Below are 57671 nucleotides of genomic sequence, written 5' to 3'. Positions count from 1 at the left end.
GTCAATGAAGTCGGGTTCGAAACGATTGCGGAGCGCGGCGAACGCGCGGCCGGCGAGCTTCCGCGCGGGATCGTCTATGCGGGCTTTTCTCTCGGCGTCGTGCCTGCCCAGAAGCTCGCGCAGACGCGCGAGGGCGCGAGCGGCGCGCTGTTCTTTTATTCCTGCGTTCCGGCCTCGATGTTCGGATCTCCGTGGCCGGCGGATCTGCCCGCGCAAATTCACGGCATGGATGCGGATCCTTATTTCGTTGACGAGGGCGACATCGACGCGGCGCGCGAGCTCGTGGCGTCGGCCAATCGGGCGGAGCTCTTTCTGTACCCCGGCGATCAGCATTATTTTGCGGACAGCAGCTTGCCGTCGTACGACGCCGGCGCGACGGCGCTGCTGCTGCAGCGCGTGCTCGAATTTCTCCGGCAGTTGGATCGTTGAGGCTGCTGCCGCTTTCGGTCGGAGAAGGACCGGACGACCGCATCCCGGACGGCACGCGGACGGTCGGGCTCACTAGCAAGGGTCTGCTGGCAGACAGGGTACTCATCCTAGCTAACTTTACTTGAGATGCTTCTGGGAAGCGTCGGCAACTCCTATCCCGTCGGATACCTTCGGCGGGATTTTTCGCATGCGCAGCTAGTCGCGCGGTGCCGTTCGACGACACCAGCCGCTGCATGCGAAGCGTCCGGCAGCCAACGTCAGAATACTTAACAATTTATGTCTTTACTTTTTTCCGACAAAAACCGACATAACTACTGTACCTACGAAAATGACGCCGGAGGAATCTCATGCCCACCACGACATCCAAGCTCACGATCAAAAATCTGTCTCTTCGCACGAAATGGTCCATCGTCCTGCTAGTCCTTTGCATCGTCCCGTTGATTGCGTCCAGTCTGTTTTACGTCATTTATTTCAGCGGCGTAAGCAAGTCCGACAATCTGCAGAAAGCGCAAACGGTGGAGCAGCTAAGCGTCTCCCGAATCGACGAATGGCTGCAATTGAAAATTTCCGCGGTGCAGGAATTGATCAAGCTGCATCCCGAGTTCACGGCCATGGATTCGAAAGTCATCCTCCCGTATTTGAGAATGCTGGATCAAAGCGACAATCAAATCGATAACTATATTTTGGTCGATACCAAAGGCCAGGGCATCGATATTTCCAATACGCCGCTTGATTTGGCGGACCGGCCGTACTTCAAGACGATGATGGAAACGAAGAAAACGGTCATCTCCGACATGCTGGTCAGCAAAAAAACGAATAAGCTGGTGCTGCCGATCGTGACGCCGCTCCTGGACGCTTCCGGCAACGTCGTAGGCGCCATCTCCCAATCCGCTTCCCCGGATAATTTCGCCAAGCTGACGGATTCGATCGCGATGGAAAAAACCGGCTACGGCTATATCATCTCGGGTTCCGGCGATTATTACACCTACCCGGACAAGAGCCGGATCGGGAAAAAGGTTTCGGAGTTCACGACGGATAAGGGCGCCCAGCAGGCTTTCGAAACCATGCTGGCGAACGCCGAAGGCTCTATCACCTACAAAGGGGAGAATGGCAAGGAAGTCATCACCTACTACCAGACGATCCCCAATACGTCCTGGAAGCTTCTGATTACCGTGCCGACCGCCGAAATTAACGGCAACGTGAATCGGGCGATCTACATCGGAGTCGGTATCCTGCTCGGCATGATCCTGATCGTGGGGGGACTCGCAATTCTGCTCACGAGGATCGTCGTCAAACCGATCGTGTCGATATCCTCCGTCGTCAAAGAAGTCGCGGACGGCAATCTGAATACGAGGCTTGCCGTTCATTCGGGCGACGAGATCGGCCAAATCAGCCTGAACATCAACCACATGATCGATTCGTTGTCCGGCATCGTTCGGCAGATCCATACGACGATCGACCGGGTGTCGCTTTCCTCGGAAGACCTGTTGGCGTCGGCGAAGCAGTCCTCGGCGTCCTCCGCGCAGGTGTCCGCGGCGATTCAGGAAATGGCAGGCGGCACGGAGGTGCAGCTGCAGGCGGTCGAGCAATCCGCGCGAGCCATGGAAGAGATGGCGGCGGGCGTGCAAAAGATCGCCGAATCCTCGGGGATCGTCTCGGATCAAACCGGAGAAGTCGCGAACGAAGTGGACAACGGCAACGGCGAGATTCGCTCCGCCATTCAGCAGATGAACGCGATCGGCGCCTCGGCCGGCGATACGGCCGTCGTCTTGGAGCAGTTGTACGCGCAATCCAATGAGATCGGAACGATCGTCGACTTTATTTCGGACATCTCCAATCAGACGGCCTTGTTGTCGTTGAACGCTTCGATCGAAGCCGCCAGGGCCGGAGAATACGGGCGCGGCTTCGCCGTCGTCGCGAACGAGGTCAAGAAGCTTGCCGAACAGAGCAGGACGTCCGTTACGACCATCGTGGCATTGATCCAGTCGATCCAGCAATCCTCCACGATCGCCGTCGATCATATGCGCCGGAATGTCGTCGTGATCGAAGACGGACTGAGCAAGATGCAGGAGATCGGTTCCTCGTTCGGCGCGATTCAAACCTCGATTCGTCACGTGTCCGCGCAGACGCAGGAAGTATCCGCCACGACCGAGCAATTGTCCGCCGGCACGGAGGAGATCGCCTCGTCCCTTGAAAGCATGGTGGGCATCGCGAAGGACGCCACGGAGAAATCCCAACTGGTTGCCGGCTCCTCGGAAGAGCAGGCCGCCATCATGGAGGATATCACGACATCGGTCTACGCCCTGAACGAGATGATGGGCGAATTGAAGCATCTGGTCAAGACGTTTAAAGTGTAATCCGAGCTTGACGTGGGTTGACCCGAACGGTATGGCAACGCGGCATCCGAGGAATCGATATGCCATGCAAAACGCCCTGGACATCGGCTAGTGCCGATATCCGGGGCGTTTGCGTTTACCCGATTTCCCTGCCGGCAAGGCAAGTTATGCTTTACAATCGACTCGAAGTCATCTATTATTGACTCATAGTCATTGACTTATAGTCAATTAATTTAACTCATACTCGCAAAATGGAGGAATAGCTAATGAGCCATAAAGTCGTTTTAATCACGGGCGCTTCATCCGGCATCGGCAAGGAAACCGCCAAAAAGCTATTGGCGGATGGCCACATCGTGTACGCTGCGGCGAGAAGGATCGAGCACATGCGGGATCTGCAGCGATTAGGGGCGATCCCCGTGCAATTGGATCTGTCGATCGAGGAAGAGATCGTCGCCTGCGTGGACAACATCGTCAAGGAGAAAGGCCGAATCGACGTGCTGTTCAACAATGCCGGATTCGGCCTATACGGGAGCGTCGAGGAAGTGAGCCTTGCCGACGCGAGATACCAGTTCGAAGTGAATGTATTCGGCTTGGCCAGGTTGACGCAGCTTGTCGTACCGCATATGAGGAGAGCGGGAAGCGGGACAATCGTCAATACCTCATCCGTGGGCGGGAAAATCTATACGCCGCTCGGCGCATGGTACCATGCGACCAAGCATGCGCTGGAGGGATGGTCCGATTGCTTGAGACTCGAATTGCGCCCGTTCGGAATCGACGTCATCATCCTCGAGCCCGGCATTATCGAGACCTCGTTCGGCGATGTGATGACCGAACCGCTGCTGAACTATTCCGGCGCCGGTCCGTACAAGGAAATGGCAAAGGCGATCGCGGATACAACGCGAAAATCGTATCAGGCCGGGGGCGGGTCGTCGGCCGCATTGGTGGCGAATACCGTCGCGAACGCCATCGCGGCCGACAAACCCAAAACTCGCTATGCCGTCGGTAAAATGGCAAAACCATTGATCTCGTTGCGAAAATGGATCAGCGACAGAGCTTTCGACCGACTGATCATGAGCCAGATGAAATAACGATTGCCTTGCATGCGAATACCTGGATTCCGGTTTGAGCCGCGCTCAACCCGGAGCCGGGGTATTTTTCGTTCCCTTGACAAGCTTCCCGGTATTCCTTACGATTGACTGCAAGTCAATATTAGGCACGGCGACGGGGGTCTAAGCTATGAGAAGAGCCATGACGGACAGCGCGAAGGCAGAGAAGGCAAGGCTGATCTTGGATACGGCGCGCGAAATCTACCGGGAGCGCGACTTCAACGCCATCAAGATGAGCGATATCGCGAAAGCGGCGAACGTTTCGAACGGATCGTTGTTTTTCTACTACAAGACGAAGGAAATCTTGTTTATGGAAATTTTGTTTCAAGAGTACGCGAAGCGCTTTCGGAACTTCGCGGACCTTCTTCTTCCCTATGGCACGATGACGCATGACGAATTCAAAACTTTTTTTCTGGGCGAAATGGCAAGCATTCTCGACCGGGATTCCCTGTTGATTCGGTTAAGCGCGATCAAAAATACGATCTTGGAAAAGAATATCGATCTGGAAACGGCCGTTAAAGACAGCACGGGCTTATACGCGATCTTGGAAAATATCGTGCGCTTGCTGACCGAGCGAGTAACCGATTTGAACGCGGAGGCTTTCTACGAGCTGCTCTTGGCGCAAAACGCCATCATTGTCGGGTACGCCAACATGGCGAGCATGCCCGACGTGCTGCTTCAAGCGATCGACGAGCATCAGCTTCAAGGGTTTCAAATCGATTTCAAGCAAAACGCATTGACCGCAATGGAATATTATTTGGCCGGCTTCTATGAGAGACGCAGGCTTGCGGATGAACGGAAGCGCGTATAGCAGGTGCCTCTCAAGCTGAACAGCGATATTCGGCGGCTGGAGGGAGAACGCGAGGAGGCTATCGATATATTGGAGAAGCTTTGTCGCGAAGAGCCATCTGTTGCGAATGAACCATCTGCCGCATCTCAAACAATTATTTTATAAGAATTGGTTGAACGGCCGCTATTCGAGTGGTATGACGAAGGACTGTTGGATCCCGAATTCGCGGTAAACAAAGATACGAAAGATAAGCTGATCGACGGCACGGCCGTCTTTAACACCTTGTATTTCTCATCCGGGATCGATATCGATAAAGCGCTGAAGGAAAAGAACAGCGTTAGCTTAACAAGAGTTCGAGGCTAAAGGCGGGAAGACTGCAATCGATGCAATGAATGAATGGTTTACTAAGAAATAGTACATAACGACCAAGTACACTGTAACCGCAATTCGCTTCACGCTGTCGAGCATGTCTTGACAGCCTTTTGCTCTTGTTCGCCTATAAAACGACAAGAGCAAGGACGCCGCAAATCCTTTTAGGAACGATATTTTCTGCCGTCAAGCAGCTAAGGAGAGAAGTCCCGCTGGCTTGGCAAGTTGCCGAACACGACCGTTCTACGGGGCGAAGGTACATTGGCGACAGGGGAATATCCTTTGGAACTAGCACAATATCGACTTTGGAGCAGCTGAATATTAGAGCTGTTCTTCGCTGTGGAAGCATTCGTGTGTCTAAGTGATATGATCGTGGTATGACGTCAATCTACCGCAGCGTGTTAAGAACTGCGTCCAAGGATAACGAAATAGAAGCTAAAAGTAGTATCTTCGTAAAATACCAACTATGATCCCGCAGACTCTCATGGTCTATGGCTTGATCCAAGCGGATTGGCACCCTGAACGATCCGATATTGCCCGCGATTTTTTAGGAGGCTTACCGGCGTATCCGGCGTTGCGTGAATTTCGATGCATATGCATCAGGAGCACTATTTCTACTAAATATACGCTGCCGTACGTTTCGGCCAGCCGAGAGAAGGATTGCGGACGGAGTCGGATTGCCGCGAATCGTTCCGGCATTAAGCCTCCCTGAACCGGTGTCGAATCAGGTCGGTTCGTGTCCGGCTCCGCAACGAAGGAATCGGGGTTCTTGCATGATCGCCGGTGCCCATGTCATTGGCGGCTATTTGCACAATATGGTGCATTTGAACCAGGCGGACGAGGGACGATGAACGGGCGCGCGCGCCCGGATCGTTCGCATACGCGTTCGCAAAACTATGCTAAAGCTGTATCGCGATAAAACGTTACATCGATATGACGATAATGGACGAAAGTTTAAATATTTACAAAATCTTTATAAAATCTTTAGGTTGATACAGTTGTCTAGCGATCTTCAAATTTCGCGTTTTTTCTCTATAATACTTCCATTTCCAAACAGTTCTATATCAATTTTCGTGAAAAAGTCCGGTCATTGAATGAGCTCGAAGATAGGGAAAAATTATTAAAATTGAGTTAAAATAACTCTTACAAAAATTAATTTTGTCTGCGAATTTAATTATTTAAATTAGCTATTTACATCTAGGTTTTCTTGAGTATAAAATGTAATAGTCTTGTTAGACTTTATGACATCAACTAGCATTAAAGACCTACGCACGAAAGGAGCGTAAAGTAAGTTAACATTATCAAACGACTATTAAACGGGGATGTGTGAAAATGAGAAAAAGAAACAGAGTCACGACTGTACTGACAATTCTCGCAATTACCGGATCTTTGCTTGCAGCTTGCAGCAATAACAATTCGAGCACGAACAACTCCGCTGCCGCTAATAACGGAGGCAAAAACACGACTACTAATGAAACGCCGGCTACAAACAACAGCACGAACACCAACACGAACACCTCGACTCCGGATCCAAACGCGCCTGTCGACGGCGGAAGCCTGACGGTCGGCACATTCTCGGATATCGTGTCGATCAATCCTTTGTACATCCAAGACACTTCTTCAGGCGATGTATCAACTTTCGTGAATGCGAATTTGTTCGACATGGATCGTCAAGGCAACGTGACTGCAGAGCCTTGGTCGCTTGCGGCCGAAGCGCCGACTGTCAGCGCGGACGGCCTGACTTATACGGTCAAGCTGAAGCCGGAAGCAAAGTGGAGCGACGGTCAGCCTGTATCCGCCGACGACATCAAATTCACGTTCGACACCGTCAAGAATCCCGAGTCCGGTTCCCCGGGCATTAGCGCTTTCGACAAAGTCGAATCGGTTACCAAAGTAGACGATAAAACGGTCACGATTAAGCTGAAGCAAATCTATGCACCGTTCCAATATTCCCTCGTTTCCTCGCTGGCTCCTTATCATGTTTTGAAAGACGTCGCGCTTAAAGACTTGGCGAAAGACCCGTTCGGCTCTGATCCGACCAAGACGGTCACGAACGGCCCTTGGAAATGGACGAAATGGGAACGCGGCCAATACTTGACGTTCGAAGCCGACCCGAATTATTGGGGCAGCCAAAAGCCGCACATCCAAACCTTGACGTATAAAATTTACGCCGACCAAAACACGGAGATGCAGGCGCTTCTGAAAGGCGACATCGACTTCACCTCTGCCGTTCCGCTTCCGACTTTGGATACGGTCAAAGGCAAGGACAACATGGGCGTGATTCTGGCGCCTGGCCCGCAATACGAGTACTTGGAATTCAACTTCGACGGAGCTAATTTCCCTGGCAAGTACGATCTGTTCCAAGGCCAGAAGACGAGACAAGCCATCGCGACGGCGCTTAACCGCCAAGGCATGGTCGACAACATTCTTAAAGGAACCGGTACGCTGATGAATGCGCCGTTCCTGCCGAATTCGTGGGCGGCTCCAGGCGATGCGGCCGTGAACTACGCGTACGACGCGGAGAAAGCCAAGACGATGCTGGCGGAAGACGGTTGGAAGCCGGGCAAAGACGGCATCCTCGAGAAAGACGGTCACCGCTTCTCGTTCGAACTGCAATACAATGCGGGCAACAGCCGCCGCGAGCAAGTGGCAGCCGTTATCCAACAGAACTTGAAAGACGTCGGCATCGAAGTGACGCCGAAAGCGATCGACTTCGCTTCGTGGATCGATCAAAACGTAACGCCGGGCAAATTCCAAGCGCTGCTGCTGGCTTGGGTATTGAACACGCCGGACCCGGATGCCGAATCGACGTTCTCTTCCAAGTACTTCACGCCTGCCGGCCAAAACAACGGCTGGTACAAGAATACCAAGCTTGACGATCTGTGGGTGAAAGGCTACTCCACCGTAGATCAAAACGAACGCAAATCGATTTACCAAGAAGTCGCGAAAGAAATTTCGACGGATCTGCCTTACGTCTTCCTGTACCAATACGGATCGCCGATGGCATTCGACAAGAACAAAGTTCACTTCTCCGATACCGATAAGCCGGAATCATCGCTTTCTTACGGTTACTTCTTCCATTTGATCAATTGGTGGGTAACGCCTGCTAACTAACTTCAGAAACGCAGCTAATGGATAGAGAAGGGAAGGTCCATCGGATCCTTCCCTTCTTCCTTTCAAGAAGGGGGTAAGTGACGTGATTGAATATTTCGTTCGGCGATTGCTGCAATCTGTGTTGGTCCTGTTTTTCATTACGGTCCTGACATTCCTTCTCATCCACGCCGCTCCGGGGGGCCCCCGGCAAATTTACTTATCGCCGGGTCTTTCCCAGGAAGCGATGGCGGTACAAGCTCATAACCTGGGTCTCGATCGGCCGCTTCCGCTGCAATTCGTCAGCTGGATCGGCGATTTGCTGAAGGGCGACCTGGGCTATACGTTCAAGAACCACATCCCCGTCGGGGAGATTATCTGGCCAACGATCGGCCATACCATGGTCCTGATGGGATCCGCATGGCTGTTATCCTTATTGATCGCTATTCCTTGGGGGATTTATAACAGTACGGTCGAATACAGTCTCTCCGATCAAACGGCTTCGTTCGTCGCCTACTTGGGATTCGCGATGCCGACGTTCTGGTTCGGGATTATTTTGCAGGAATTGTTCGCCCTCAAATGGAACCTGCTCCCCCTGTCCGATATGTGGACGATGGGCAGCGAAGGGAATATAGGGAATCTGATTTACCATCTCGTGCTGCCGGTTTCGGTACTGACGCTCGGTTTTCTTGCCGGGTATTCCAAGTATTCCCGTTCGAGCATGCTCGAGGTGCTCGACAGGGATTATATCCGGACAGCGAGAGCCAAGGGACTGAACGAAAGAAGGGTTATTTTCCGACATGGCCTTCGCAATGCGCTGATTCCGATCATTACCTTGCTGGGCTTGGATCTGCCGATCCTGGTAGCGGGCGCAGCTTTGACCGAGAGCGTGTTCAACTGGCCGGGCATGGGGCGGCTGTTCGTGCAGAACGCCGTGTCCCGGGAATATTCCGTTCTGATGGCGGTCACGCTGATTACGGCGGTATTCGTCATTGCAGGAAACCTGCTGGCCGATATTCTGTACGCGCTCGTCGATCCGCGCGTGAGACTGGATAGAAAGGGAGGCTCGGCAACATGAGCGAAGCGAAAATCGCATTGCAAGAGAAGCCCGTCATCGAGAAATTCAAACGGCCTCCGGGCGTTTGGAGCGTGGGCTGGAAAAGGTTTTCGGCCAACCGCTTCGCGTTGGTCGGCTTGATCGTGTTGATCGTGTTCGTCTTGTCCGCAATATTTGCCAAATGGATCGCCCCTTATGATCCGTCCCGCATCGACATGATGTTCCCTAACCTGCCGGCAGGCACGGGAAATCATCTGCTGGGCACAGACGAATTAGGCAGGGACATCTTCTCGAGGCTGCTCTATAGCAGTCAGGTATCGCTGCTCGTGGGCTTCACCGTCGCCATCGCTTCGGTCATCATCGGGACGCTGATCGGCGCCATCTCGGGTTACTTCGGCGGCTTTATCGACACCTGCTTCATGCGGCTGGTGGACGTGATGAACTCCATCCCGCTGTTGTTCTTGAACATTCTGATCCTGGCGATATTCGGTTCGAAATTTTACTATATGATTCTGGTTCTCTCCTTCACGGGTTGGATGAGCGTCGCGCGGCTTGTGCGGGGCACGTTCCTCTCCCTGCGGGAAATGCAGTACGTGGAAGCGGCCAAGGCGATCGGCGTATCGGATTGGGGCATTATCTTCCGCCACTTGCTGCGCAACGCGTCCGCGCCGATCATCGTCAACGCGACGTTGATGGTAGGCGGCGCCATTCTCAGCGAATCGGCGTTGTCTTATCTCGGCTTGGGCGTGCAGATTCCGCAGACCAGCTGGGGTTTGATGCTTTCGAACGCGCAAGAGTTTATGCTGGTTGATCCCGTGCAGGCCGTATATCCCGGCTTCTGCATCCTGATCGTCGTCTTGGCGGTCAACTTTATCGGAGACGGCTTGCGGGACGTGCTTGATCCGCGGCAGAAAGCCATGATGTCCGCAAGGAGGTTAGACCGTTGGCGAAAAAAATTCTCGAAGTCCGGGATCTAACCGTAGGGTTTCCAAGAGAACACGGCCTCTTGAAAGCGACCGACCACGTGTCGTTCTCGATCGAGGAAGGGCAGACGCTTTGCATCGTAGGCGAATCGGGCAGCGGCAAAAGCGTAACGTCGATGGCCATCATGCGCTTGATCGACTATGCCGGCGGCATTATCGCCGAAGGCAAGATTACGTTCGACGGCGAAGAGTTGACCACGAAGAAGCAAAGCGAAATGAACCGGATTCGCGGAGAGCGGTTGGCCATGATCTTCCAGGATCCGATGTCCGCGCTGAATCCCGTATTCTCGGTCGGCGATCAAATCGCCGAGAGCCTGCGCATCCACAAAGGCATGAACGCGAAGGATGCGTGGAATAAAGCCGTAGAAATGCTGAAGCTCGTGGGAATTCCGGAAGCGGAAATCCGCGCGAAGCAATATCCGTTCGAGATGTCCGGCGGCATGTGCCAGCGGGTCGTCATCGCGATGGCGCTGGCCTGCGATCCGGAATTGATTATCGCCGACGAGCCGACGACCGCGCTCGACGTGACTATCCAGGCGCAAATTTTGGACCTTTTGCGTCGGTTGAAGCGGGAGCTGCGCACGGCGACGCTCCTCATCACGCACGATATGGGCGTGGCGGCCGAGATGGCGGACCGGATAGCCGTCATGTACGCCGGCACGATCGTCGAAGAGGGCACGGTCGACGAAGTGTTTCGCACGCCACGCCATCCGTACACCGTAGGATTATTGCGCTCCATTCCTCGTCTTGAAGAGGAACCGGGGAGCGAGCTTTATACAATTCAAGGCAGCATTCCGGGAATCGGCGAGCTTCCGCAAGGATGCAGGTTCCATCCCCGTTGTCCGCACGCGATGAGTCGCTGTTTCATAGAGGAGCCGTCGCTGCTTGCGGCCAAAGGCAAAGAAGGCCATCGGGCGGCATGCTGGCTAGAGGGAATTCCGGAGGTGTCGACACGATGACGGAACCATATTTGGTAGAAGCCAAGGAATTGAAAAAATATTTTCCGATCAAGAAAGGCTTGCTCGGGCGGGTCGTCGGCCACGTAAAGGCCGTCGACAACGTGAATTTCGGCGTCCGTCCGGGCGAAACGTTCGGGCTCGTCGGCGAATCCGGCTGCGGCAAATCGACGCTCGGCCGCGTCATGCTGCATCTCCAGAAGGCGACGGGAGGAGAAGTCCGGTTCGAAGGCCGTGACATCCAGCAGGCCGGTCCGAAAGAGCTGCGCGCGCTTCGCGAAGAGATGCAAATCATCTTCCAGGATCCGATGGGTTCGTTGAATCCGCGCTTTCTGATCCGGGATCTGATCGGCGAGCCGCTTCGCCTGCATCGCAAGATGTCGGCATCGGACATCGACGATCGCGTCATCGAGCTGATGAATCTGGTCGGACTCGACGTGAACCGCCGCAATCGCTATCCGCATGAATTCTCCGGCGGTCAGCGCCAACGGATCGGCATCGCCCGGGCGATCGCGCTGAATCCGAAATTCATCGTGGCGGACGAATCCGTATCGGCGCTCGACGTATCCGTGCAATCCCAAGTGCTGAACCTCATGATGAAGCTGCAAAAGGAGCTCGGCCTGACGTATCTGTTCATCGCGCACGGATTGAACGTCGTCCGGCATATCTCGAATCGGGTCGGGGTCATGTACCTAGGCAAACTCGTCGAGGTGGCACCGGCGGACGAGCTCTTCGCCCGTCCGGGACATCCGTACACCAAGGCGCTGATGTCCGCGATTCCCCAGCCTTCGCCGGGGCAGAAGCGGGACCGCATCATGCTGCAGGGCGAAGTTCCTTCCCCCGTCAACCCGCCTTCGGGCTGCCGGTTCCACCCGCGCTGCCCTTATGCGCAGGATCGCTGCCGGACGGAAGAGCCGCTGCCGCAACCGATCGGCTTCGACCGGGAAGTGGCTTGCCATTTCCCGCTGACCGTGGATCTCTGATCACCGTTCGTTCGCCGGAACTCCGTTATTTCATAAGAAGCATTGCCGAATCCCGGCCATCAAGATTCATTCTTGATGGCCGGTTTTTTATGCCGGCACTGAACCAATCGATGCAAATTCGAAAACAGCGGCAGCTTGTGCATAAAACGGAAATTTTCCATTTCCTGGCGAAAGCTGAACATGCCGGCAGGCTGGCGGCTTTGACGATCGCGGGTCTTTTTGACGCGGAGGCGGACTGCGCCGGCAGGAGGTGAAAGCCCGGTCCAGAAATGAAATAGTAGAATCCGTGTCAAGCAGAGGGGGAATCGTTCATGAAGAAGTCATCCGGGCCGCTCGCCGGCGCGAGCGCTGGATGGGTGGTTTGCGATCCGGGAACGTGGCAGGTGAGGGTTCGGCCCGGAGAAGTCGTAGCGAAGGGCGGCCGCGCCGTACGGATCGATTCGGAACGGGTGCTCGCCATCCGCCCGGGCGGCAGAAGAGCGTATCGCAGCCAGCGGTACGCAATCGTCGGCGAAGCGCGGCAGTCGCCCTGCTTCTGGAACGGCGAAGACATTCGCGGGAGCGGCGGCATGCCCTATCAGCGCATGGTGGCGGGCTCGCTTCGCGTCTACGACGAGCATCGGTCCGTGCTGTACGAGCCCGACGAGGATTATTGCTACGACTATTATTGGGGGACGATCAAGCGCCATCCGCAAGGGCGAATTCGCGAGCAGGAGCTGCTCTCGCTCGATTATGACGTCTGGCTTTGCCGCTACGACGCGATCGTGCTGCTGGAAGACGGCACGATCGTCGTCGCGGAAGGGACGGAGGAGGCGCCGGAGTCCCGTGAGCTGCTGCTCCCGGATCCGCCCGTCGTCAGGCACGGCATCGTGTTGGCGCATGTGTTCACGGGCTGGGGCGAAGCCTCGCTCTACGACGGCTCCGCCGCGATTACGGTGGAGGAAGGGGAATGGCCGCCGGGTGAAGCATCGCTGCCCTGCGTGACCGGTCGGTATCTGGATGCGGCTCCGCGCGATTATCGGGTGGAGGTCGTCGCGCTGTCGCCGGACGACGATTCGCTCGGCATCATCGTGGCGGCGGAGGGCATCGATTACGGACGGGAGCGCCAGCTGACCGAGGAGACCTTGCGCTGGTCGGCTCCGGTGACGTTCTCCCGCAAGGCGCAGGCGCCGCTCGCGATCGTCAGCGAATACGGGCACGCGGTCGATTGGGGACTGTCCATCGATTTCGGCGGGCTGGAGCCGGACGCCGTCTGGGTGGGGGCGCGATTCCGCATAGCGGCAAGACCGCATTCGGTCTTGAACCTGACCGCGTCAAGCGCGGATGCGGCCGAAGCGATTCCCGTCTTGAACCGCGAGGCGCTGGAGCCGTTCAGGTGGAAGCTGCTCGCGGGCGGGCCGGCGCGCATCGCGTTCTACGGCGAGAGCACGACGCGCTCGGGACGCTGGCCGTATCAGCTGATGCGCTTCCTGCGGCGCGCCTGCCCCGACGCCGCGCTCTACTCATCGAACGTGGCGATCAGAGGAGAGAGCTCCGTTCGCGGCGCAAGCCGATACGAACATGAAGTGCGCAGCACGGAACCCGACCTGGTCGTCCTGGAATATATGCTGAATGATTCCGGCTGCCTCGAAGCGGCGGAACCGGCCGTGCGGGAGATCCTCGCCAAGCTTCGCCGCGACGGGATTCCCTGCCTCATCGTGACGAATAACGGCATGAATCCCCTCTTCTGCGGGTCGATGCGCGCGGTCGAGGCTTCGCACGAGCTGTACCGCCGAGCGGCGGAGGAATTCGGCTGCGCGTTCGTCGGCGGATACCGGTATTTCGAGCGGCTGCACGAATACGGCGTTTATTTCCTGACCGCGCTGAAGGGCAATATGGTCAATCATCCGTACGGCAACGTGGACCCCGACTGGGGGAGCTTCGACGAAGCGCTCGGGCATGCGGTCATCCAAGCCGTCGCCCCCTAAACGGCGCCTCGGAGCTGGATGCGGGCTATCCAATTCCGTGGAGGCGTTCTTGAATTACTGCGCGTGCAGGAGGGAAAAGCATAGGAATACCGTAGTTTTTGGAGCTTTGCCTTATTTAGCCGCGGAAAGCGTCTTGTTACAATGAGGGGGACTCAGAATTGGAGGGGAATCCATGCTCGCCGTAGACTATGTAAACCCGATGATCGGCACGATCGGCCATCTGCTCACCTCGACCTCGCCGACCGTTTCTTTGCCGCACGGAATGATGAAGCTTGCTCCGATCACGACGCCCGGGATCGCCGACAAGTACTTGGCCGACCGGATATTCGGCTTCCCGGCCGGCTGCTGCTCCATCATGCCCGCGCGCAATGCCGGGCTGCCCGATCCGTCCGCGCATTCGTCGCTGTACGATCACGATCTGGAGCATGCGGCGCCCTATGCCTATCAAGTGCTGCTGGAAGACGAGGAAATCTTGGCGGAGATGACGGTTTCCTATCAATCCGCGATCTACCGGTTCCGCTATCCGGTCGGCCCGGAGGCCGCGCTCGTGGTCGGCTTCCCCGCCGGAAGCCGCTTGACGCTGCTTACGGAGCATGCGGCGGTGATCGCCGGGACGGTGGCCGGCGTGCCGCATTTCACGCATCTCGCGTTCTCGCAGCCGGTCGAACTTGACCGCATGTGGGAATCGGAGCGGCAGTCGGGCTGCGTGCTGCGCGCGGCGCCGGCGGGCGGCTTGCTCGAGGTGCGCGCCGGGATTTCGTATATTGGCGAGGAGCAGGCCGCCCGCAATTTGGCCCGCGAGCTGGATGGCCGTACCTTCGAGGAGACGAAGCAAGCCGCCCGGGAAGTCTGGCAGCAAGCGCTCGGCCGGATCGAAGCGAGCGGCGGCTCCGAGGAGCAGAAGACGATCTTCTACACCTCGCTTTATCGCTCGCTGCTCAACATGAGCAGCATCACGGAAGACGGCCGATATTACAGCGCGTACGACGGATGCATCCACGAGAGCGAAGGGCGCGATTTCTACGTGGCGGACAATATCTGGGATACGTACCGCTGCCTGCATCCGCTGCAGCTGCTGCTGGATCCGGAGCGCAAGCAGGATATGATCCAGTCGTACGTGCGCATGTACGAGCAGTGCGGCTGGCTGCCCCAGTTCCCGTTCGCGCAGGGCGATCTGCCCGTCATGACGGGCAACCATACCGCGGCGCTCATCTACGACGTCTACAACAAAGGCTATCGGAATTTCGATGCGGCCAAAGCGTTCGAAGCGATGAAGGTGAACGCGACGGAGGTGACGATGCTGCCCTGGGTGCACGGTCCGCTGACGGAATTGGATCGCGCGTACCAGGAGCAAGGCTTCTATCCCGCGCTGCGTCCGGGCGAGACGGAATGGGTGCAGGAAGTGCACGGCTTCGAGCGCCGGCAGTCCGTCGCCGTGACGCTGGAGCATGCGTACGACGACTGGTGCGTCGCGCAGCTGGCGCTCGCGCTCGGTCATGCGGATGATTACGAGGCGTTCATGCGGCGGTCGCGGAATTACCGGAACCTGTATAACGAGACGACCGGGTTCATGTCGCCCAAATCGGCCGACGGCGAATGGGTGGAGCCGTTCGACCCGAAGTACGGCGGCGGGCTGGGCGGCAGGGATTATTTCTCCGAATGCAACGCGTGGATCTACAGCTTCCACGTCCAGCATGACATCGAGGGCTTGATCGAGCTGATGGGCGGCGCGGAGCAGTTCGAGGAACGGCTGGACGCGCTGTTCGCCGAGCAGTACGACGGTTCCAAGTATCGCTTTCTGGGGCAGTTCCCGGACGCGACCGGCTTGATCGGACAATACTGCCAAGGCAACGAGCCGGCCTTCCACATCCCGTATCTGTACAACTACACGGCTTCGCCCTGGAAGGCGCAGCGTCGCGTGCGCGAGATCATGAAGCTGTGGTACCAGGCGACGCCGACGGGCATTTGCGGGGACGAGGACAACGGGGCGATGTCCGCCTGGTACGTCTTCGGCGCGATGGGACTTTATCCGATCTGCCCGGGCAAAGCGAGCTACGAGATCGGCAGTCCGCTCTTCGAGAAGACGGAGATCGCCGTTTCCGGCGGCGGGATCTTCACCATTCGGGCGGAGGGCGTATCGGACCGCAACAAATACGTTCAGGCCGCGGAGGTGGACGGGAAGCCGCTGACGGAACCGCGCATCTCCCATGAGGCGATCGCGGCCGGAAGCACCCTGACGCTGCGGATGGGGGACAGGCCCAACAAGGCTTGGGGAACCGCGTTGCCGTACGCTGGCCGGGCGGAGAATAGTTGATATTCCGTTTCATCATAGGAGTCACGGGCGGCGACGGCGACGTTGCCGCTTTATTCATCCGCGCGCAAGCAAACGGGTGCAAAACCAATCGGAGGGGACGATCTGGCATGTATCAGCTATTGATTGTTGACGACGAGAAAGTAATCCGCGACGGCTTGGCGGCATGGACCTGGGAACGATACGGCGTCCAAGTGGCCGGCTGCTGCGCCCACGGTTTGGAAGCGCTTCAATTCATCTCGAACCGTCCGGTCGATATCGTGATGACCGATATCCGGATGCCGTTCATGGACGGCATCGCGCTTATGGAATCGCTGAATCGGCTGTATCCGTTCATTAAAATCATCGTACTGTCGGGCTACGGCGATTTTGCGTATGCCCAGAAAGCGACGCAGCACGGCGCGGTCGATTATTTGCTGAAGCCTGTTCCGTTCGCGGAGCTGCCGAAATCGATCGCGCGCTTGACGGAGCGGCTCGACGAGCAGAAGCAAAAGGAAGAGCGGCTGGAGGTGCTGACGCGCAAGGCCAGGCAGCTGACGAAGGTGCTGCGGGACGATTTTCTCGGCCGGCTGCTGGAGAAGCCGCTGTCCCCGGAGCTGCTGGAGCAAGGCAGCGCGGAGAGCGAGATTCTGCTGGAGGCCGACCGCTACGCGGTTGCCGTCGTTCAGCTGGACCGAATCGCGATCCATAACCAGCGCATCTCGGAACGGGAGCTCAATCTGATCGCGTTCTCGCTCGACAACATCTTAAGCGATCTGTGGGATTCGCAGCAGTTCGGCTACCATCTGGTCGACAAGACCGCCATGGCGGCCTATTTGCTGTCCAAACACGACGACCATCGGCGATTCGGGGACATCGCCTCGCAGCTGCACCGTTATATCGGCTTGTTCAAATCGACCTTCTCGATCGGCATCGGGGCGACGGTCGCGAGCCCGTTCGCGATTCATCAATCGATGCACGCCGCGAGGGCGGCGCTGGCCGATAACGTCCAGGAGGGCGCCGTGCGGGTCGGCGGTTTGCCGAATGCGCCGGAATCCGATCCCCCGACGACGGCATTCATCGGCTTGGAGGATGACGAAGAAGGGCCAGGGCCGGACCCCGCATTTCACGACAGCATCATCCTGGTGGAGGCCAAGCGGTACATGAAGGCGAATTACGGCCGGAGCCTGACGCTGAAGGAAGTGGCCGACCACGTGTTTATTTCGACGGGCCATCTGTCGTCCTTGTTCAAGAACGCGGGCGAGCGGTTTTTGAAGTACTTGACGACGATCCGCATGAACAAGGCGAAGGAATTGATGCTGGACAACAGTTACAAGGTGTACGAGATCGTCGAGCTGGTCGGCTATTCCGATCCGGCGTATTTCACGGAGGTGTTCAAGAAGCATACCGGCAAGACGCCGAACGAGTTCCGGGGCAAGCTGAAGCAGCCGCGCAACGGTTAGCCGCAGCCGCTTCTCCCGACGGATGCCGCAGTATCCGATAGACACCTTATCTCAGGGCGGATACCATAGAAATCGCAATTTTGTCCCCTGTTAGCGGCGGCGGACCGGTGGTACGATCTACTCGCCATTCCGCAGCAGTCAAACCGAATTCGTAGAAGAGGAGGGTTGAGGCCGACGAGTGCTCCGGGCCGACAATTGCCGCAGGCGATTGGGGCGGTAACCGGCGAGCGAACGCAAGCGATGGAGCGGGACCTTCCGCAGGACCGCAATCCGCATTCGAAGGAGATGATCGAATTGACGAACAACGCAATAACCAGATGGACGGCCGTGCTGCTGACCGCGGTCCTGCTGCTGTCGGGGCTGATTCCCGGCACGGTCCGGAGCGCCGGGGCCGATCCGCTGCCCGGGGAGAATCTGACGACCGTGGACGCGGCGAGCATTCCGTATACCGGACAATGGACCGGCAACACGACCCAGACGGCCTTCACCTTCACGGGTTCGATGTGGTGGAGCGATGCCTGGTCGTGGATGTACGACAACGTCAGCAACCTGAACGAGGCGGTGACGTTTCATTTCACGGGCGATTACGTCGCGCTCAACATGACGAAGCATGCGCAGGGCGGGATCGTGAAGGTGTACGTGGACGGCGTGCTGAAGAGCACGGTCGACACGGTCAATCCGACTTGGGTGGAATCGGCGAAAGTATTCGAGGCGACAGGCCTGACGAATGCCGCGCATACGCTCAAGGTCGAGGTGGCGGGCAAGTCGATCGCGGGCGACGCGTACGTGCTGATCAAGTCGTTCGCGTACGGCACGCCGCCGGCGCCGAATCTGGATCCTCCTCCGGCTCCTGCGCCGAATCATACGCTCGTGAATGCGGCCGCGGTGCCGAATTCGGGCCAATGGACCGGCAACGCGTCGCAGACGGCATTTACGTTCACCGGCACGGGCTGGTGGAGCGACAGCTGGTCGTGGATGTACGACAACGTCGCCAATGCGAACGACGCGGTCCAGTATCAGTTCATGGGCAACTCCATCGCCCTCTACATGACCAAGCACGCGCAGGGCGGCAAAGTCAACATTTACGTGGACGGCACGCTGAAGACGACCGTCGACACCGCGAACGCGGGCTGGGTGGAATCGGCCAAGGTTTATGAGCTGACGGGCCTGACGCAGGGCGCGCACTCGATCAAGGTCGAGGTGGCGGGCAAGTCGATCGCGGGGGACGCGTACGTGCTGATCAAAGCGTTCGATTACGGCACGCAGCCGTCGGGCAATTACGATCCGCCGCCGGCGCCGGCGGCAGGCCATACGCTCGTGGACGCAACCGCCGTGCCGAATGCGGGCCAATGGACGGCGAACGCGGCGCAGACGGCATTCGCCTTCACGGGCACGGGCTGGTGGAGCGACGGCTGGTCGTGGATGTACGACAACGTCGCCAACGCCAACGACGCGGTCCAGTATAATTTCACGGGCAACTCTATCATGCTCTATCTGACGAAGCACGCGCAGGGCGGCAAAGCCAATATCTACGTGGACGGCACGCTCAAGACGACCGTCGATACCGCGAACCCGACCTGGGTGGAATCGGCGAAGGTCTACGAGCTGACGGGGCTGGCGCAAGGCGCGCATTCGATCAAGGTCGAAGTGGCGGGCAAGTCGATCGCGGGAGATGCGTACGTGCTGATCAAGGCGTTCGATTACGGCAGCCAGCCGGCGAATCCGGACCCGGATCCGGACAAAGTGACGGTAAACGCGGACAGCAATCCGCATGCGGGCGCTTGGACGACCAATGCGGCCGAGCCCGAATTCACGTTCAACGGCGCGGGCTGGTGGAGCGATAATTGGTCGTGGATGTACGACAACGTGGACAATGCCGACGATTCCGTCGATTTTCATTTCACGGGCACGACGATCGCGCTGTACATGACGAAGCAGCCGCAGGGCGGCATCGTGAAAGTCTACATCGACGGCCTTCTCGAGAGCACGATCGATACCTACAACGCGACATGGGTCGATTCGGCCAACGTATTCGAGGAAACCGGGCTGCCCGCGGGATCCCACACCCTCACGGTGAAGGTATCCGGCAAATCCGTCTCCGGCAGCGCCTACGTGCTGATCAAGGCGTTCGAATACACGCCGAGCGAGGGCGGCGGAACGAGCCCGTACAAATTCAAGCTCATCACGGTGACGAGTCCGACGTATTACGCCGCGATTAACGGGCAGGTCGGCGTGACGTTCTATGCCCCGGGCTTCACCAGCGCGAGCGCGGAATCGCTGCATGCCCCGGACGGCGGGCATACGAACCCGTACGGCTACATGAAGCCGTTGACGTCCTCGACGATCGCGCTGGATCAGAACGATAACGGCAGGGGCACGTTCACGTTCAACGCCGCGGACTTCCCGAAAGGACCGGTCGCCATCCATATCAAAGCGTGGAACGCCAACAACGAATCCGACGACAGCTACCTGCAACTGGTCAATAACGCGGGCGCGGCATGGAACGGCGGGCCGGCCAATACGCGGAACACGGTGCCGGCGGCGCTCGGCGCGCACGGGCTGACGATGCAGCAGGTGTTCCTCGACGACTTCACGACCATGCCGACGATCTCCTACACCGGCGCGGGCGCCGACAAATACGCCGCCGCCAAGCCTGATCCGAGCGGCTGGCCGGAATACGCCGACGCCAAATTCACGCCGCCGAACTATTCTTACGGCAGCGCGGTCAGCAATTACAGTCCGTTCTCCATCGTCGATTCCGATTACATGAAGATCGAGACGAAGGATTGGGGCACGGTCATCGAGCCGAACTGGGGCCAGACGTACACGACGGGCTTTCTCGCTTCGATGGGCACCGACGGTTCGGGCTTCACGACCAAGCCCGGAGCGGCGCAGTATTTCGAGACGCGCTTGTTCCTGCCGCCGAATCCGGGCTTGTGGCCGGCGTTCTGGACGCTGACGCCGAACGACCCGAACGGCAGGCCCGGCAACGACGAGCTCGACGTGCTCGAAGCGTACATGGGCGGCAATCCGACGACGACGACCTACAACCACCATACGTGGGGCGACGGTTACGGCGGCATTCATACCGGCGGCACCGCCAGCACCGACGATTACGGCAGCGCGGTCAACCTGGCGGAAGGCTGGCATACGTACGGCATGCTGGTGACCGAAGACACGACGTATTACTATTTCGACGATCAATACATCCCGGGCTCCTCGCACGCGACGCTGGACCGCAGCTGGACGGTAGGCAACTATTTCATGATCAACAACGCGTTCCGCAAGAGCGATTCCGATTCCTACCGCGGCGGTTTTAACCGATACGGCAACACGGGCGAGATGTACGTGGATTGGGTGCGGGTGTTCCAGGTGCAGAACGCGGGTTTCACGCCGATGTTCAGCAAGGCGGAAGCGACGCCGGGCGGCACGGTGTCCATCGACGTGCTACGCGACGCGGCGGCGCAAGCCCTGTCCGGCACCTATAACCTGACCCTGCCGACGGGCTGGTCGATCGTCTCGGGCGGCTCGTTCGCGTCCGGCCATTCGAAAGACACGATCGTGCTCAGCGTGCCCGCGGGATTCCAGCAGTTCCAAGGCACGATCGGCATCACGCCGGTGTCCGGCGGCACGTCGTACCCGGCCAAGAACGTCAGCTTCACGACGAAGGGCTTGTTCGGCACGGAGATTTCCCCTTCGGCGAACGCGTCGGGCGGGTACGACCTGAATTTCAAATACAGCAATCATGCGGCGAGCGCGACGACGAATATCGTCATCACGGCCACGGGTCCGAATGGTTGGACGCAAACCAAGACGATCGCGTCGGTAGGCGCGAACGCGTCCCAAACGGCGGTATTCACGATTCCGACGCTCGACAGCTACGCCACGGGCAGCTTCACGTTCCATGCCGTCATCAACGGCGGCTATGCGTTCGACGTGCAGCGTCCGATCAGCGCGCTGACGGCCCGCAAGACGGCATCGCCGATCACGATCGACGGCACGATCCACGCGAGCGAATGGACGGGAGCGACGGATATCGTGCTGAACCAGGCTTCTCAAGCATCCGGAACATGGGGCGGGGTCAACGATCAGAGCGCCACGGCGAAGGTGAAATGGGACGATGACTACCTGTATCTGGCCGTGCAGGTGAAGGACGACATTCATGCCATGCCGCAGGCGAATATCGTCGACGCCTGGGCGGGAGACAGCCTGCAGGTGTCCTTCGACCCTGCGCGGGTCAACGGCCCCGTCGCAGGCGGGGCGCATCTCAGCTTCACGGCGGCGCTGAATTCCGCCACCGGCGCCTACGGCATCGCGGTCGACCGCACGGATTATCCGGGTCTCGGCTTTAGCTACGGACAGCTGCTGACGCGCAGCCACAGCTTCGTGAAGCGGGACGAAGCGGCCAAGACGACGACGTACACGCTCGCCTTCGACTGGGATGACATCCGTCCTGCCGCTTATGCCGGCGCCAAGGATCTCGGATTATCCTTCGTCGTCAACGACAGCGACGGTTCCGGCCGCAAAGGCTGGCTGTCGTATATGGGCGGCATCGCGAACGGCAAGGATCCGGCACAGTTCGGCGATTTGATTTTGGCGAATTAATTTTTAGGAAGCCGCTTGATAGCGAAGGGCCCTGCGTTTAGGCGCGGGGTTCTTTTCGCTTGGAGGGCGAAGTAGGCGCACGCAGAAGATTTTCGGCGCTTTGAGCGATCGTCTACGCTAGGGAGCGCGCAGAAGCCTTTCGGCATTGCCCTGCCCTTTGTGTGAGAGAAGACGTGGCATAACGGCCGTCAATCTCATGCCGGTGCTGCCGCCGCTGCCGATCGTTCTGATCGCGCGAGCCGCGATCGTCTGCGCGGGCGACAGCAAAGAGCTCCCGGCGGAAGAATCCGCCTGGAGCTCTTTTATTGGGTTGCCCCATATTCGAACGAGCTTAGTCATCGTCCAGCGATCGCTTAGAAGAACCGTACGAGCTGCTCCGCCACCGCGTCGTTCGTGCCCGCCACGCGCGTCTGGAACTGCGGCTTGTCGGACAGCGCCCGGATCTGGGACGGCGCCGTCTGCTTGATCTCGAGCAGGCGGATCGCTTCGTCGAACTTCGCGGGATGCGCCGTCGACAGGGCGACGGTCACCTCGTCGTCCGCGGTGAACCGGTGCGCCGCCGCCACGCCGCATGCCGTATGCGGGTCGAGCAGATAGCCGTACGCGTCGTAGCAGACCTTGATCTCATGCAGGCACTCGTCGTTCCGCACGCCGTAAGCGGAGAAATCGGCCTGCACCTGCTTCAAGCGGTCGCCGTCGACGGCGATCCGGCCGTCCCGTTTGAAGCCGTCCATCAGCGCGGAGACGACGTCGGCGTTCCCGCCGTTCAGGTAGTACAAGTAGCGCTCGAAGTTGCTGGCCACTTGAATGTCCATGGACGGGCTGTGCGTGCCGCGGAATTCGCCGGGCTGGTAGACGCCTTCCGTCACGAAGCGCTCGAGAATGTTGTTCTCGTTCGTCGCCAGGATGAGCTTGTGAATCGGCAGGCCCATGCGCTTGGCCAGATAACCCGCGAAGATATCGCCGAAGTTGCCGGTCGGCACGCTGAAATTGACCTTCTCGGCTTGTCCCTGCTTCGCCAGCTGGAAGTAAGCGTAGAAGTAATAGACCGTCTGCGCGAGAATCCGCGCGATGTTGATGGAGTTGATCGCCCGCAGGTGGTAGCGCTGCTTGAAGGCCACGTCCGCGAACAGCTCCTTGATGATGCGCTGGCAGTCGTCGAAATTGCCGTCGACGGCGAGGTTCAGCACGTTGGCGTCGTCGACCGTCGTCATTTGCAGCTCCTGCACCCGGCTTACTTTGCCGTGCGGGTGGAGGATGCAGATGCGGATCCCTTCCTTGCCGCGGACGCCTTCGATCGCGGAAGCGCCGGTATCGCCGGAAGTGGCGCCGAGTATATGAATCGTGGAATCGCGTTTCTTCGAAATATACGCATATAGATTGCCGAGAAATTGCAGGGCGATGTCCTTGAACGCGAACGTCGGGCCGTGGAACAGCTCCAGAATATGCAGGCTGTTGTCGACGCGGCGCACCGGCGTCACTTCGTCGTCGCGGAACGTGCCGTAGCTGTCGTCGACCAGCTGCTTCAAGTCTTCGCGGGGGATCTCGCCGTCGACGTACAGCGAGAACAGTTCAAGCGCAAGCTCCGGGTAGGACAGCTGCTGCCAAGCTTGGAGCGTGGCTTCGGATAATGGCGGGATGTGCTTCGGGACGAGCAGTCCCCCGTCGTCCGCCAATCCCATGAGAACGGCGTCGATAAAGCCGACAGGTGCGATTTTGCCTCGTGTGCTGATGTAGTCCATAACGATCCCCTTCACCCAAATTTTCAATAATTGTATCAAAAATCGCGGGTAATTCCCAACATAATTTCAGGTCGTCGCGCGTTTCCGATTTGACATTGTTCCGGGGATGGCGGGATACTGGGGATATATAGGCGAATTCGCCGGCAAACTCGCAAACGGACAGGAGAGATGGACATGCAATACCGCAGGCTTGGAGGAAGCGGGCTCGCCGTATCGGCGCTCGGACTCGGCACGAATGCGTTCGGCAAGCGCAGCGACCGGGAGGCGTCGACCGCCATTATCGATTTGGCGCTGGATCGGGGCATTAATTTCATCGACACGGCGAACATTTACGCGGGCACGGAATCGGAGACGATCATCGGCCATGCGCTGCTCGGCAAACGCGATCGGGCCGTGCTGGCAACGAAGGCGGGCCTGCCGCGCAGGGATGGCCCGAACGGCAGCGGCTCCTCGCGCTACCACCTGCAGCGGGAGCTGGAGGAAAGCTTGAAGCGGCTGCGGACGGATTATGTCGACCTATATCAGATTCATACGTTCGATCCGTACACGCCGCTCGAGGAGACGCTCCGCGCCCTGGACGACTTCGTCCGCGCGGGCAAGGTGCGCTATATCGGCGCTTCCAACTACGCCGCATGGGAGCTGACGAAGGCGCTTGGCATCAGCGAGTTGAAGAGCCTGAACCGGTTCGTGTCCGTTCAAACCAGCTATTCGCTGGCCGACCGCACGCCGGAGCGCGAGCTCGTGCCGGCCTGCGTCGACCAGGAGGTCGGCATCATTCCGTACTTCCCGCTGGCCGGCGGTATCCTGAGCGGCAAATACGCGCCGGATGCGTCAGGCGCCGCGCCGAAAGGCTCGCGGGCCGAGACCGATCAAGGCTTCAACCGGTTCATGAAGGATCGCGAGCTGTCGCTCGGCCAGGCGGTAAAGCGCATCGCGGACGCGCACGGCTTCCGTCCGGGGGCGCTGTCCCTCGCTTGGCTGATGGCCCGGCCGGCCGTGTCCACGGTCATCGTGGGCGCGACGAAGGCTGAGCAGGTCGAAGACAACCTGGGCAGCCTCGACATCGCGCTGCCGGCGGAGCTTCAAGCCGAGCTGGACGCGGTCAGCGAAGCGTTCCGTCACGGCGAGCCGTTCGCCGTGTACCGGCTTCCCTAGATCGCGGACGGCCGGGTCCCGCGGCAACCAACGCAAACAAAAGCTGCCGAAAGCCGGCAGCTTTTGTTGTGATTAGAAAATTCAACTGGCCTTGCTGCCTACGCGGATCCGAGGATTTAACAGAACATAGATGATATCGGCTATCCAAGAGAACAAAACGACCACGGCCGTAATGATCATGATGACGCTGAGCAGTACCGGAAGGTTGCGACCTTCGGCGGAGTGAACCATTAACGATCCGAGACCGTTCCAATTATACACCCTCTCGACGACCGCCGAAGAGCTGATAAGCAGCGGCAAATCCATTGCGGCGAAGGTTACGACCGGTATCATCGCGTTTTTGAGGGCATGTCTCAGGAGGACTCGCTTTTCGGAATTCCCTTTAGCCCGGGCAGTCAGCAGATAATCCGAAGGAAGCACCTCCTGCAGGCTTGAGCGAATGAACTTGAGATACGAAGCGACCATGCCCAACATCAAGGTTCCCACGGGCAGAATCATATGTTGAATGAGATCCTGCAGGTTTCCTTCCTTGCTTGGCGTATGTATGCTGCTTGGAGGGAGCCAGAACAGGTGATACGCAAATATCTGTTGAATCCAGATAGCGGCGGCGGCGCCAGGCAAAGCGAATCCGACCAACGCCAGGACGACAGCTATCCGTTCCGATAGGCCTCCCGACCGGTAGCCGTTATAGATCGCCCACGGAAAAGCGATCATGAGCGAGAGAAGCCATGAAGTGCCAATCAGAATCAGGCTGTTCTCCGCATTCTTCCAGATGTAGTCGCTGATCGGCTGAGCAAAGAAATCCAGACCAAGCCCTCCATGCCGAAGATCCTGAAGCCAATGCCAGTATTGCACGGGGATGGGCAGGTCTAATCCCAAGGCATGCTTCTGGGCTTCCACGGCCTGTATTTGCTCCGTCGTCATTCCGACCCCCGACCACATGTCTCCCGGCATTTTATGGATCACGTAAAAGCATGCAGCGGACACGATCAGGAGCACGAAAAAAGATTGAACCGTCCTTCGAATGATGAATTTCCACATTTCAGACCCTCGCTAACTGGAATAGTGTGTACAGGTGCATCTCGTCTCCGGACCAAGTGTTCGGGGCGCGTTCTCGGCGTGAAATCTTGCTGCATCGTACTCATCGGACGGAAATTAAGTTCAGTATAGCGAGGCGTGATTTTTATGTCAATATTTCTGACATAAATATGTTCATATTTGGAAAAAAATCATTGGCATCGATCGCTATGTGTAGATTATTGGTGCTCGTAGCGGATGAATTGACCTTCAAGCTGGGGAATAGGAATAAAATATTAAATTAATGTAAGGAATATTTACTTATATGTAGATAAGTGGTGTTAGTTTATGGGTAGATAAAGGGCGATAACAAGAGAGACGCCGCAAGCTGGATGAAGTCGTGGCGTTTGGGCCGGCAGTCGCAACTTTAGTTTCCGTAAAAAGCCGCCTCGTACCGGTTCTTATTCCCGGTACGAGGCGGCCTTTTCGCGTTCCCGCGGCCGAATGGGTATCCGGCGTTGAGCCGCATTCGTCCGTCCGCGCGTTTATCGATTGGATAAGATGGAAAAATTAATAGGTAACACCGACAAGGAGACTGCCTATGAAGGCCACCGCCGACTCGCAACCGATTTCTTCCGCGATGGAAGATAATTATAAAACGCTGTGCGACATTTATTCGAAGTGCAACGATATCATCTTCCGCGAACTCAAGATCGGGGGGAAGACGGAGTCTTTTCTCGTCTTTATCGACGGCATGGTCAACGTCGAGGTACTGGACCTGCATATCGTCCGCTGTCTCCAACACTTGACGGAGCCGCTCACGAACGAGAACTGCATGGAAGTATTGGGAGGAGAACTGTCCATCTCCAATTTGCTGTCGGTCGAATCCATCGAGGATGCCGTATCGCATATCGGGATGGGCTGCATCACGTTGTTCGTAAACGGGATCACGCTGTGCTTCTCCATGGGACTGGCCAAATGGGAGAAACGCGGCATCGAGGAGCCGGCCGCGGAATCCGTCGTGCGCGGTCCGAGGGAAGGATTCACGGAGACGATGAGCGTGAACCGGGCCATGCTGCGCCGCAAAATCAAAACGCCCGCGCTCAAAATGGTGCCTTACCGCCTCGGGCGGCAAACGCACACGGAAGTGAATCTGACCTACATCGAGGGCATCGCGAGCGAGGCGCTGGTGAACGAGGCCGACGACCGCATCTCCGGCATCGATATCGACGGCATTCTCGAGAGCGGCTACGTGGAGGGCTTGATCGAGGACAGCCCCTTCTCGCCCTTTCCGCAGATGCAGGTCACGGAACGGCCCGACGTCGTCAGCGCGGCCCTGCTGGAAGGCCGGGTCGCCATTCTCGTCGACGGCACGCCGTTCGTGCTGATCGCGCCTGCCACGTTGTTCACCATGATGCAATCGCCCGAGGATTACTACCAGCGGTTCTATATCGGCACGCTGATTCGCTGGCTTCGCTATCTTTTCTTTATCACGACGCTGATCCTGCCTTCCTTATACGTCGCGATCCTTACGTTCCACCAGGAGATGGTGCCGACCTCGCTGCTGCTCAGCATCGCGAAATCCAGGGAGGACATCCCGTTCCCGGCGCTCGTGGAAGCACTCCTGATGGAGGTGTCGTTCGAAGCGCTGCGCGAGGCCGGCGTCCGATTGCCCAAGCAGGTCGGCGCCGCCGTCAGCATCGTCGGCGCGCTCGTCATCGGGCAGGCCGCTACCTCAGCGGGTCTGGTCTCGGCCCCGATGGTCATGGTCGTCGCCATTACCGGGATCGCCTCATTCATGATGCCGCAATACAGCGCCGGCATCGCCATCCGGATGCTCCGTTTCCCGATCATGTTCCTCTCCGGCGTCTTGGGCTTGCTCGGCCTGATGCTGGGCATTATCTTCATCGTGGTCCATCTCTGTTCCCTGCGCTCCTTCGGCGTTCCTTATCTGCAGCCGATCGCGCCGATGAAAGGCAATGAAATGAAAGACGTGCTTGCCCGGTCGCCGATATGGATGCAGCGCAGACGGCCCAAATTAACCGGCAGGCCGAATAACGTCAACCGTCAAGCTCCGGGCATGAAGCCAGAACCGCCAAAAGGGAATGAGTCGTCATGATCGAAAAAGGCCGCATATCGCCGGTGCAGCTTGCCATATTCATGCATCCCACCGTCCTGGCCACGGCTTCGCTTTCCGTCCCGGCCATCACGATGAAAACGGCGGGCCACGACATGTGGGCCGCGCCGATCGTGTCGTCCCTGATCGGATTCATGGTCGTGCTGGTCATGTTCAAACTGCACGAGCGGTACCCGAACGAGACGTTCATCCAATACAGCGAATCCATTCTCGGGAAGTACCTCGGCCGGGCGATCGGGCTGTCCTATATCTTCTCGTTCCTGTTCACCAACGGCATCGTGATTCGCGAATACGGGGAGTTCATCGCCGCGACGTTTCTGCTGGAAACCCCGATGGTGTTCGTCGTCGTGGGTTTGATGATCGTTTGCGCTTATGCGCTTCACCAAGGCATCGAAGTATGGGCGAGGGCGGCCCAGCTGCTCGTACCGATCGCGCTCGTGATCATTGTCTTCATGCTGGTCATCATGGTGCCGGACATGCACGTCAAGGAAATGTTTCCGATCATGGAGTACGGCCCGCTTCCGCTCCTGCGGGCGTCGATCGTCCCTTCCTCCTGGTTTTCGCAGTATTTCATCATTGCGATTTTTTTGCCCTATTTGTCGAAGAAGGGCCGTACCGCCTTGAATTGGACGATGATCAGCGTGGTAGCGTCCCTCACGACGATGACGCTGATCAACTTTGCGGTGCTGTTCATCTTCGGCGATATCAACAAGAGCTACAATTACCCGTTTCTGATCGCCGTGCGCTACGTCTCCTTGTCCGATTTCATCGAGCATATCGAATCCTTGCTGATGACGGCGTGGCTCGTCGCCATCTTCATCAAAATCACGGTCGTCTACTATGCCGCCGCGCTCGGGACGGCGCAAATACTGCGATTAACCGATTACCGGATACTGATCGGACCGATCGGCCTGCTCATGGTCCTGCTCAGCCTTTGGTGTGCGCCGAATTTGGAAGAGCTGACGGAGCTGCTGGGCAGAAGCGTTCCCTTCTTCTCGTCGATCTTCCAGATCTGGATTCCGCTGCTGATGCTCGGGGTCGCCATGGCAAGGGGGGCGCGCACCGCATGAGGGGAAGACGCACTGCCCGAATCGTTCTTCTGATGATGGTCTTGCTCGGCGCCTTGCCGCTTGCCGGTTGTTGGGATCGGACAGAGGTGAACGACCTGGGGTTGATTACGGGAGCGGCGATCGATAAATACAACGACAACTTGATTTCGTTATCCGTGCAAATTTTCATTCCCCGGGCTGCAGCCGGCGGAGGCGGCACCGGCGGCATGGAGATGAGCGGCAAGGGCGGCGGCGCCGGCAGCACGTTCGTGCATTCCGCCACCGGCGAGAACATTGCCGACGCGCTGTCGCATCTGCAGGAGAAAATGCCGCGCAAGCTGTTCTGGGGACATGCCGAGGTCATTATTTTCGGCGAGGAGCAAGCCAGATCGGGCATCGGCGACGATGTCGATTACTTGATGCGCGCGCCGCAGCCCCGCGAACGGGCCTATATTTACGTTTGCAGCGGCAAGGCAAGGAAGTCGCTGGAAATGCAGGCTGTGCTGGAGCGGGATTCCTCGGAGGCGCTCCGCGAGATCGCCAAGAGCAAGGCGTCGATGAGCGTGACGATGACGGAGCTTGCCCAGATGCTCACGGACCAGTCCGGGGGGGCAGCCCTGCCTTGGCTCAGGCAGAACCCGGCGAGGTCCAAGCATAATCCGGACAGCACGTCCAATTATACCAACGGCACGGCCATCTTCAAGGGAGACCGGATGATCGGCGTCGTGGACGAAGGCGTGACTAGAGGGATCTTATGGCTGCGCAACGAGATTTCCAATGCCGTTATCACGGTGACGCCCAAAGGTTCGAGAGGGACCGTTTCCGCCAAGCTGCTCCGCAGCAAGACGAGGCTGATCCCGCATATCAAGGACGGCAACTGGAGCATGACCGTCCGGATCCACGTGGAGACCGCCGCGCTTCAAAATGCCTCCTCGGCGAATTTATTGTCCAGCCCCGTGGACGTCAAGAATGTGGAGGCGGCCATGAACGCGGAGATATCGGACCGCGTGAAGCAGTCGCTCAAGAAAGTCCAGAAGGACATGAAGTCGGACGTATTCGATTTCGCCGGCGAATTCCACCGCGCGTATCCGAAGGAGTGGCATCGCAACAAAGCCCGTTGGGACGATATTTTCCCCCGGATCGAAATCAAGGTCGAGCCGGATGCGAGACTGCTGCGGCCGGGATTGACCAACGTGCAGTCGACGACGAAAGCTGGTGAAGAACAATGACGTGGTACGCGATTCCAAGCCTGCTCACGCTAAGTCTGCTCATCGCGGGCATTCAATGGCGATGGACGCGCCAAGCGCCCGCGAAAGAGAAAATCGTCTGCCTGGCGATGCTGGGCATCGGTTGGACGGTAGGGGTGCTGCTGTATATCTATCCGCATTTGCCGGGACCAAGCCAGCTTGTGGACTTGCTGTTCGGGCGAATCGGATCGATGCTGATCACGCAAGGCGAGGCCGACTCATGAAAACGGCGCGTATCGGAGGCAAGCAGCTGTTCTGTCTCATGGCGGTCATGCAATCGGGGATGAACGTGCTGCTCACCATCAATCCGGCCATCATGATCGCAAAGCAGGATGCCTGGCTGTCGATGATCGTGGCCGGTACGGGAGGCGTATTCATGGCCTTTGTGCATTCCAAGCTCAGTCGGCTCTTCCCGGGAATGACCTTGGTCGAGTACGCCGTGCAGATCGCGGGCAAATGGGCGGGGAATGTCATCGTCGGACTTTACATGATGTTCTGGTATGTCGTCCTCGGCATGATTCTCCGGCAGTACACGGAATTCATTCTGTCGACGATCCTGCCGAAAACTCCCATGGTGGTTCCGCTTGTGTCGTTGTTCTTGGTCGCCATCTACGTCACGGCGCTGGGCATCGAGGTGCTGGCGAGATGCGCGGAAGTGTTCGGGCCGTTCATTCTGGGCGGCATTTTCTTGCCGCTCTTGCTGACGATCCATGACGTGAAGGTCAATAATTTGTTTCCGATCTACGTGGATTCGGGGTTCACGACGATCGTGCTCGGCTCTTTGCCGACCATGACGTTCCTGGGCGATTGCGCGATGCTGATGATGCTGTACGCGTTCGTGGGGGATGCCAAACGAGGCACGAAGTTTGCGCTTTGGGGCGTCGGCACGTCCGCGTTTCTGACCTTTGCCGCCACGCTTATGGTTATCGCGGTGCTGAGTCAGGCTCAGGGAGCCGGCATCACCTATCCGTATTTCAATTTGATCCGCAACACCTCGTATTTCGATTTCGTGCAAAATCTCGATTCGCTCGTCATCGCGATCTGGATCGTCAGCGTGTTCATCAAAGTATCGTTGTATTTCTTCGTCTGCGTCTACGGGACGGCGCAGTGGGTCAAAGTGCGGAAGTGGAAGCGCATGATCTGGATCTCCGCGCCGATCGTATTCGTCATCTCGCTCATCCCGCGCGACTTCGTGGAGAGCTCCGTCATCTTCCCGCAGAAGATCGCGATTCCGTACATCCTCCCCTACCACATGTTCGGCATTCCGCTCGTATTGTGGGCGATAGCGAAGCTGCGCCATCTCGGAAAGCCGTCCGACGGGAAAAATTAACCCTTGCGCCGGAAGGCGGATTCTTGCGATACTGGACGTAAAAGCAAACGGCGGAAAACGACATCCCTCTCCGGCTTCGGAGAGGGATGTTTTCGCGTCCGGAACGGAAGGTAGATCGAATGACGGCCGCAGGCATGGATTTTTTCGCGCGCAAGCAGGCGGAGCTTGGCGTGGCATTGAACGAGGTACAGAAGAAGGCCGTGCTGCACGCGGACGGCGCGCTGCTCCTGCTCGCGTCGCCCGGCTCCGGCAAGACGACGACGATCATCATGCGCATCGGCTATCTCATCGAGGCGAAGGGCGTCCATCCGTCGCGGATCAAGGCGGTGACGTTCAGCCGGGCTTCGGCGCAGGACATGAAGGAGCGTTACGCCCGTTTTTTCCCGGACCATCCGGAAGGCGGCGTCCAGTTCTCCACCATTCACAGCTTCGCGTTCGAGGTGATGCGGGAACATTTGCGGCGCTCGCGCCTGTCGTTCCAAATCATCGAGGGCGAAGTGGAGCAGCCGGAGGAGGAAGAGCTGCCGCTGCACAAGAAGCTGATTCTTCGCGATCTGTACCGCAAGGTGAAAGGCGAGAATCTGACCGAGGACCAGATGGAAGAGCTGACGACGTACATCAGCTTCCTCAAGAACAAGCTGATCCCCGAGCGTGAATGGGGAGAAGTGCGGTGCGACGTGCCGGAGGCCGCCGCGGTCGCGAAGGAATACGAGGCGTTCAAGCGGTCGTTCGCGGGAAAGCTGCTCGTCGATTACGACGATATGCTCGTGCTGGCGAACGACGCCCTGGAGAGCGGCGGCGAGCTGCTGTGGAAATACCAGAACCGGTACGATTACGTGCTGACCGACGAAAGCCAGGATACGTCGCTCGTGCAGCATGCCATCATCGAGAAGCTGGCGAGAAGGCACGGCTGCCTGTGCGTCGTGGCGGACGACGACCAGAGCATCTACACGTGGCGGGCCGCGGAGCCGCAGTATTTGCTGGATTTCCGGAACGTGTTCCCCGACGCCGCCATCTTGAAGATGGAACAGAATTACCGCTCCTCGCGTAATATCGTGGACATCGCGAACAAGTTCATCAAGCGCAACGAGCGGCGCTACGACAAAAACATGTTCACCCGCAATCCCGGCAGCCGTCCGATCTTCCTGAAGCAGCTGGACGATTACAAGGGCCAGGCGAAGTATGTGGCGGCTGCGGTCGAAGGCACGGAGCCGCTCTCCGAGACGGCCGTCCTGTACCGCAACAACGCCTCGTCGATCATGCTCATGAACGAGTTCGACCGCCGCGGCATCCCGTTCTACATGAAGGACGGAGACAACCGCTTCTTCTCCCACTGGGTGCTGGAGGACGTGCTCGGCTTCATGCGCATGGCGTACACGGACAAGCGTCCCGATCTGCTGGAGAAGATCCACACGAAGATGGCCGGCTACGTAACCAAGGCGCAGATGGCGGCGCTGAACGCGCTGGACAACGGCGAATCCGTCTTCGACAACCTGCTGGCGCACGTGCCGCTGCAGAGCTACCAGCCGAAGCAGCTGGCGGACGTCAAGGAAGCGTTCCAATCGATGCGTGGCATGGAGCCGCGCGCGGCCATCCGGCTGATCCGGTTCAGGCTCGGCTACGAGCGGGCGATCGACCGGATGTGCGAGCGGCTCGGCTTCCGCCGTGAGAATCTGATCGGCATGCTGAACACGCTCGAGGACATCGCGGACGGCTTGGCGACGCTGGAAGATTTCGCGAATCGGCTTAAATACCTGGAGGCGGCGATGAAGGCGTCCAAGAAAAACAAGCACGCGGACGCCGTGACGTTCTCCACGCTGCACAGCGCCAAGGGCTTGGAGTTCGAGCGCGTGTTCATGATCGATCTCATCGACGGCATCATTCCCTCGAACGACGATATGAAGAAGGAAGACGGCGAGGCATCCGACGCCATGGAGGAAGCGGTACGGTTGTTCTACGTCGGCATGACGAGGGCCAAGCGCGAGCTTACGCTGCTCAGCTATGCCAGGCGCGACGGGGAGGACGCGAAGGAGTCGCAATTCGTGACGGCGGTCCGCGAGCTGCAATCCCCGCAGCCGCCCGCGCCTCCCTCCGGCATCCGGCCGGAGGCGGCTTGGCAGGCCGAATCCGGAGGCGGCGCGCGGCCGGCAGCGGCGAAGAAGGCGCCGGCCGCCAAGCGGCAGCGCGCGCCGGGGAGCGCGGGTTCCGGCGTCACGGTCACCGAGGGCCGGCCGGGCGAAGCGGCTTCCGAGCGCAACCCGGATGCGCTGAAGAGCTTCGACGGCTTGAAGCCCGGCGACGTCCTCGTCCATTCCGCCTTCGGCGCCGGAGAGTTCGTATCGGCGAACCGGGACTTCGTCGAGATCCGCTTCGGCATCGGCGTCCGCAAGCTGTCGGCGGCCGCCTGCATCGGAGCGGGCATGCTGACGCGCCGGTAGGCTTCTTCTTTTTTGGCGGTTCCCCGCATAAGCTTGGAAGGGAAAGCGGACAAACGCCAGGAGGGGGCCGTCGCATGCGCAGGTGGGGAAGAAGAGGCTGGCGGAGCAGGGGCGTCCGCCGCCGTTCCGGCGGCAAGAGCGGCAAGGCCGGCAAGCTGCTGACCCGCCGAAGGGTGGTCTTCCTGCTGGTCCTGCTGTTTCTGCTGTTCTTCTTCCAGACGTTCATTTTCATCGAGCGCAACCTGCAGAAACCGCTGATGACCGTCGCGGAGGTTCGCGTGAAGCAGGTGGCGACGCAAGCGATCAACAAGTCGATCACGGAGCAGGTGGCGGATCAGACCGATGCCGACAAGCTGATCGAGTGGAAAACGAACGCGGCCGGCAAAATATCCGGCTTCATGCTCAATTACGCCGAGCATATGCGCATCACGTCGGAGACGATCGACACGGTGCAGGACACGCTCGACCGCATGGGCGACATTCCCGAGAAGATCCCGCTCGGCCAGGCGCTCGGAAGCGCGATTATCGCGTCGTTCGGCCCCCGCATCCCCGTCAAGTTCGAGCCGATCGGGGCGGTGAAGGTAGATCTGAACACCCGGCAGAAGGATGCCGGCATCAATATGATTCTCGTGGAAGTGTACATGCACATCGTGGCGGAGGTATCCATCATCATTCCGTTCGATACGAAGCCCGAGCTGGTGGAGACCGAGATCCCGATATCTTACCTGCTCGTCGTCGGCGACGTGCCGACGTATTACTACGACGGCAAGGGCAACCCGGTCGGCGAGACCGCGCCGAACGCACCGAGCATCGCCATTCCCGCGGAGCCCGGCAAGAGCGACGCGGACGTCATTGCCGGCGGCGACGAGTCGGCTCCGAACGAGAGCGATCCGCCGGCGGACGCGGAATCGCCCGCGGATACCCCGTAAAAGACGCCAAAAAGAGCGCTTATCGGCCGGTTCCGGATAAGCGCTCTTCCTGTTACGCGACCCGCGCGGGCTAATGCCCGCGCAGGCGGCGTCTTTCTTCGGTTTCCCACTGCCTCAGGCTCGGATACGGATCGAAGGACCATTCGACGAGGCCGCGGTCGCGGTAAATCCCGTAATGCAGATGCGGCGGGAATTTGCCCTGCGTGCCGGGACGTCCGTAGCCCGAGCTGCCTACCCACCCGATCACTTGGCCGGGCTTGACGACGGAGCCCGCGTCTATGGTCTTGTCATAGCCGGACAGATGCGCATAATAATGATAGTAATTATTGAGGTCGCGGATGCCGAGACGCCAACCGCCGTACGGGTTCCATCCCTTCACCTCGATAATGCCGAAGCAGGTGCTCCGCACGGGTACGCCGTGATTGGCGAAAATATCGGTGCCCTCGTGGATCCGGTACCCGCCCCAGCTTCGGCGCGTGCCCCACGTTCCTTTATAGGAGTAATTGTCCCCGATCGGAAGGGGAAACGCATGCTGGAACAAATCCAGTTTGCCGTAAGTCTCGTAGAGCCGCGAGAACTGCCGGATGCGCTGCACCGCTCTCGTATTGTGGTAATACTGCCACAGGCCGATGGAGAAATCGTCCTCGTCCGTGCCGTACTGCAGCAAATGGTTGGCGATGGCATACAGCAGATCGGTATCGTTCGTGCGTTTGGCCAGACCGTCGCCGTCGCCGTCTTCGCCGATTCCCTTGAACCAATGGATCGACAACGGAAACTCGTCGCCGCTGTCCGGATTCAGCTCTCCGGCCCACTCCGTGTCCGTCACGAAGACGCTGATGTAGGTGCCCAGCTGTTCGCGGGTTTTGGGGCGGGCTCTGGTCATCGTCCGTTCGTACTGATCGACGGCGGCCAGGCGGAACCAAGGTATGCCGGTCACGACGCTGATCTCGTCGTACAGGATCCGGCGTTTGGCGTAGATGTCGGCCGGGGACATCGCTTTGCCCGTTTCCGCGGCGCGCGCCCGTTCCGGCAGCGGCTGCAGGAGCAGCGAAAGCGCGATCGGGATTACCGCCATGAGGCGGATGGCATATGATTTCACAGATTCAGCCTCCAACAAAACGACCGTCGCGGACGCGGCGAGCATGCGCTGCGGCGCTTCGCTCCCGGCCGGTCGATCCTCTTTAACGGATGCAGCTCTAGCGGCGCTGTCCTGCTGTTATGGTTTGCAAATCATTGGTTTTTATCCGAAACATGCTATAATAAAACGGAAGCGAACAAGGAAAGCAGGTACCAGCGCATGAAGACAAAAGAGAAACAACCCAAGCCGGATTGGCTGAGAATAAAATTAACGACCGGCGGCAATTACGCCGAACTCAAGGATATGATGCGTTCCAAGACGCTGCATACGGTGTGCGAGGAAGCGCGCTGCCCGAACATTTACGAATGCTGGGCGAACCGGACGGCGACGTTCATGATTCTGGGCGATATTTGCACGCGGGCCTGCCGGTTCTGCGCGGTGAAGACCGGATTGCCGACGGAGCTCGACCTGCAGGAGCCGGAGCGCGTGGCGGAAGCCGCGGAGCAAATGGGCCTGCGCCACTGCGTCATCACCTCCGTGGCGCGCGACGACTTGGCCGACGGCGGAGCGAGCATCTTCGTGGAAACGATCAAAGCCGTCCGCCGCAAGCTGCCCCTGTGCAGCGTGGAAGTGCTTATCCCCGATTTCATGGGCAATTGGGATGCGCTGCAAGCGGTAATGGACGCGAAACCCGATATTTTGAACCACAATATAGAGACCGTCGCCAGACTCTCCGACCGGGTGCGCGCGAAAGCGAAATACCCGCGCTCCATGGAGCTCCTGCGGCGAGCGAAGGAAATGAAGCCGGACATCCCGACCAAATCGAGCATCATGCTCGGCGTCGGCGAGGAATGGGACGAAATTTTGCAGGCGATGGACGACTTGCGCGCCGTGGATTGCAATATTTTGACGCTCGGCCAATATTTGCAGCCGTCGCCGACTCATATGCCGATCGCGCGCTACGTGCATCCCGACGAGTTTGCGAAGCTCAAAGAAGAAGGCTTGAAGCGCGGGTTCAGCCATGTGGAATCGGCACCGCTCGTTCGCAGCTCCTATCATGCGCATGAGCAGGTCAAGTCCGCGGAGGAAGCGCAAAGCGCATCCCTGTGAGCTTATGCTTACGAAGTAGTTTTGCTCATTTTTGCCGGATATCCGGAAGCAAACTGTGATCGCAAAACTTTTAAGGAGTGAGAAGCGGCCTTGATCCATATAAGCGGCAGAACCTACGCATTGATACACGAAAACAGAAGCGGCTGGAATTTCGAAGCGTTCAGGGAGCGCTACAGCGAAGTGCTGGAACGGTACGATTATGTCGTCGGGGACTGGGGATACAATCAACTGCGCCTGAAAGGTTTTTTTCGCGACGGCAATCCGAAAGCGACGCGGGAATCCGTCATCTCCTCGATGGCGGATTACATTAACGAATATTGCAATTTCGGCTGCGCCTACTTCGTGCTCGAGAAACAGCCGGGCAGCTCGAAGCTGGGCGAGGACGGCGAAACGGGCGATGACGGCGAGCTTCGGGTCGTCGAGCTGCCGGACAGCGCCGAAGAAGCCTATCTGACGGCTTCCCGCGTCATCGCGGCCGCCAAAGCGAGCGATGCGCCGGCTGCGGAGAACCAGCACGTGAAATTCATGCCCCGCCACGAGCGGGACCTGCGCCGCGAGCAGCAGCGCAACAGCCGCAGGGAGACGGTCAAGGAGCCGGAGAAAGAAAAGGACGGACAACGCGAGCACCGCAAGCCGAACGGCAAAGACCGCGACCAGGGCAACCGCCAGGGGCAGCAGGGCGGCCGGGGGCAAGGCCAGCAGCATGACCGCGGCGAGCGCCAGAACCGGGGCGAACGTCCGGAGCGCGGCGACAAGCAAGACCGCGGCGACAAGCAGGAGCGCGGCGAACGCCAAGAGCGAAGCGAGCGCGCCGAGCAGAACCGCGGCGAGCAGCGGGGCGAACGTCCGGAACGCGGCGAGCGTCCGGAACGGTCGGAGCGCAGCCGCAACAAGCAGCGCCATTTTAACCCGAATCATCATCATCAGCATCAGAAGGCGCCGGTTGCGGCAGCCTCCGAGCCCGGGCAACATTCCCAACAGCCGAACAAGGCCAAGGACGCGGCGCCGAAACATAGCTGACGAGTGGATCGAATGGATTTTTAATGGAGTTAAGACGAAAAAATGCCATGCGGGCTGCAAGCCTGCATGGCATTTTTTGTTTTTAGCCGAAGCGCATTCGGCGCGGCGTCGCTATTTCACTTCGTATCCCAGGAACGCCTCGCGCACGCGGTTCCAGAACGGGAAAGGCCGGTAGCGGGCGAAGCTGATCTTACGCGCGGACACGCTGCAGCGGATGGAACGAATATCGGATCGCGTGATGTTCAAATGATCGAAGGTGAGCTGGAGCCGCTGGTCTTTGCGCGATATGATGTCGCAGTGATGATGCTGCGGCAGGACGACCGAGGAGCCGAGCGTCCGGTACACGCGGTTGTTGATGGACGCAATCTCGGCGATTTGCAGGCAGTCGATGGACGGGTGGATGACCGCGCCGCCCAAGCTCTTGTTGTAGGCGGTGCTGCCGGAAGGCGTCGATACGACGATGCCGTCGCCCCGGAACATCTCGAAGAGCTCGTCGTTGACGTCGATTTGGGCGACCAGCGTGTTGTCGACGCCTTTCAGCGTGAATTCGTTTACCGCTATATAAGTGGACAGCCCTTCGGACGTGTCGAGCACGATTTCCGCGAGCGGGTAGCGCACGATCTTGGGCTCGTCCTCCGCCATCATGCGGACCAGCTCCTCGAGCTCGTCCACCTTCCAGTCGGCGAAGAAGCCGAGATGGCCGGTATGGATGCCGACGAACGCGATATCCTCGATCCGGTCCACGTATTTGTGAAATGCTTGCAGCAGCGTCCCGTCGCCGCCGATCGAGATGACCATATCGGGCATATCGTCGCTGCGCGTCAGTCCGCGGGCAGCCGCTAAGGCATGGAAATCGACGGCAAGCTGCTTGGACAGCTTATCGCCTCTGTCAATGACGACGTAATTCAAACGTTGTGGCCCCTTCCGCACGGCCGAATCCGAACGAGCAGCCGCGCCGCGTGCGGCATCGGCTGCCCAAATCCCGAAATCAGCCTGTTCTTCTTGCATCATAGCCGAAAACGGGACCGAATACAACGTCAGGCGGCCGGGCCGAGCCAGCCCCAAAACGCGTAAACCAAGGCGGCGGCGATGATGCCGTGCAGCAGACGCGCGAGGAGAAAAGGCTTGTAGCGCAAATCCGTGCGGCTCAGGAGGCTGGCGACTTGGGCATGGACGGACAGCCCGGCCCAGGACAGCACGAACGCGGCGATCGCCGCCTGCTGCATGAGCCCGCTGCCTCCGGCGCTGCCCGCCGCCCGCGCGCCGAGCGTCACTTCGAAGATGCCGCTCACGACGGCGTCCGATAACGCCGGCGGCATGCCGACGGCACCAAGCAGCAGGCGAATCGCCCCGGCCAGCACCTCGATGCTTCCCGTCTGGCGGAGCAGCTCCATGATGACGGAGAAGACGACGACGAGACCGCCGACGACGATCATGAGGCGCAGCGCGGCCTGGACCGCGTCCTGCAGCAGCGTGCCGAGCGAGCGGCCGTCCATCATTCGGGCCGTATGCATGGCATGGATGGCTTCGGCGAGCCTGCTTTTCTTTCTTCTCCCGGCTCTGCCGCCCTTATCCGCCGATTCGCTGCTGGCAGGCGCATGGCGGTCGTGAAAGCGCATCAGCAGCCCGATGATCAGGCCGCCGCCGTAATGGGCCGCGGCGAGGACGGGGGCGAGCGCGACGCTGTGGAAAAATCCGACCGAGACCGCGCCGATCAGGAAGATCGGATCCGACGTCGTCGTGAAGGCGACGAGCCGTTCTCCCTCCGCGCGGTTGATCAGCTTCTGCTCCCAGAGCTGCGCCGTCAGCCGCGCGCCGACGGGGTAACCCGAGGCGTAGCCCATGGTGACGACGAAGCCGCCGATGCCCGGGATGCGGAAGAGCGGGCGCATGAAGGGATCCAGGATCTTGCCGAAGAAATGCACGATGCCGAAGCCGAGCAGCAGCTCCGAGATGACGAAGAAGGGGAAGAGCGCCGGAAACAGCACTTCCCACCATATCGCTAATCCCCGCAGGGATGCTTCCAGCGCTTGCGCGGGGAACGCCGCCAGCAGCAACGCGAGCACGGCCGCCGACCATGCGGGAATGACGGACGGGCGGAGCAAGAAACGGACGATATGCAAGGGCGGCTCCCTCCTATGGGCAGTTGAATTCGTACTATTATTGCTATATGTTCCAATGCGCGCAATCATCACTTGTCCCCACGGAACATGTCCAGCGAAGGCAGGGAAAATGCCACATTTACGGCAAAATATTTTTTTAGAAAACGCTTGCAAAACAGGGTGTCTTTTTGTCCCGGGTATGGTACAATCGGATTAAGTCAATCGAACGCACGAGGTGATGACGATGAGTATTATTGCCGGCATTCTTATCTGCGCTTTCGTTTACGTCATCCGTGAGTCGCTTGTGGCTCCCGGAGAAGAGGATTACGAGAGTTGATCCAGCTGCCTTAGTCGCTTGTTTATACTACTGCCGCAATGCCCTCCTACAAGAGGGCATTTTTTTGATTTAAACCGTTCGATTGATTTATGAGGAAAATGAAAAACTAATTCCAAAGACCTAAAAAACGGAGATGAAAATGACGATGAATAACTATAGCACTATTTTTGAAGCGGTCGGAGGAGTCGAAGGAATCAGGAAGATCGTAGAGGCCTTTTATCCCAAAGTTCTGAAAAACCCGCTGATCGGTCCTCTTTTTCCGGCTGACATCGATCCCGTCATGGATCGGCAGACCTTATTCCTGTCGCAGTTTTTCGGCGGTCCTTCCCTGTACTCGGACCAACACGGCCATCCCATGATGCGGGCGCGCCACCTTCCCTTTCCCATTACGCCGGAACGCGCCGAAGCCTGGCTGGGCTGCATGCGGGAGGCGCTCGCCGAGACCGATCTGCCCCATGAGCTGCAGGAGCTGATCCTGGTGCGGCTGTCGGGGCCGGCGCATCATTTTATTAACCAACCCTAAATGACCTGGAGACGTGATGACGATATGGAGCCCCTTTACACGACAAAGAAGACGTGCATTTGCTGCGAGACTTCCTATCAGACTTCGCGTGTCCGTCCCAGCTTCAAAAAAGCGGATAGCCGGGATACCGACTTCCGCGCTTGCTATAAAGGCGAGATCAACCCGGATTATTACGTCGCGTGCGTTTGTCCGGAATGCGGGTTCACCTCGACGGAGAACGGCATATCGAGCATGACGGACGCGCAGCGGCAAAAGTATTACGGCGAGATCGGCGCGCGCTGGACGCACCGCGATTACGGCGGCAGCCGTACGAGGGCGCAAGCGCTGGTGTGCTTCAAGCTCGCGCTCGTCTGCGCGGGACTCGTCGGGGAGAAGGAGCGGGTAGTGGCCGGCATCCTGCATCATATCGCATGGCTGTACCGCACCGAAGGCGGCGCCGAGCAGGAGCAGCGCTTCCTGCGCTATGCCTTGGATGCGTACGTCGCCGTGTTCGAGACGGAAGGGGTATCGCTCAATAACGCCAAGCTGATGTATCTGATCGGGGAATTGCATCGCCGAATCGGCGATCCGCGCACGGCCGTCCGCTGGTTCTCCCGCGTCGTGAACGACAAGAAAATCACGGATGCCGCGATGATTCGCGCAAGCCGGGAACAGTGGCAGCAGATTCGCGAAGAACAGACGGGCCTGGACGAGGAGACGGCTGCCGGAATCGCATAAATGAACGATCAAAAGCCGTCCGGGCACTTGGCCCGGGCGGCTTTTGATCGTTGGATTCGCTGGAGAAGAATGAGTTCGGCGGCCGCCGATCGGGCATTGGCCGCGGCAGTTATGCGCGTCTGAGCACGGTATCCGTCAGCAGGTAGTCCTGGTCCGTGTCCACGACGGTCAGGCGGTTGCGGCAGCAGGGGAAGACGAGCAGCTTCTTTTTGCCGTCGTGAATGTCGGAGAGCTCTCTCGGCCTTAGCGGCAGCAGGACGTTGTCCTTGCCGCAGAACGGACAGGAGGCCACGTACACGTCCTTCATGATGATGTCGTACGGCCAAGTGCGTTCGAACGGAATCACGGCTTATCCTCTCCTTGAGGATCGGCATCGCTCGCGGGAGCGGCGTCGGCCTTCGCCAGCTCGGCGATTTTCTGCAGCAGGATGTGTTTCGGCATGTGCATGAGATGCTCCAGCGGGACGTTCAATTGCTTGGCCAGCTTCACGGCCGTCTCGGCGGAAAGCTGCAATGGTTGTGACATCGAAGTCAACTCCTTATCGTCATGGCCTTCGTCGGGACCAAGGCCTTCACTTGCATAAAGTGGTCAATGGGACAAGACGTCCGTTATAATCAGTTATACACCGATGCAGCCCATTACGCAACGCGCAGAAAACGGATCAGCCGCCGGCTGCGGGGTATGCCCGCAAAAACTAAGCGTAGGCTTACGAAGGAGTTTTTGCTTGGACTCGCCGGATACCGGCAGCGGGCTGTGCCCGCAAAAACTAAGCGTATGCTTACGAAGCCGTTTTTGCTCTGACACGCCGGAACGCCGGCTGCGGGCTGTGCCCGCAAAAACTTTTAGGAGGACAATATGACCCACTATCCGATGACATGGGACTTAGACGTGATTTATCCGGGCGGATCGAGCTCCGCCGCGTTTCTTGAGGAGCTGGCCGGCATGGAGCGCGACATCGCGGCGCTGACGGGCGAGCTTGCGGCGCTAGCGCCGAACGCTGTTCCGGACGCGGGGCAACTGTCCGCTTGGACGGCCGCCGTGCAATCGATTTTGCTAAGGATTCGGCAATCCGATTCCTTCGTGTCCTGCCTGCAGGCGCAGCAGATGAAGGACGCGGCCGCGAGCGGCTTGAACGATCGCGTGAAGACGATGTCGGCGAAATTCAATGCCGCGTTGACGAGCTTCGACGAGAAGCTGCTCCGGACGGACGACGCCGCTTGGCAGTCGTGGCTGCAGTCGAGCGACGCCGCGCCGGTCGCGTTCGCGCTGAACGAGCGCCGCGAGGCGGCAAGGGAGAAGCTTCCGCCGGAGCAAGAAGCGCTGGCGGGCGAGCTGGCGGTCGACGGGTATCATGGCTGGGGCGATTTCTACAACACGATCGTCTCCCGCATGCGTTTCGAAGTCACGGAGGAGAACGGCGAGACGAAAGGGCTGTCGGCGGGACAAATGTTCAACCGGCTCTCGAACAGCAACCGCGCCGTGCGCGAAGCGGCGTTCAAGGAATGGGAACGGGGCTGGGGCGAGCAGGCCGATCTGTGCGCGGATACGTTGAACCGGATTTCGGGCTTCCGCTTGAAGCTATACGGCAAACGCGGCTGGGACGCGATTTTGAAGGAGCCGCTGGACATGAACCGCATGAGCGAAGCGACGCTGAACGCGATGTGGTCGGCGGTTACGGAAGGCAAGCCGAAGCTCGTGCGTTACCTCGAGCGCAAAGCGAAGCTGCTTGGCCTCGACAAGCTGGCCTGGTATGACGTCCATGCCCCGCTCGGCTCTACGGACAAGAAGATTTCCTATGACGAGGCTGCGGCTTTGATCAAAGAACAATTCGGCGCCTTCAGCCCGGACCTGGCCGATTTTACGGAGATGGCGTTCAAGGACGCCTGGATCGAAGCGGAAGACCGGTCCGGCAAACGCCCCGGCGGTTTCTGCACGGCGTTTCCGAAGAGCGAGCAGACGCGGATTTTCATGACGTATTCGGGAACGCCGGACAATGTGTCGACCCTGGCGCACGAGCTTGGCCATGCATATCACCAGCATGTCATGAACGACCTGCCGCCGCTGGCGCAGGAGTACGCGATGAACGTCGCCGAGACGGCCTCCACGTTCGCCGAAATGATCGTGGCGGATTCCGCGCTGGAAGCGGCGACCGAACGCGACGAGAAGCTGGCGCTCCTGGACGAGAAGCTGCAAAATGCGGCCGCGTTCTTCATGAACATCCACGCCCGGTTCCTGTTCGAGAATCGTTTCTACGAGAAACGCCGCGAAGGCATGGTGAGCCAGGAAGAGCTGAACAAGCTGATGGAAGAGGCGCAGAAAGAAGCGTTCAGCGGCGCGCTGGGCGAGCTGCATCCGCATTTTTGGGCGGCGAAGCTGCATTTCTATTTGACGGACGTGCCGTTCTATAACTTCCCTTATACCTTCGGGTATTTGTTCAGCGGCGGCATCTATGCCATCGCGAAGAAGGAAGGCTCATCGTTCGCGGACCGCTATGTCGCGCTCCTGCGGGATACGGGCCTCATGACGGTCGAAGACCTGGCCGAGAAGCATCTTGGCGTTCGTCTCGACGAGCCGGGGTTCTGGCGCGAAGCCGTCGCGCTGCTGCTCGAAGACGTGGATGCGTTCGTCGCGTTGACGGAAGCGTAATCCGAGCTTCGTTGCGGGAAGGAACGGTCGGCTTGCGCGCGGATGAATGAAATCGCCTTGACCGTGGAATACTGAAGCATAGAAGGAACGGTGCGGCCTAACAAGGCTCTGCGCCGTTTTTCTGTCCTATAACGGGCAGTACGCTCAGGTAGGCTTAACACGGAAGGAGACTTGAGATGCAGCAAGAGCAGACGTTTGTCATGGTGAAGCCGGACGGGGTGAGGCGCGGACTGGTCGGCGCGGTAATCGTCCGATTCGAGCAAAAGGGGTTCAAGCTTGCGGCAATCGAATTGCGGACTATCGATCGCGCCTTGGCGGAACGGCATTACGGCGATTTGCGGACGAAACCCTTCTTCAGCGAGCTGGTCGATTATTTGACGTCCGGGCCGGTCTGCGCCATGATCTGGCAGGGCGAACACGCGGTCGAAAATGCGCGTTCCCTGATCGGGAAGACGAATCCCGCGGAGGCATCGCCCGGGACGATCAGAGGCGATTTCGCCATGGATATCGCGGGCAATATCGTGCATGGCTCGGACTCCGCGGCGAGCGCGGCGCGGGAGATTGAATTGTTCTTCGGCAGGCATGCCGCTTCGCATCCCCTCGATCTGTTTGCCGGGGACGAAGTTAGTCATGGCGACGAGAATATGCTGCATTAACTGGACCCTTTTGCGCTTGGATGACACGGCACCGGAAAAGCCCTCGCGGTCCTCTCGAACGAGATCGTAGCAGGGCTTTTGGCAGTCTATCGACGGTCAAGCGGCGAACATTTAAAAAATAAAGGAGTTGACGCAAGGGCAAGCCCGTGGTAAATTATGGTCAATTCTACATTTTACGCTACGGAAGCACCGTAACCGCGCAGCAAATTCTGCGTTGTTAGGGTGCTTTTTTGCGTTCTTTTCATTCTGGAGGAGAGTGGCAACTTCATCATGGGCAAACGAAATCTGATTGTGGCCGTCAAAGAAAGCGAATACGTCGAGCGTCTGGCGGATTACATCCGTCACGCCGCATTCGGCGAGAGCTGGCAGCTGACGGCTTTTACGAACCCGGCGGCGCTGCGGGGCTTCGTTCGCGGCGGATATCCCGTCGATCTGCTGGCCGCTCAGCCCGCCATGCTGGACGAGCTGGGGGAATTGCCGGACCATCTTGCCGTCGCAGCGCTTGTCGAATACCGCGGGCAGTCGCGGTTCGAGGCGGAAATCATGCAGTTTCAGCCCCTTCCCCTGCTGCTACAGGCGTTTACGGCTCATTTTGCCGCGAGCGGCCATACGCTGCCCAGACCCGCCACTCGCGGCAAGGGACCCGCGGTCATCGCCGTGTATTCGGCCTCGGGCGGCACCGGCAAAACGACGCTTGCCCTGCAGCTCGCCCAACAAGCCGGCATTTCGGGGATTCCGGCGTTCTACTTGAACTTGGAGCAATGGAATGCTTCCTTGTCCACGGATGGAGGCGGAGGGGGCGGCGATTTCGCCAAGCTGCTGTACACGCTCCAATCGGAGCCGGATCAAGGCGCATCCGCCGTAGCGGCGCTGCGCAAACGCCATCCGACATTAGGCATGGATTCCATCGCGCCTTGCGATAACCCCGAAGAGCGGTTGACGCTTGGAGCCGAGCACGCGAAGAGCCTGCTTGCGGCGATTGCGGACACGGGCGATTACGGCTGCGTGGCCGTTGATTTGGACACCAGGCTGGACGCGCTGCATATCGGGATTTTCGAAACGTGCGATGTCGCGGTTTGGCTCATGACGCCGGATGCCGCGAGTTTGAAGAAGAACGAGCTGGCGCTGCAATACGGGGAGCGGAAGTACGGGACGGCATTCGGGGAGCAAAGGTCCAAGTTCAGGTTCGTTCAGGTCGGCGGTTCTCCGTCCGAGCCCGCGGTTTACGGCGGCGGGAACATCCGGGTGGACATGGTTCTCCCCCGTGTGGAGGAATGGGCGAGCGGCGGACCCTTGAGCGGCACGGGCGAGATGGCCCCGCATTACCGGGGAGCGGTGGAATCGCTGCTTCGCAAGCTCGGCATCGCGTAGGGAGGCGGCGAGATGAACGAAGAAACGGTACAGCGTTTGAAAGAACGCATCCGCGGACAGCTTGAACTCGACAGCGCCATATCGGACGAAGAGCTGAAAGCCAAAATCGAGCACGTCGTATTCGAGTGGTGCGCCCAGCACCCCCTTCCGGCCGGCGAGAAGGTGCAGCTGGTACGTCGGCTCTTTCATGCTTTTCGCGGACTCGATCTGATGCAGCCGCTCATGGACGACCCGACCGTGACCGAGATCATGATCAACGGCCACGAGGAGCTCTTCGTCGAACGGGCAGGCCGGCTGACGCGGCTGCCGTTCGGATTCGAGAGCAGGGAACGCTTGGAGGATCTGATCCAATCCGTCGTGGCCGGCGTGAATCGCGTCGTCAACGAGTCTTCCCCGATCGTGGACGCTCGGCTGAAGGACGGATCCCGGGTGCATATCGTCCTTCCGCCGATCGCGTTGAAAGGGCCGACGATGACGATCCGGAAATTTCCGGAAAAGCCGCTCTTGATGAAGGATCTGATCGCGCTCGGCGCGTTGCCCGACGAAGCGGCAGCCCTGCTGGAGAAGCTCGTCAAAGCCAAATACAACATTTTCATCAGCGGCGGCACGGGCTCCGGCAAAACGACGTTTCTCAATGCATTGTCCCAGTTCATTCCGGAGGACGAACGGCTGGTGACGATCGAGGATGCCGCCGAGCTTCAAATCGTATCCGTGCCGAATCTCGTATCGATGGAGACCCGCAATGCGAATACGGAAGGCAAGGGCGCCATTTCCATGCGCGAGCTGATACGGGCTTCGCTTCGGATGCGGCCGAACCGCATTATCGTCGGGGAGGTGCGCGGCGGCGAGGCGATCGATATGCTGCAGGCGATGAACACCGGCCATGACGGATCCCTCTCGACCGGCCATTCCAATAGCGCTCGCGACATGATCGCGCGGCTGGAGACGATGGCGCTCGGTGGCGCCGAGCTCCCCGTTGCCGTGATCCGGCAGCAAATCGCGTCGGCCATCGACGTTATCGTGCATCTGTCCAGGCTGCGCGACCGAAGCCGCCGTGTGACGGAGATCAGCGAAGTCATCGGCATGGCGGACGGAGAAGTCGCCCTTCAACCCTTGTACCGCTTCGAGGACGAGGGAGAACGAGACGGGCGCGTGCTTGGCGGGTTGCGGCGATGCGGCGATGGACTTCAACGGACTTGGAAGCTGAAGATGGCGGGAATGAGCGAAAGAGTGGGAGGCGAGGGCGCGTGAAAAAAAATGGCCGCAAGCCCCGGAGAGATTGGCCGGATTGGCTGGCTTGGCCGGATACGGCGGCAGCGATATTGCGTGCCCGGACCTCCGGCAGCCTGACGCAATACTCGGACTACCGGTTGACCAGGCGGCAATTCATGTCGGCGGCAATAATCGGCGGGGCACTCGTTTTCGCGGCGGCGTTCCTGTTTTACCGTTCGGTGCCCGCGGCATTGATACTCTCGGTGATGGGCATCGCGGTTCCGCGCATGTATCGAGGGTTTCTGCTCGAACGGCGGAGATTCCGGCTTGCGCAGCAATTCAAAGAGGCGCTGTACGCCATCGCATCGTCGCTTGCCGCCGGACGATCCGTCGAGAACGCGTTCTTGACCGCCCAGGAGGATCTGAAACTGCTGTATCCCAGTCCGGCGACGGAAATCTTGGTCGAATTCGACATTTTGGCGGCCCGCTTGGGATTCGGCGAACCGCTTGAGCAGGGATTGACCGACCTCAGCCGGCGCGCAGGCATCGAGGACATCACGCAATTTACCGACGTATTCACGACATGCAAACGGTCAGGCGGAGATATGGTGGACGTGATCCGGCGTACGTCGCAGATGATCGGCGAGAAGCTGGAGGTGCAGCAGGAAATTGCGGTCATGGTGGCCCAGAAACGGTTTGAATCCCGGATTATGATGGCGGTCCCGTTCGTATTTCTCGCTTTTCTCAGCCTGTCCGCGCCGGACTACATGGCCCCGCTGTACGGCGGGGTCGGATATGTCCTCCTTACCGGCGCCCTGCTGTTGTTAGGCTTCTGCTACGTGCTTATGTCCAAAATCATGAATATCCGCTTATAAGGAGTCGTGCGCCAATGATTGCAGCTTGGGCGGCAGGTTTGCTGCTGACGATCGTATGGGTCTTCGGGATCGTCGAGAACGAACGCGCCGGAGAAGGCGGGAAAGAGCCGAAGCGCCGATGGATTTCCGGTCCTTTCCTGCGGCTGCTGCTGCGAAGCGGATTGCTCGAGCGGCTTCAACCGCTCGCGGCCGGATTGCACGGGAAGCTTCTGATCCTGAACGGGCAAGCCTGGTCCGCCGATGCCAGCCGCGAGTTTATCGCCGAATCGCTCGGAACCGGCTATGCCGCGATGTGCGGAGGCGCATGGTTGGGCGTCTTGAGCGGCGAGCCGGCGATGCTTTATATCGGGCTGCTGCTCGGCGTCGTCGTTCCGGCGGCGAAATGGAAGGATGTGTCCGGCAAGGTGGAGCGCCGCAAGCAGGATATCGTGCTGCTGCTGCCGGAGCTGCTGAATAAATTGATGCTGCTGCTGGGGGCGGGGGAAACGCTCCAGCGGGCGTTGGTCCGCTGCGCGGAGCGAAACGACAGGCACGCGCAGCATCCGCTGCTTCTCGAGCTGCGAAAGGTGAACGAGTCCGTGCGCAACGGGGAGTCGTTCCCGGCGGCGATGGAAGTGTTTAGCCGCCGCTGCGGCGTGCAGGAGGTATCGGTCTTCACCACGACGATGCTGCTGAATTACCGGCGCGGCGGCGATCGTTTGGTGCTCTCGCTGAAGGAGTTGTCTTATTCACTGTGGGAGAAACGGAAAGCCGTCGTCCGATCGCGGGGCGAGGAAGCGTCCTCGAAGCTTGTTTTTCCGCTGGTCGGCATATTTTTCGTGCTGATGGTGCTGGTCGCGTCGCCGGCCATTCTGATGATGCGCGGGTAGAGAATTATTTTATGACAGGGAGAGATGAAGATGCGTAATTGGAAACAGGAAGCTCGGCGATTTTGGAAGGGCGAGGAAGGTCTGGGCACGCTTGAAGTGGTGCTCATCATCGCGGTCGTGATTATTTTGGCGCTTATGTTCAAGGGGTGGATCATCAAGCTGCTCGGCAATCTGATGAAGAGCGCGGACGATAAGGCCAATGGCATTTTCGACTCGGAATAGACGCCGATTGGTTGCGCTCCTCAAGCGGGAGGAAGGGAACTTTACGTTGGAGGCGAGCATGGTCTTCCCCGTGTTGTTCATCGCGCTGCTTGCGCTTCTGATGCTGAGCCTATATTCGTACCAGACGGTAGTGGTCTACCATTCCGCTTCGGAGACCGCGGAACGTGCGGCATTTCGCTGGGACAACAGCGCGCGCGACCCGGTCAGCGGAATCGGTCCGATCGGTCGATACGACGGGTTGTATTGGCGGATGGCGGACAACGGGGCTTTGCAGTCGTTGTTCGGCTTCGTATCGGATAACGGCGGGGACGGCGGAACGGAGATTGCGGTAGGAGAAAGCGCCGACGAGGGGAGCGGGAGCTCGCTCCCGGAACGCAAGTTGAGAGCGGAAGCGAGCCGGGTTGGAAATCCTTTTCAAGGAACGATGCGGTACGACTACGGGGCGTTGGAGAAACGGGTGCAGGTCAAGCTGCGCCAACCGATCGCCATTCCGCCGCTGGAGACGTTCCTCGGTCATTCGGAACCGGCCTCGGCTAGTTCCGCCTCTATCGTCGATCCCGTCGAGCTGATCCGCAACGTCGACTTGATTCGCTACTATGCGGGGAAGTTCAAAGGCGGCATGGACGGGGATAAACGAAAGCAGGCGCAGGCGATCCTCGGAGAACGGCAGGCGATGAACCATGGCTAGCGATTTCGGGGAACGCGCGTGCTTCAAGCGCGAAGCAAAAAAAGGACGGTTACGGTTCTGGCGGCGCGAGGACGGGGCGGTATCGCTTTACTTGGTCGTCTCGACGGCGGCGATGCTGCTGCTCACCTCGTTGTTGATCGACTACGCGAGGATCGCCGCATTCGACAAGCAGAGCGAACTGGCCGCGCAATCGGGCATTCGTTCCGCATTGTCCGCGTACGACGAGGCGCTGTACGGGCAGTACGGGTTGTTCGGCGCGGGAGGGACGGACCGGAATCAACTGTTCGCGGAAGCAGCCGAGCATAATTGGCAAGCAGAGGCTGGCGACGATTTTCAGCTTCTCCGGATACGGAACGAAGCTTCCCATGTGGATTCGTATGAGGTATTAGGCAATCAGACGGTGTTTTCGCGACAGGTATTGGAGGAAATGAAGTATAAAGCGCCCGTGGATTTTGCGATGGAAATCGCGTCGCGGTTCGCGCCCATGAGCTCCGCCATGAAGGAAGCGACCGCGACGGTCAACGTTTTGGAAGAAATAAAGCAGCTGTACGAGGAGAGGGAGAAGCATCTGGAACGAGTCGCGGAGCTCCGAAAGCAAAGCGCGGCGCGCCTAGCCGGGTTTTCGGGCAAGCTTGGATCCGCTGCGGACCTCGTCAGCGGGTATGGCGCCTACGAAAGTTGGCTGCAAGCGGATGCCGCGCTCGCCGAAGGCGCAAAACCCGCGCATGCGGCAGAAATCGCGGCGTATCGAAGCCGGGCGCAGAGCGAAGCTGCTGCATTGAAGACAAGCGCCTTCGAAGAACAGGCGCGGCTCGACGCGGATCTGACCCAGGCGTTGTCCGAGCTTCAAGCGGCGGAGCAACTGAATGCTTCGATTGCCGCCGCGGTCGCGCGCTCGCGGGATGATCAAGCCGGCAGCGGCTTCGACAGTCTTGCCGGCACGCACGTTGCCGGACAGGAAGCGTCGTCGATGACGCCGGAGGAGCTTTCGCAATTCGGCGATACCCGGGCGTCCGCGGATGGTTTGGTCATAAACGCGGATTGGTTCGCGGACTATCGGCAGGAGTTGAACGATCAGCTTTCCGGTTTTCGGCATGTCGCCGACGAAGCGGCAGCTTTCCAAGCGACGATGCTTTCCGCCGTCTCATCTCCTGGCTCAGCCCCGGCGCTCAATCAGGCATGGACGAGCTTGAACGGAGCTTATCAAGCTTATTCGCAGCGCTATGTCGATCCGGGAACGGTTATTCGGGCGAGGCAGGACGAGCTTCAGCGGCGGCAATCCCAAGACGCGGAACGGAAATCCAATGAAGCTGCGGCGAAGTCCAAATGGGGTCAAGTGAAGGCGATGATCGGCGGGATGACGTCGGGCGGGGAGCACGAGGAGCAGAAAAAAGCTTTCGAGGACGTGAAACGGCTGGCGGCGGATAACCTGCAATTCAATCAGGCTGCCCATGATGACGGCGAATCCGCCGATGATCCCCGGCAGTCGGAGGACCCCGGCGACGAAGCCGAATCCGCCATGACTTCCATGGGTTCGATGTTCGGCGGAATGGCCGATTTGCTGGAAGGCATACGCGATCCGCTTTACATCAACGAATACGTGGTGCATCGCTTTAACAGCTTCGACCCCAAGCAACTGCGCGGGATCGTTACCGGCGGCAATCAAGAAGACTTTTCGAAATCGTTGACGCTCGAGAACCAGGAGGTCGAATACATCCTGTACGGACTTCATGAACCGGGAGCCAATGTCGCGGCCGCCTTCGGCGAGATCTTCGCGGCACGGCTTGCGATCAGGACGATGGAAGGCTTGATCGCATGCAAAGCGCTCGGAAATCCCTTGCTCGTGCTGTCCGCGGCCGTGCTGTACGGTCTTGAGAAAGCGATCGCGGATATGGCCACGTTAGCGGAAAGCGGGAAGGTGCAGCTGTCGAAGTACGTTCCCGCCGAATTGACGTACGCGGATTATCTGCGCGTCTTCCTCATCCTGCACGGCAGCGGCGGCCAGTCACGGAAAGCCAGAATCATCGCCGTCATCGAACATAATACGGGCACGGATTTATCGAATATCGCGACGGGATTGTCCGGCGAAATGACGTCCTCGGTCAATTTATGGTTCCTGCCGGGGTTGATGAGAAGCTTTACGGCGACGGGCATTCTGAGCGGAAAGGTAAAGGACGGCCGTTATGAGAAAACGCAAACGATCGGCACCTCTTACGGGTAAAAGAAGCGGAGAGTCCGGGAGCATCGCGCTGGAAGCGAGCCTGGTGCTTCCGGTCGTGCTCATGGTGATCCTCTTCTTCATTTGCCTGATTAAAATGAACGCGGCGCAGATGGCGCTTCACGGCGCCGTCTCCCAGACGGTTCGGCAAGCTGCGGCGAATATCCACCCGATCGAGCTCGCCGTTATTGACGGCAGTTCCGGAGGCGAGGACCAACCCGAATCCGAATTGGGGTCATCCGGCGAGAACGGCAAGGATTCTCCCTCGGTTGGCGATGGTACGGATTCACCCAACGGCGGCGTCCAACAGGAAGCGGATTCCTCGCCCTCGGGCGCAGCCGGCACCGCTTCTATGCGGGACGAGCCGCTGCCTGCCGTCCGCTTTCTGGCGGACAAGCTTGAAGATTGGCTGCCTGCTCCGTCCGGTCCATTGCTGGCCGCGGCCCTGAAAGGGGATTGGAAAACGATACAGGATACGGCGGCGGCAACGGTCGGCCGGCCCATCATCGAACCGATGCTCCGCCGAGAAGCGGACGCGGCCGTGCTGGACCCGGAGCGGGTTCGCCTCTCCAAGCTATCGCTGCCGGACTTGAAGAACAAAAGCGATTTATCGCTCATGATCGAAGCGGAATATTCGTTTCGGCTCGGTTTTCCGTTTACGAAGAAGACGATCGTCCTTAGAGAACAAGCGGAAGAGCGGGTATGGACGCCAGATCCCGTTCCGGCGCCAAGGGGCGATGCCGGCGCGGATTCCGAGCACGCGCCGATTCAAATCGTGACGATCGAACCGTCGCCGGTCCGTCCCGGAAACAAAGCGCGCGTGGTCGTAAAAACGACGCCGGGCCGAAGCTTGTCCATCCAAGTGATTTATAAAAGCGGCCATAGCGTCGCCAAACATCTGGGCGATACCGTAACGGACCAAGAGGGGCTGGCGGAATGGACGTGGCTGGTATCCGGAAACACCACGCCGGGCACTTGGGAGATCGTCGTCACGGCTAGCGACGGCGTTTCGGCCGCGAGGCATTTCGTCGTGCAGAAGAAACCAGGGAGGACGGAAGTTTCGAATGGATAGCTGGATTACGGAGATCATGGCGGCTTTGTTTATCGGGGCGGCTTTTATAAGCGATATCAAATCCATGACGATATCGAACAAGCTGAATGTCGGATTTCTCGCCGCCGGGATTTCTTATCATGTCATTGCCGGCGGCGTAGCAGGCGGCTTGCATGCATTGGCCGGCGCGGCCGCGGGCTTGGTTCCGCTCCTCCTGCTCTACCTGTTGAAAGGAATCGGAGCAGGAGACGTGAAGTTTTTTGCGGCCCTGGGCGCGATTCTCGGGATGGAGGACGTGCTGCAGGTGATGATGTACGCTATCTTATACGGCGGGCTGATGGGTGCCGTTACCTTGCTGTTCAACCGGTCGTTCGGCAGGCGGCTGTTGTTCGGAGCGGTATCGGTCATCGTGGCGGAATCCAGGCTGCAGGCCTGGGAGGCAAGTTTCGCGAATTCGGGAAGCCTGCGGTTTCCATTCATGATCGCGGTCTTGCCGGGAGCCGTCACGGCATGGTTCATGATAGCGCCTTTGTAATCGTAAAGGAGGGATATACGATGGTTTTGGACGAGCTTCAGGTCGATTTTGCCATGAAACGCGGCCATGAAATGATCGTGGACATGAAGTCCGGCATAAGGCGGGACGAGCTTGACGGCATCGAAGTTCAAATGCTGCAGGGCCAGCGGATTCCGAAGCTGCTGCCCATCGAGTGGATCGACATCGACGGCGGCATCACGTTTCGATATCCGTTGGGCGGCAAACGCATGTTGATGCACCGGCTGCAGACCCAGCAGATGACGATGTTTCAATTTTATACGCTGCTGCTGGCTGTCGTCGAAGCTTTGGATGACAGCAGGCATTATATGCTTCGCGGGGAATGCTTCTTGCTGCACGAGCAGTACATCTTTATCGGCGATAACTGGGACGATGCCGTTCTTGCCTATGTTCCCCTCAGGGATAAGCGGATGGTATCCTCCGCGGGCGAAGCGGTGCTGGCGATGGCGATTCGCTGGGTTGGCGCGGTCGAAGAGCCGGACGGCTTGGGCTTGCAGCAGGTCTTCCAGCATTTGCGCGGCGAGTTCGTTTCATGGGAGCGGTTGAGACAAGCGCTGCTTAAGCTCCTCGGCGAGGGCTACAGAGCCGGATTGGCTGCAAACAGCAGCACGGACGACGCTTACGGGACGAAAACTGCCGCCGTCATTCAGCCTGTTCAGGACAAGAAAGTAGAGAAGCCGAGAGAAGAAAAGGCGAGATTCGAAAAGCCCGCAACCGAATTCTCGGCCATATCGGTGAACGCGAATGAAAGCATGCCGGTGGACGCCGTCTGGAGCATCGGCGCCAGCGATCGCACTCGGGATACCGATATTCCGTTGACCGAACTTCCGAAAGAAGCCGAGGGCGGAAACGGCAGAACGGGGTGGATAATCGGGGCGGGATGGATTCTAGCGGCGGCGGTCATATGGCGTTTTCTGTACCTGTCTGCTCCTTCGCGAACAAACCTCTTCATCTGCGCCGCGTTGACGCTGTTGACCGGAGCGGGGGCGCTGCTCTTGATGAAGCGCATAAAAAAGAACCGCGAGGAGCCCGATGAAAGCAAAAGCTGGAGGGATGAACAGGCGTGGTCCCCGGAAGACGCCTTCGTGCCGAATTCGATCCAGTTCGGTAAAGGTTCGATGCATTCGGCGCAAGTTCCCGGGAAACCGGCTGCCCCCAATAGTCAAGAGCAAGAACCGCGGGAGCGGGAATTGCTGCCGCCGGCCGCAGCATCGCCAAATAAAGCTTCGACATACTCCCGTGCTGCTGCAAGCGACGCTACGGTTCTGCTCGGCCAAGAGGTCAAGGAGCCGTCCGTCGCCGGCACCGCCGGACGGCTGCCTTGGCTGGAGCGCCAAGCCGAGGGCGAGGCGGAGAAAATCAGATTGGAGCAGCTTCATTTTATCATCGGCCGTTCCAATGAAGGCGTCCATTACATCGATCAGGCTTCTGGGATCTCCAGGGCGCATGTCGAGCTGCTCGCCAGCGAAGGCCGTTGGTCCGTGAAAGACATGGGTTCGCGCAACGGCAGCACCCTGAATGGCAGCACCATGGTCCCGTACAAATCCTATCCGCTCGCGGATACCGATCAGCTGCAACTGGCCGGCGAGCAGGGGCCGGTGTACGTTTTCCGCGCAGGTTGATTGAGCCCTGCGATCAGGCAGGGCGAGGGGCGAGCCGCCGAAGGTCGTCATGACGAGAAATCTCCCGAGCTATTCGAACCTTACTCGCGGCCGAGCAGCTGACGCATGGCGGCGCTTGCCTTCGGGTAACGGAACGAGAAGCCGAGCTCAACGCTTTTGCGGGGGACGGCTCTTGAGCCTTCCAAGAGCAGGAAGGAGAGCTCGCCGAGCGCGGTTTTCAGTACGAAAGCTGGCAGCGGCAACCAATGCGGCCTTCCGGCCGCGGCGCCGACGGCGCGGCCGAAGTCGTCGTTCGTCAAAGGCTCCGGCGCGCAGGCGTTGACCGGACCTTCGATCGCCGGATTGTCGAGGCAGAATAGGATCAGCCTTGTCATGTCGTCTTCATGGATCCACGGGATCCACTGTCGTCCGCTTCCGATCCGGCCTCCTGCGAACAGCCGGTAGGGAAGCAGCATCTTCGGAAAAGCGCCGCCCTTCATGCCGAGCACGAGGCCGATGCGCAGCTTCACGAGCCGTTCGGCGGGGATGCGGTCCGCGGCGGCCTCCCACTGTTCCACGACGGAAGCAAGATAATCCGTGCCCCGAACGGCGCTTCCTTCATCGTGCGCCCGGCTGGCATCCGTTCCGTAAATCGAGATGCCGGAGGCATTCACGACTACGCGGGGCTTCTGTTTCAGGGCTGCTGCGGCTTTCTCGATCGCCATGGCGGCATCGAGCCTGGACTGAAGGATCGCTTGCTTGCCTGCCGCGTTCCAGCGCCTGTTAATGGATTCCCCGGCAAGATTCACGATCGCATCGAACCCTTCGAGGGAGGAAGGCGACTCCGCTAGCTGTCCCCAAGCAAGGTACTGCAGCCTCGGCTTGAGCTGACGCTGCCCTCCGGAGCGCGAAATCACCATGACTTCGTCTCCCCGCGCAAGCAGCGCGTCGACCAGCAGGCTTCCGACATAGCCCGTTCCTCCGGTTACGGCGATTTTCATGCCGATCCCTCCTTCTTTCAATTACCACCATGGTACAACAAAAGCCGCCCGAGAAGGCGGCTTATTTATTCAGAAGATGCGCATAAGGCGAATAATCGATCTGCTCCCGCTCCAGGAACGTAACCAAGCTGCGGTAGTCGCGCTTCGGCGTTGCGCGTATGTATCCTTCGATGCAGTGGTTGCGCAGCACTTCCGGCGATCCGCCTTCAACCGCGACTTGCGCGATCTTGGCCGCGATGGAATGGCGCGCGATATCGCGAAACGCGCTCGGCACCGGCGCCACGAGCTTCTCGAGAAATTCCTTGGAGTCCTCCGGCCACATGCCGCGACTGCGATCCACCCAATAGTTTTGC

The 57671-nt window shown here is 59.0% G+C and carries 47 protein-coding genes (2 of these 47 only partly in view); 37 read left to right on the top strand and 10 right to left on the bottom strand.

All coding sequences use genetic code 11. From position 1 onward, the window contains the following. The 4 genes from GT019_RS27835 to GT019_RS27820 form a co-directional block, all read left to right on the top strand. Window positions 1–429: the 3' portion of a dienelactone hydrolase family protein gene (locus GT019_RS27835; protein WP_161746721.1), read on the top strand. The gene continues 153 nt to the left of window position 1, outside the view; 429 of the gene's 582 nt are visible here — the last part of the coding sequence; the start codon falls outside the window, past its left edge; its stop codon occupies window positions 427–429. Window positions 430–776: 347 nt separating this feature from the next. After that, window positions 777–2786: a methyl-accepting chemotaxis protein gene (locus tag GT019_RS27830; protein ID WP_161746720.1), complete on the top strand. Its 2010-nt coding sequence runs from the start codon at window positions 777–779 to the stop codon at window positions 2784–2786. Between the two features lie 245 nt (window positions 2787–3031). Further along, window positions 3032–3853: an oxidoreductase gene (locus GT019_RS27825; protein WP_161746719.1), complete on the top strand. Its 822-nt coding sequence runs from the start codon at window positions 3032–3034 to the stop codon at window positions 3851–3853. A gap of 148 nt (window positions 3854–4001) precedes the next feature. Continuing rightward, entirely contained in the window at window positions 4002–4682 is a 681-nt protein-coding gene (locus GT019_RS27820; protein ID WP_161746718.1) for a TetR family transcriptional regulator, read from the top strand. Between the two features lie 1649 nt (window positions 4683–6331). Here the strand turns inward: GT019_RS27820 and GT019_RS32135 are convergent. Beyond that, on the bottom strand, window positions 6332–6637 hold the full coding sequence (locus GT019_RS32135; RefSeq protein WP_235949524.1) for a hypothetical protein: 306 nt from the start codon (window positions 6635–6637) through the stop codon (window positions 6332–6334). A gap of 34 nt (window positions 6638–6671) precedes the next feature. On the opposite strand from GT019_RS32135, the gene GT019_RS27815 reads away from it, so the two are divergent. The 9 genes from GT019_RS27815 (at window position 6672) to GT019_RS27775 (ending at window position 22424) form a co-directional block, all read left to right on the top strand. Further along, window positions 6672–8144, top strand: a complete 1473-nt coding sequence (locus GT019_RS27815; protein WP_328804044.1) for an ABC transporter substrate-binding protein — start codon at window positions 6672–6674, stop codon at window positions 8142–8144. A gap of 82 nt (window positions 8145–8226) precedes the next feature. Continuing rightward, on the top strand, window positions 8227–9198 hold the full coding sequence (locus GT019_RS27810) for an ABC transporter permease (protein ID WP_161746716.1): 972 nt from the start codon (window positions 8227–8229) through the stop codon (window positions 9196–9198). Continuing rightward, window positions 9195–10154 carry an ABC transporter permease gene (locus GT019_RS27805; RefSeq protein WP_161746715.1) on the top strand — a complete coding sequence of 320 codons (960 nt, stop codon included), beginning with the start codon at window positions 9195–9197 and terminating at the stop codon, window positions 10152–10154. The genes GT019_RS27810 and GT019_RS27805 overlap by 4 nt, the downstream gene beginning before the upstream one ends. Beyond that, window positions 10121–11119 carry an ABC transporter ATP-binding protein gene (locus GT019_RS27800; RefSeq protein ID WP_161746714.1) on the top strand — a complete coding sequence of 333 codons (999 nt, stop codon included), beginning with the start codon at window positions 10121–10123 and terminating at the stop codon, window positions 11117–11119. Before GT019_RS27805 ends, GT019_RS27800 begins: the two co-directional genes overlap by 34 nt. Beyond that, a complete protein-coding gene (locus GT019_RS27795) occupies window positions 11116–12099 on the top strand; it encodes an ABC transporter ATP-binding protein (protein WP_161746713.1) in 984 nt (327 codons plus the stop codon). The genes GT019_RS27800 and GT019_RS27795 overlap by 4 nt, the downstream gene beginning before the upstream one ends. 311 nt (window positions 12100–12410) lie before the next feature. Beyond that, window positions 12411–14066, top strand: coding sequence for an SGNH/GDSL hydrolase family protein (locus tag GT019_RS27790; RefSeq protein ID WP_161746712.1), 1656 nt, complete (start codon window positions 12411–12413; stop codon window positions 14064–14066). A gap of 172 nt (window positions 14067–14238) precedes the next feature. Further along, on the top strand, window positions 14239–16380 hold the full coding sequence (locus tag GT019_RS27785) for a GH92 family glycosyl hydrolase (RefSeq protein WP_161746711.1): 2142 nt from the start codon (window positions 14239–14241) through the stop codon (window positions 16378–16380). A gap of 107 nt (window positions 16381–16487) precedes the next feature. Then, a complete protein-coding gene (locus GT019_RS27780) occupies window positions 16488–17819 on the top strand; it encodes a response regulator (RefSeq protein WP_161746710.1) in 1332 nt (443 codons plus the stop codon). A gap of 165 nt (window positions 17820–17984) precedes the next feature. Then, window positions 17985–22424, top strand: a complete 4440-nt coding sequence (locus GT019_RS27775) for a sugar-binding protein (RefSeq protein WP_161746709.1) — start codon at window positions 17985–17987, stop codon at window positions 22422–22424. A 353-nt stretch (window positions 22425–22777) separates the two neighbouring features. On the opposite strand, the gene thrC is transcribed toward GT019_RS27775, so the two are convergent. Then, on the bottom strand, window positions 22778–24166 hold the full coding sequence (gene thrC, locus GT019_RS27770) for a threonine synthase (protein ID WP_161746708.1): 1389 nt from the start codon (window positions 24164–24166) through the stop codon (window positions 22778–22780). 174 nt (window positions 24167–24340) lie between these two features. Here thrC and GT019_RS27765 point away from each other — a divergent pair, with 174 nt between their 5' ends. Continuing rightward, complete coding sequence (locus GT019_RS27765; RefSeq protein WP_161746707.1) at window positions 24341–25321, top strand: aldo/keto reductase; 981 nt, start codon at window positions 24341–24343, stop codon at window positions 25319–25321. A gap of 81 nt (window positions 25322–25402) precedes the next feature. Here GT019_RS27765 and GT019_RS27760 read toward each other — a convergent pair whose 3' ends face one another. Continuing rightward, window positions 25403–26362 (bottom strand): ABC transporter permease, encoded by a 960-nt coding sequence (locus GT019_RS27760; protein WP_161746706.1) that lies wholly within the window; start codon window positions 26360–26362, stop codon window positions 25403–25405. 577 nt (window positions 26363–26939) lie between these two features. Here GT019_RS27760 and GT019_RS27755 point away from each other — a divergent pair. The 7 genes from GT019_RS27755 to yunB all read left to right on the top strand — a co-directional run bounded on the left by GT019_RS27755 (window position 26940) and on the right by yunB (window position 35468). After that, entirely contained in the window at window positions 26940–28457 is a 1518-nt protein-coding gene (locus tag GT019_RS27755; protein WP_161746705.1) for a spore germination protein, read from the top strand. After that, window positions 28454–29545: a GerAB/ArcD/ProY family transporter gene (locus GT019_RS27750; RefSeq protein ID WP_161746704.1), complete on the top strand. Its 1092-nt coding sequence runs from the start codon at window positions 28454–28456 to the stop codon at window positions 29543–29545. The genes GT019_RS27755 and GT019_RS27750 overlap by 4 nt, the downstream gene beginning before the upstream one ends. Continuing rightward, a complete protein-coding gene (locus GT019_RS27745) occupies window positions 29542–30753 on the top strand; it encodes a Ger(x)C family spore germination protein (RefSeq protein ID WP_161746703.1) in 1212 nt (403 codons plus the stop codon). The genes GT019_RS27750 and GT019_RS27745 overlap by 4 nt, the downstream gene beginning before the upstream one ends. Continuing rightward, the gene (locus GT019_RS27740; RefSeq protein ID WP_161746702.1) at window positions 30750–30995 is read left to right on the top strand and encodes a hypothetical protein; all 246 of its coding nucleotides are present in this window, start codon (window positions 30750–30752) and stop codon (window positions 30993–30995) included. The genes GT019_RS27745 and GT019_RS27740 overlap by 4 nt, the downstream gene beginning before the upstream one ends. Then, window positions 30992–32101, top strand: coding sequence for a GerAB/ArcD/ProY family transporter (locus GT019_RS27735; RefSeq protein ID WP_161746701.1), 1110 nt, complete (start codon window positions 30992–30994; stop codon window positions 32099–32101). The genes GT019_RS27740 and GT019_RS27735 overlap by 4 nt, the downstream gene beginning before the upstream one ends. 119 nt (window positions 32102–32220) lie before the next feature. Next, entirely contained in the window at window positions 32221–34539 is a 2319-nt protein-coding gene (locus tag GT019_RS27730; RefSeq protein WP_161746700.1) for an ATP-dependent helicase, read from the top strand. Window positions 34540–34613: 74 nt separating this feature from the next. Then, window positions 34614–35468, top strand: coding sequence for a sporulation protein YunB (gene yunB, locus GT019_RS27725; protein WP_161746699.1), 855 nt, complete (start codon window positions 34614–34616; stop codon window positions 35466–35468). 70 nt (window positions 35469–35538) lie between these two features. On the opposite strand, the gene GT019_RS27720 is transcribed toward yunB, so the two are convergent. Then, window positions 35539–36543 carry a M23 family metallopeptidase gene (locus GT019_RS27720; RefSeq protein ID WP_201755628.1) on the bottom strand — a complete coding sequence of 335 codons (1005 nt, stop codon included), beginning with the start codon at window positions 36541–36543 and terminating at the stop codon, window positions 35539–35541. Window positions 36544–36678: 135 nt separating this feature from the next. On the opposite strand from GT019_RS27720, the gene lipA reads away from it, so the two are divergent. Next, window positions 36679–37656 carry a lipoyl synthase gene (lipA, locus tag GT019_RS27715; protein ID WP_407945109.1) on the top strand — a complete coding sequence of 326 codons (978 nt, stop codon included), beginning with the start codon at window positions 36679–36681 and terminating at the stop codon, window positions 37654–37656. Between the two features lie 90 nt (window positions 37657–37746). Then, on the top strand, window positions 37747–38676 hold the full coding sequence (locus GT019_RS31660) for a YutD family protein (RefSeq protein ID WP_201755625.1): 930 nt from the start codon (window positions 37747–37749) through the stop codon (window positions 38674–38676). 111 nt (window positions 38677–38787) lie between these two features. On the opposite strand, the gene GT019_RS27705 is transcribed toward GT019_RS31660, so the two are convergent. Both GT019_RS27705 and ylbJ read right to left on the bottom strand, forming a co-directional pair. Further along, complete coding sequence (locus GT019_RS27705) at window positions 38788–39585, bottom strand: NAD kinase (protein ID WP_161746697.1); 798 nt, start codon at window positions 39583–39585, stop codon at window positions 38788–38790. A 128-nt stretch (window positions 39586–39713) separates the two neighbouring features. Beyond that, entirely contained in the window at window positions 39714–40793 is a 1080-nt protein-coding gene (ylbJ, locus tag GT019_RS27700) for a sporulation integral membrane protein YlbJ (RefSeq protein ID WP_328804046.1), read from the bottom strand. A gap of 467 nt (window positions 40794–41260) precedes the next feature. Here ylbJ and GT019_RS27695 point away from each other — a divergent pair, with 467 nt between their 5' ends. Next, on the top strand, window positions 41261–41638 hold the full coding sequence (locus GT019_RS27695; protein ID WP_161746747.1) for a globin domain-containing protein: 378 nt from the start codon (window positions 41261–41263) through the stop codon (window positions 41636–41638). Between the two features lie 24 nt (window positions 41639–41662). Beyond that, the gene (locus GT019_RS27690; RefSeq protein WP_161746695.1) at window positions 41663–42355 is read left to right on the top strand and encodes a DUF2225 domain-containing protein; all 693 of its coding nucleotides are present in this window, start codon (window positions 41663–41665) and stop codon (window positions 42353–42355) included. Between the two features lie 109 nt (window positions 42356–42464). On the opposite strand, the gene GT019_RS27685 is transcribed toward GT019_RS27690, so the two are convergent. Beyond that, window positions 42465–42701: a hypothetical protein gene (locus GT019_RS27685; protein ID WP_161746694.1), complete on the bottom strand. Its 237-nt coding sequence runs from the start codon at window positions 42699–42701 to the stop codon at window positions 42465–42467. Beyond that, window positions 42698–42880, bottom strand: coding sequence for a YycC family protein (locus tag GT019_RS27680; RefSeq protein WP_161746693.1), 183 nt, complete (start codon window positions 42878–42880; stop codon window positions 42698–42700). Before GT019_RS27680 ends, GT019_RS27685 begins: the two co-directional genes overlap by 4 nt. A 330-nt stretch (window positions 42881–43210) precedes the next feature. Between GT019_RS27680 and GT019_RS27675 the strand changes: the two genes are divergently transcribed. From GT019_RS27675 to GT019_RS27620, 12 genes are all read left to right on the top strand, one after another. After that, the gene (locus tag GT019_RS27675; RefSeq protein WP_161746692.1) at window positions 43211–45001 is read left to right on the top strand and encodes a M3 family oligoendopeptidase; all 1791 of its coding nucleotides are present in this window, start codon (window positions 43211–43213) and stop codon (window positions 44999–45001) included. Between the two features lie 176 nt (window positions 45002–45177). Further along, the gene (ndk, locus tag GT019_RS27670; protein WP_161746691.1) at window positions 45178–45657 is read left to right on the top strand and encodes a nucleoside-diphosphate kinase; all 480 of its coding nucleotides are present in this window, start codon (window positions 45178–45180) and stop codon (window positions 45655–45657) included. 270 nt (window positions 45658–45927) lie between these two features. Continuing rightward, on the top strand, window positions 45928–47028 hold the full coding sequence (locus GT019_RS27665) for a P-loop NTPase family protein (RefSeq protein ID WP_161746690.1): 1101 nt from the start codon (window positions 45928–45930) through the stop codon (window positions 47026–47028). A 12-nt stretch (window positions 47029–47040) separates the two neighbouring features. After that, on the top strand, window positions 47041–48279 hold the full coding sequence (locus GT019_RS27660; protein ID WP_161746689.1) for a CpaF family protein: 1239 nt from the start codon (window positions 47041–47043) through the stop codon (window positions 48277–48279). Further along, window positions 48276–49115: a type II secretion system F family protein gene (locus tag GT019_RS27655; RefSeq protein ID WP_328804043.1), complete on the top strand. Its 840-nt coding sequence runs from the start codon at window positions 48276–48278 to the stop codon at window positions 49113–49115. Before GT019_RS27660 ends, GT019_RS27655 begins: the two co-directional genes overlap by 4 nt. A 14-nt stretch (window positions 49116–49129) precedes the next feature. Next, window positions 49130–49984: a type II secretion system F family protein gene (locus tag GT019_RS27650; protein ID WP_161746687.1), complete on the top strand. Its 855-nt coding sequence runs from the start codon at window positions 49130–49132 to the stop codon at window positions 49982–49984. A 30-nt stretch (window positions 49985–50014) separates the two neighbouring features. After that, on the top strand, window positions 50015–50206 hold the full coding sequence (locus tag GT019_RS27645) for a Flp1 family type IVb pilin (RefSeq protein WP_161746686.1): 192 nt from the start codon (window positions 50015–50017) through the stop codon (window positions 50204–50206). 46 nt (window positions 50207–50252) lie between these two features. Next, on the top strand, window positions 50253–50894 hold the full coding sequence (locus tag GT019_RS27640) for a pilus assembly protein (RefSeq protein ID WP_161746685.1): 642 nt from the start codon (window positions 50253–50255) through the stop codon (window positions 50892–50894). Then, window positions 50887–53115 (top strand): hypothetical protein, encoded by a 2229-nt coding sequence (locus GT019_RS27635; protein ID WP_161746684.1) that lies wholly within the window; start codon window positions 50887–50889, stop codon window positions 53113–53115. Before GT019_RS27640 ends, GT019_RS27635 begins: the two co-directional genes overlap by 8 nt. Continuing rightward, window positions 53078–54184, top strand: a complete 1107-nt coding sequence (locus GT019_RS27630; protein ID WP_161746683.1) for a TadE/TadG family type IV pilus assembly protein — start codon at window positions 53078–53080, stop codon at window positions 54182–54184. The genes GT019_RS27635 and GT019_RS27630 overlap by 38 nt, the downstream gene beginning before the upstream one ends. After that, on the top strand, window positions 54177–54698 hold the full coding sequence (locus tag GT019_RS27625) for an A24 family peptidase (RefSeq protein ID WP_161746682.1): 522 nt from the start codon (window positions 54177–54179) through the stop codon (window positions 54696–54698). Before GT019_RS27630 ends, GT019_RS27625 begins: the two co-directional genes overlap by 8 nt. A gap of 20 nt (window positions 54699–54718) precedes the next feature. After that, a complete protein-coding gene (locus GT019_RS27620) occupies window positions 54719–56338 on the top strand; it encodes a DUF6382 domain-containing protein (RefSeq protein WP_161746681.1) in 1620 nt (539 codons plus the stop codon). Window positions 56339–56418: 80 nt separating this feature from the next. On the opposite strand, the gene GT019_RS27615 is transcribed toward GT019_RS27620, so the two are convergent. Next, on the bottom strand, window positions 56419–57318 hold the full coding sequence (locus tag GT019_RS27615) for a TIGR01777 family oxidoreductase (protein WP_161746680.1): 900 nt from the start codon (window positions 57316–57318) through the stop codon (window positions 56419–56421). A gap of 61 nt (window positions 57319–57379) precedes the next feature. Beyond that, a protein-coding gene (locus GT019_RS27610) for a DUF2621 family protein (RefSeq protein ID WP_161746679.1) crosses the window boundary here: on the bottom strand, window positions 57380–57671 show its 3' portion. Its footprint extends 140 nt past the window's final position; 292 of the gene's 432 nt are visible here — the last part of the coding sequence; its start codon lies beyond the right edge, outside the window; it ends in the stop codon at window positions 57380–57382.

The organism is Paenibacillus glycinis, from assembly GCF_009909185.1.
Lineage (GTDB): Bacteria > Bacillota > Bacilli > Paenibacillales > Paenibacillaceae > Paenibacillus_Z > Paenibacillus_Z glycinis.
The sequence above is the reverse complement of the archived record's forward strand: the minus strand, read 5'-3'. Positions and strand labels throughout refer to the sequence as shown.

Bases quoted from the DNA above. Each gene is read 5' to 3' on its own strand.
- GT019_RS27830 (WP_161746720.1), top strand. From the start codon at position 777: ATGCCCACCACGACATCCAAGCTCACGATCAAAAATCTGTCTCTTCGC.
- GT019_RS27825 (WP_161746719.1), top strand. From the start codon at position 3,032: ATGAGCCATAAAGTCGTTTTAATCACGGGCGCTTCATCCGGCATCGGC.
- GT019_RS27820 (WP_161746718.1), top strand. From the start codon at position 4,002: ATGAGAAGAGCCATGACGGACAGCGCGAAGGCAGAGAAGGCAAGGCTG.
- GT019_RS32135 (WP_235949524.1), bottom strand. From the start codon at position 6,637: ATGTACAAAGGATTGATCGACACGATATCCGAGAATGTGCCGACCGTC.
- GT019_RS27805 (WP_161746715.1), top strand. From the start codon at position 9,195: ATGAGCGAAGCGAAAATCGCATTGCAAGAGAAGCCCGTCATCGAGAAA.
- GT019_RS27795 (WP_161746713.1), top strand. From the start codon at position 11,116: ATGACGGAACCATATTTGGTAGAAGCCAAGGAATTGAAAAAATATTTT.
- GT019_RS27790 (WP_161746712.1), top strand. From the start codon at position 12,411: ATGAAGAAGTCATCCGGGCCGCTCGCCGGCGCGAGCGCTGGATGGGTG.
- GT019_RS27785 (WP_161746711.1), top strand. From the start codon at position 14,239: ATGCTCGCCGTAGACTATGTAAACCCGATGATCGGCACGATCGGCCAT.
- GT019_RS27780 (WP_161746710.1), top strand. From the start codon at position 16,488: ATGTATCAGCTATTGATTGTTGACGACGAGAAAGTAATCCGCGACGGC.
- thrC (WP_161746708.1), bottom strand. From the start codon at position 24,166: ATGGACTACATCAGCACACGAGGCAAAATCGCACCTGTCGGCTTTATC.
- GT019_RS27765 (WP_161746707.1), top strand. From the start codon at position 24,341: ATGCAATACCGCAGGCTTGGAGGAAGCGGGCTCGCCGTATCGGCGCTC.
- GT019_RS27760 (WP_161746706.1), bottom strand. From the start codon at position 26,362: ATGTGGAAATTCATCATTCGAAGGACGGTTCAATCTTTTTTCGTGCTC.
- GT019_RS27755 (WP_161746705.1), top strand. From the start codon at position 26,940: ATGAAGGCCACCGCCGACTCGCAACCGATTTCTTCCGCGATGGAAGAT.
- GT019_RS27750 (WP_161746704.1), top strand. From the start codon at position 28,454: ATGATCGAAAAAGGCCGCATATCGCCGGTGCAGCTTGCCATATTCATG.
- GT019_RS27745 (WP_161746703.1), top strand. From the start codon at position 29,542: ATGAGGGGAAGACGCACTGCCCGAATCGTTCTTCTGATGATGGTCTTG.
- GT019_RS27740 (WP_161746702.1), top strand. From the start codon at position 30,750: ATGACGTGGTACGCGATTCCAAGCCTGCTCACGCTAAGTCTGCTCATC.
- GT019_RS27735 (WP_161746701.1), top strand. From the start codon at position 30,992: ATGAAAACGGCGCGTATCGGAGGCAAGCAGCTGTTCTGTCTCATGGCG.
- GT019_RS27730 (WP_161746700.1), top strand. From the start codon at position 32,221: ATGACGGCCGCAGGCATGGATTTTTTCGCGCGCAAGCAGGCGGAGCTT.
- yunB (WP_161746699.1), top strand. From the start codon at position 34,614: ATGCGCAGGTGGGGAAGAAGAGGCTGGCGGAGCAGGGGCGTCCGCCGC.
- GT019_RS27720 (WP_201755628.1), bottom strand. From the start codon at position 36,543: ATGGCGGTAATCCCGATCGCGCTTTCGCTGCTCCTGCAGCCGCTGCCG.
- GT019_RS27695 (WP_161746747.1), top strand. From the start codon at position 41,261: ATGAATAACTATAGCACTATTTTTGAAGCGGTCGGAGGAGTCGAAGGA.
- GT019_RS27690 (WP_161746695.1), top strand. From the start codon at position 41,663: ATGGAGCCCCTTTACACGACAAAGAAGACGTGCATTTGCTGCGAGACT.
- GT019_RS27680 (WP_161746693.1), bottom strand. From the start codon at position 42,880: ATGTCACAACCATTGCAGCTTTCCGCCGAGACGGCCGTGAAGCTGGCC.
- GT019_RS27675 (WP_161746692.1), top strand. From the start codon at position 43,211: ATGACCCACTATCCGATGACATGGGACTTAGACGTGATTTATCCGGGC.
- ndk (WP_161746691.1), top strand. From the start codon at position 45,178: ATGCAGCAAGAGCAGACGTTTGTCATGGTGAAGCCGGACGGGGTGAGG.
- GT019_RS27665 (WP_161746690.1), top strand. From the start codon at position 45,928: ATGGGCAAACGAAATCTGATTGTGGCCGTCAAAGAAAGCGAATACGTC.
- GT019_RS27660 (WP_161746689.1), top strand. From the start codon at position 47,041: ATGAACGAAGAAACGGTACAGCGTTTGAAAGAACGCATCCGCGGACAG.
- GT019_RS27650 (WP_161746687.1), top strand. From the start codon at position 49,130: ATGATTGCAGCTTGGGCGGCAGGTTTGCTGCTGACGATCGTATGGGTC.
- GT019_RS27645 (WP_161746686.1), top strand. From the start codon at position 50,015: ATGCGTAATTGGAAACAGGAAGCTCGGCGATTTTGGAAGGGCGAGGAA.
- GT019_RS27635 (WP_161746684.1), top strand. From the start codon at position 50,887: ATGGCTAGCGATTTCGGGGAACGCGCGTGCTTCAAGCGCGAAGCAAAA.
- GT019_RS27630 (WP_161746683.1), top strand. From the start codon at position 53,078: ATGAGAAAACGCAAACGATCGGCACCTCTTACGGGTAAAAGAAGCGGA.
- GT019_RS27625 (WP_161746682.1), top strand. From the start codon at position 54,177: ATGGATAGCTGGATTACGGAGATCATGGCGGCTTTGTTTATCGGGGCG.
- GT019_RS27620 (WP_161746681.1), top strand. From the start codon at position 54,719: ATGGTTTTGGACGAGCTTCAGGTCGATTTTGCCATGAAACGCGGCCAT.
- GT019_RS27615 (WP_161746680.1), bottom strand. From the start codon at position 57,318: ATGAAAATCGCCGTAACCGGAGGAACGGGCTATGTCGGAAGCCTGCTG.